The following is a 57,299-nucleotide window of genomic DNA, read 5'->3' as shown; positions in this document are numbered from 1 at the left end:
GGGTCTTGCAGTGGTTCACCGGCAATATCGGCTTCCACCATGTCCATCACCTGAACCCGCGGGTGCCGAACTACCGGCTGGAGGCCTGCCACGCCAGGATCGCGGATGTATCGGCCGTCCCGCCGATGTCGTTTCGCGCCGCGATGCGCAGCCTGCGTTATAACCTGTGGGATGAAGACCAGGGCCGGATGGTGACGTGCCGCGAGGCAGAGCCTGGGCGTGGCGCGACCATGGCCGCGTGACCGGCCATCCCCGTCGATACCAATGTTCATCTGCCGGCGGCGGGTGATCACGCCCGATCGCGCGCGATGGCGGCATCCAGTTCCTGCGGATCGATGGTGATCATCTGGCTGAGGCCTGGGCGCGACGGCAGATCGAGCATCGCCGATATCCGGCGATAGACCGGAAATGACAGCGAGGCGACCAGTTCTTCCTCGATCTCAAGCCGGTATGTACCGGCCGGCAGCGGCTGGTCGAGGCCGGGGATGGTCGCCGGATGAAGAAAGGTCACCGTGCTCTGGGTGATGCGCGTGGTCATGGCCGACGATGTCCCCTTGTTCGGCGTGCCGGAACGACCGCGCCGCGCTACAGGTGGCCATATCCGCGCTGGCATCAATGGTTGCGGCCCGTCTCCGGCACCCGTCCCATAAAGAACGCCCCGGTGCCATCGTCGGCGCCGGGGCTTCGAGGTGCTGCTCAGGCGGAGCAGGGATGAGAAAACCGGTCAGCCGGCGCCGGACAGGCACCCGCTAAGGGACGTGGCCAGCCGCTCCATCAACGCAGGGTAGGCGTCGGCGCCGGCCGTGATGTCGGTGCCGATCGGATCGAGCACGGCGCTGCGGGCCGCGGTGCCTTCGGTCAGTGTTTTCACCAGCCGCGGGTCGAATTGCGGCTCGGCAAACACGCAGACCACGCCACCCTCGGTGATGCGCGCGCGCAGCTCGGAAATCCGCCGGGCGCCGGGCGGCTGCTCGGGGTTCAGCGTCACCGACCCGGCACCCGCCAGACCATAGGCGGATTCGAAATACTGATAGGCATCGTGGAAGACGATATAGGGCTTGTCCTTCACCGCGGCCATTTGTTGTGCCAGTTGCGCGTCAAGGGCGTCCAGCCGGGCATCATAGGCGGTGGCGTTGCGGCGATAGGTGTCGGCATGTGCCGGGTCCGCCTCGGCCAGCACGGCGGCGATACGGGTGACCATGGCGCGGGCATTGGCCGGTGACAGCCATGCATGACCATCGATCATGCCGTGCTCGTGCTCGTGCTCGTGCTCGTGCTCGTCATGGTCATGCCCATCGTGACCATGCCCATCGTGATCATGATCGTCATGCGCGTCGGCATGGGCTTCATGATCATGATCGTCATGCCCGTGATCCTCGCCCTCATGGCCTTCATGGTCATGTTCATGCGGTTCCCACACGCCGCCTTCCCGCACGGGCAGCGTCTTCACACCCGGGGCATCGACCAGAGCGATCGTGTGGGCATCCTTGGCCAGCGTGTCGATGACCCTGGGCATGAAACTCTCGACACCGGGGCCGGCCCAGAATACCAGTGATGCCCGGTCGAGCACCCGCGCATCCGATGGTTTCAGCGCGAAATCATGCGGGCTGGCGGCACCCTGCACCAGCAGCCGAGGCTCCCCCACACCCGCCATCACGCCCGCGACCAGGGCGTGAAGCGGCTTGATGGTGGCAACGACAACGGGCGCATCGGCGGCAGCGGCCACGCCAGCCCCGGTCAGTGCCATGCCTGTCAGTGCCATGCCCGTCAATGCTGTGCCGCAGAACAACAGGGTGGCTGCGGTGCTGCGCACCGGGTTGCGCTTCGCCATGGTCAACATGCACTCCAGATCGGCCACAGGGCTGGCAATGCCCCCGGCATCGATATAACATAACAGTTCACGGCCACAGATTACGGAATGTTATAGCGTAGCGCAAGATGGCAGAGACCCCCACGACCCACGATCATGACCCGGCCCCCCATCACCCCGGCCGGCACGGCGATGCCTTTCCCGGAAATGACCACGATCACCGGGCCTGTGTCGCCACGGCACTGGATCTGGCGGAACGGGTCTGCGCCGCCAATGGCGCGCGGCTGACCGATCTGCGCCGCCGGGTTCTGGAACTGGTGTTGCAGGGGCATGAACCGGTGCGCGCTTATGACGTGCTCGACCGGTTGAAGGACGAACGCAGCGGTGCGGCGCCGCCGACGGTTTATCGGGCGCTGGATTTCCTGCTGGAGCAGGGGCTGGTGCACCGCATCGAGTCGATGAATGCCTTTGTCGGCTGCGGACTGGCCGGGCGGGTGCATAGCGGCCAGTTCCTGATCTGCGACAGCTGCGGCCGGGTGGCGGAACTGAATGATCGTAACAGCGCCGACCGGCTGGCCGCCGTGGCGGCTTCGGCCGGATTCGTCGTCCAGCGCCAGATGGTGGAACTGCACGGGTTGTGTGCCGGCTGTGCGGCATCGCCGGATGCGACGGCAGGTGCGGCATGACCGCGGCCGCCCATCGTCCTGTGGCAGCGATTGCAGACACGGTCGATCCGACGCCGCTGGTCGACATTCGCGGGTTGGTGATCGCGCGCGATGGCCGCCGCCTGCTGGATGGCATAGACCTGGCCATCGCGCCGGGGCGGATCATCAGCCTGATCGGCCCCAATGGCGCGGGCAAATCGACCCTGGTCAAAGTGGCCCTGGGGCTGATCGCACCTGACGAGGGTACGGTCCGGCGCCGGCCGGGTCTGCGGATCGGCTATGTGCCGCAATCGCTGGCGGTGGATCGCACCCTGCCGCTGACCGCGCGCCGCTTCATGACCCTGGCCGATGTCCGTGGCCGCCGGGCCACGGCCGCCGAGATTGCCCAGGCGCTGGCCGAGGCGGGGGCCGAAGGGCTTGAGAACCGGTCCTTCCACAGCCTGTCGGGCGGCGAGGCCAAGCGGGTGATGCTGGCCAGGGCCTTGTTGCAGGCGCCCGATCTTCTGGTGCTGGACGAAGCCGCCGCCCATCTGGACATGCCCGGCCAGATCGCCTTCTATCGCACCTTGCGCACGATCCGCGACCGGCGCGGCTGCGGCATTCTGCTGGTCAGCCATGATCTGCATCTGGTGATGTCGGCGACCGATCACGTGCTGTGCCTGAACGGCCATGTCTGCTGTTCCGGCCATCCCGATGATGTCAGCCGCGATCCGGCGTTCCTGGCGCTGTTCGGGCCGATGGGTGCCGAGGCGCTGGCGCCATATCACCACGCCCACGACCATGTTCACGACCACGTCCATATCCATGGGGCCGGCGCCGCTGACGACTGCACCGCCGGTTGCCGGCAAACCGGCTCCACCCATCCTCATTCATGACCGGCATCCGATGATTTTCGACGCTTTCCTGCTCCGGGCGCTTGCCGGCGGCATCGGTCTGGCCCTGGTGATGGGACCGCTTGGCTGTTTCGTCGTCTGGCGACGCATGGCCTATTTCGGCGACACGCTGGCACATTCGGCGCTGCTCGGCATCACGCTTGGCACCGTCACCGGCTTGGGCTATGGCCCCGGCATCGTCGTGGCCTGCCTGTCCGTCGCCATTCTGCTGGTGGTCTTGAAGCGCCGCCAGCCGCTGGCCGAAGACACGCTGCTCGGCATTCTGGCGCATTCGGCGCTGTCGCTGGGGCTGGTGGCGATGGCGCTGGCCGGCAACCCGCGAGTCGACATGATGGCCTATCTGTTCGGCGACATCCTGGCGATCGACACCGGCGATCTGTGGTCGATCTGGCTGGGCGGTGCCGGTGTGCTGGCGGCCCTGGCCCTGCTGTGGCGCCGCCTGCTGGCGATCACGGTCGACGAGGATCTGGCGCGGGTGGAAGGCGTGCCGGTGCTGGGCGTGCAACTGGCCTTCATGGGGTTGATCGCGCTGGTCATCGCGCTGGCGATGAAGATCGTGGGCGTGCTGCTGGTGACTTCGCTGCTGGTCATTCCCGCCGCCGCCGCCCGCAGGCTTGCCGCCACGCCCGAGGCGATGGCGGCTGCGGCCGCGGGCCTGGGCGCGATCTCGGTCACATTGGGCCTTGGCGCCTCGATGGTCTGGGATCTGCCATCGGGGCCGGCGGTGGTGGTGACGGCGGCAGTGATATTCGGGGTGATCTCGGCAATGCCGCGTCAACTGACCGGCGGAATTCTGCGCGCCGCCCGCCGGCGCAGCAATTCATAGACCACCGCGCCGATGATGGTCAGCGCGATCAGGATCAGCCCCAGCGCGTTGACCGCCGGGGTCACGCCGGTGCGGACCTTGCTTGCGATATACACGGTCAACGGCGTGTCGAAGCCGCGCACGAACAGCGTGGTGTTGTAATTCTCGAAGCTCTGCAGGAAGGCGATGAAGGCGCCGGCCACCATGGTCGGCGCCAGGAAGGGCAGGGTGATGCGCCGGAATGACATCCACGGGCTGGCGCCCAGATCGCGGGCGGCATCTTCCAGCCCGCGATCGAAGCGTTGCAGCCGGGCCTGCACCATCAGCATCACATAGGCCGCGATATAGGTGGATTGGGCGACAATGATCAGGAACAGCCCGCCGCCCACCGCGAGCTGACGCCAGAACACCAGGGTCGAAATGCCGATGATCACGCCGGGCGTCAGCAGCGGCGAGACCATCAGCGCGAAGGCGAAGCTGCGCGATCGGCCGCGCAGGCCATCGAGCAGCAGGGCCGCGGCCGTGCCCACCGGCACTGCCACCACCACCACACCGGCCCCTGCCAGCAGGCTGGTCACCAGCCCGTCCCACATCTGGCTGTCGTGGTACAGCGCCTCGAACCATTTCAGGGTGGTGCCGGTCCAGGGCGTCACGGTGGGCAGCCGGCTGTCATTGAAGGTGGCGGCACCCATCACCACCAGCGGCAGAAACAGATAGAACAGGAACAGGCCCAGATAGAGCCGCATCATCGCCCGGCCCAGGCGGTCGCCGCCGGACGCGCTCGTCGTCGTGCTCATCGCGCGATATCCCCGACGCTTACCTTGAACAGCCGCATCATCACCATGATGAAGCCCATGCAGATCAGCAGCAGCACGAAGGCATAGGCCGCCCCCATATGCCAGTTGCCGCCTTCGAAGAACCAGTCATAGATGATCTGGGTGAACCAGCGGCTGCCGGGCGAGCCCAGCAGGGCGGGCACGGCATACGACCCGGCCGCCAGCATGAAGGTCATGATGCAACCGGTTGCGATACCGGGCTTGGCATGGGGAATGACCACGCGGCGGTGGATGCGCGGCCAGCCGGCGCCCAGGTCGCGCGCGGCATCGATCTGCGCCCGATCGAGGCTTTCGATCGCGTTATAGATCGGGAACACCATGAACAGCACATAGGCATAGACCATGCCGACCAGAACCGCACCATTGCCGTCGATCCAGCGCACCGGCTGATCGATGATGCCCAGGCTCAGCAGCAGGCCGTTCAATGGCCCGTTCAGCGCCAGGATGATGTACCAGGCGAATGTACGAAGCACCTCGTTGATCCAGAACGGGATGATCAGCACCAGCATCACGGTTGCCGCCCGTCGCCGGCTGGCCACCCGCGCCAGATAATAGGCGATCGGATAGCAGGCGATCAGGGTGAGCAGCGTCACCAGGGCGCTGGCCCAGATGGTCTTGATGAAGATCGCGAAATGCAGGCCGTTGCCGAACAGCGACGCATAATTCGCCAGATTGCGGACGTCTTCCGGCCCGCCGACCTTCGATGGCGGCAGGTTGGGGCGCAGCGAATAGTCCAGCATCCAGATCTGCGGCAGCACCACCAGGATCAGCACCCAGACGGCGCTGATGCCCAGAATGGCGATGGCGAGCGCGGGCCCGCGCCGGCGGATCATCTCATTCATCGGCCAGCACCACCGCGTCTGCGGGCCCGAAGGCCAGACCGACCCGGACGCCCCGGGCCAGCGGTGGCAGATTGCCGTCATTCACGAGTTGGGCGACGATCTCGGATGTGGTGCCCGCTCCCGCTGCGGCTCCGGCCTCGATCGGGCGGGTGACCAGATGCAGGAACGGCCCTTCGAAACGCAGATCCTCGACCAGCACCGGGATGGCACCGATGGCACCCAGGCCCTCGGCGGCAGTCAGGCGCATGCGTTCCGGGCGCACGAACAGGCTGGCACGGGTGCCGGCCGGCAGCGGCACCGGCGCCAGACCGGCAAGCGGCCCGAAACCGGTCTCGACCGTTGCGTCGCCGGCGTCGCAGGTCATGATCCTGCCGGGAATGCGGTTCGCCTCACCCACGAATCCGGCGACGAAGGCGGTTCGGGGGCGGTCATAGAGTTCGGCCGGCGCTGCCACCTGCTGGACGCGGCCGGCGCTCATCACCGCCACCTTGTCAGACATCGCAAGGGCTTCGCCCTGGTCATGGGTGATGTAGATGAAGGTGACGCCGGTGCGCTTCTGAAGGCTGCGCAACTCGGCGCGCATATGCTGGCGTAGTTTCAGGTCAAGCGCCGACAGCGGTTCGTCCAGCAGCAGAACCTGCGGCTCCACCGCCAGCGCGCGGGCGATGGCGACGCGCTGGCGCTGCCCGCCCGACAGGTCGGTGACCTTCTTGTCGGCAATGCCGGGCAGGGCGATCACGTCCAGCAGCCGGGCGACGCGCTTGCGCCGGTCCGCGGCCTTGATACCGCGCACCTCCAGCCCGAACCCGATATTTTCGGCCACCGTCATCAGCGGGAACAATGCCAGATTCTGGAAGATCATCGCCGTCGGCCGCTGTTCCGGGCGCTTGCCGGCCATATCCTGGCCGCCGATCACGATCCGGCCCTGGCTCGGCTCCAGAAAACCGCCGATCATCCGCAGCAGCGTGGTCTTGCCGCAGCCCGATGGCCCCAGAATGGAAAAGAAACTGCCGGCCTCGATGCCCAGATCGACATCGTCGACAGCGGCGGGGCCGGCACCGAAGCGCATGGTCACGTGATCGAGCGCGACGCCGTGGCTCATGGAATGGGATCACCTTGCTGGATGGATGTCGCCCGTCTGGCATACCGGTGATGGCGAGGGTTCCCCCCCGCCATCACCGGATCATCGTTCGTCGCGTGGTCAGGCCGACAGCAACTGATCCTGATAGGCGGTGCGCTTGGCCACGAACCAGCTTTCCTGCACCGGCCACCACCACAGCTTGTCGAGGGCATCTTCCGGATAGGCGGCGGCGAAGAACGCCTTGTTCTGGGCGTTCAGCAGCCCGTCGGCACCCTTGACGGTCGAGTTGTAGCCCATGTGGTTGGCAAGCATCGCGCCGGCTTCAGGCGTCAGCGACCAGTTGATGAAGGCATAGGCGTTGTCGAGATTGGGCGCCTTCGAGGTGACGCACACCCCTTCCATCCAGGCCAGCGCGCCTTCCTTCGGCGCGATATAGCCGAACGGCAGGCCTTCCTTCGACAGGGCCAGCGAGGTGGAATCCCAGGTCTGGCCGATCACGCAGCCATTGGCGCGGAAAGCGCCCTGGGCCTCGTTCTCGTTGGTCCAGAACTGGCCGATGTTCTTCTTGTGGCGGATCGCCTCGGCGATGATGACGTCGTAATTCTTCGTCATCGTCGCTTCGTCCTTGAAGCTGTCGGCGTAAGGGGCCGGCAGTTTGCCCTCGCCTTCCAGATACAGGCCAAGGCCGGCCAGGGCCGAATGGCCGCGGACGGTGACCTTGCCGGCATGTTCCGGCCGCCACAGATCGCCGAAGCTCGCCTTGCCGTAAACCAGCGGCGCCTGTTCCTTGTGGAAGGTCAGGGCCTCGGTGCCCCAGTCGATCGGCACGATATAGCGCTTGCCGTCGATCACGCCACCCATGCCGGCGGAGCCGGAGATGGTTGCGGGCAGCAGCCGGTCGAAGGCGACCTTGCTCTCGTCGATCGGCTGGACCAGCTCGAATTCGACATAATTCGGCACCCGGTCGACCGTCGGCCAGATGATGTCGAAGCCGCCGCCCTGGCTGGCGCGGAGCTGGTTCAGCAATTCGTCGTTGGTGCCATATTCGGTGCGCACCGCCTTGATGCCGGTGGCGCTCTGGAACGCCGCCAGCATGTCGTCGGTGAGATAGCCGGCCCAGGCGAAGACCCGGACCTCGCCACCGGCCGCGCGGGCGGGGCTCAGGATGGCGGGGCCGGCAACGGCGAGTGCGGCACCGCCGATCGCCGAGGCCTTCAGCAGACTGCGGCGGGTGAAGGCACGGGCCGCGGCGGCGGTGCCGGCGGCGACGGTCTTGGCGTCGACCTTACGGGTCATCGGTATCGGCTCCTCTTGAACACACTCGAACCCCGCCGCAACCGGCCGGGCGTCCGCCGCCGGGGATGTGCCGGTCGATCGCCGGCCACATCGCCGCCTCGGGGCGGGTGATTATCAGTCCACAGCGGGCCGGAGCCCGCATTGGGGCACGATCGGGATCGTGGCGTGTTCGTGCTCGTCACCTGCGCCACAAGCCGCGTCGCGCAGCATTGCATGTCATCGACCCGATGGTAAAGCACGGTGCACATGACCATGGGTTGCGGTCCTGTGACCAGAGGGAATGCCATCGCGGCTGGCGGAACAATAGTCTGGTTCCGTGGCATATTTTTGACGGCCCGGCCATCAACTGCGATCGGCGCCCACATAACGCGCCTGGGCCGTGGCGTGGCTGCCCGGGCGGCGGTACACTTCGCCACCGGAACATGCCCCGAGGCACGAAGGCATGAACGGCCCCCGATGCCCGCAACAGGGCAATATTATGCTGCCACGACCGCACCGGCGCGGCACCAAGACTTGGCGACAAGGAGCCCGGCCCCATGAAGACGATTCTGGTGCCCATGCACGGCGATGACGGCGATGCCGTGGCACTGGAGACGGCTTACGCCGTCGCACAGCACTTCAAGAGCCATATCGAGGCATTGCTGATCCGCCATGATCCGCAGATCCTGGCCGGTGACGGGCTGGTCATACCCTCGGACTATCTGGTCGAGATGGGCAATCGCTGGCAGTCGATGGCCGAGCGGGTGCGCAAGGTTTATGACGCCACCGTCGCACGGCTCGGGATAGAGCGGGCCGAAATCGATGCCGCAGGCGCCGCGCTGGGCCGCGCCACCGCATCATGGCGCGAGGTCTCGGGTCAGGAGGCTGAAGTGGTGGGCCATCAGGCCCGGCTGTTCGACCTGACCGTGGTTGCCCGGCCGGACGATCCGGCACGTGATCTGTGGCGGGTGACCGCCGAGGCGGTGCTGTTCGATGGCGGCCGGCCGGTGCTGGTGACGCCACAGGCGCCGCAGAGCGAGCTGGGCCGCAAAGTTCTGGTTGCCTGGAACGGCAGCACCGAAACGGCGCAATGCGTGGCGATGGCCATGCCCTGGCTGATCACCGCCGACGAGGTGCTGGTGGTGGCGGTGCGCGGTGGCATGGTGCCGGGCCCCGGCGCCGAGGATCTTGCCCGCCATCTGGCCCGCAACGGCGTGCCGGCCGGGGCCAGGATTCTGGATGAAGGCGAGCGCAGTGTCGCCGAGGTGATCATCGGGGAAGCCCGCGTCATGGGGGCCGATCTGATCGTCAAGGGCGCCTATACCCAGAGCCGCTTCCGCCAGATGATCTTCGGCGGCGTCACCAACGATCTGCTGCACCGCTCGCCGCTGCCGGTGCTGTTCGCGCATTGACCATCGGGCGCGCCAGGGCCGGGGTCATCGCTCCGGCCCGCGCGCCAGCCCGGCTTCGATCCGTGGCAGCCGCGTCCAGGCAACGGCGGCGCCGACGGCCGCGATCGCCGCGCCGATGAGCAGCGGCCAGGTGATCCCGACCAGATCGGCCGCCGCCCCCATGGCCAGGGCGCCCAGTGCCGGCACGCCGCGGATGATCACCAGATACAGGCCGATCACCCGGCCCCGGCGGTCGGGGCGGGCATGCAACTGGATCAGGGTCTGGATCGACACGCCATTGGCGGTGATCGCGAAGCCGAGCAGGCCAAGGCCGGCGAGCGCCACCGGTTCCGACGGTGCGGTGGCGGCGATCGCGGTGCCGGCGGCGCCAAGCAGGGTGGCCACGGCCGCGATCCGCACCAGCCGCCGTTCGCCGGCACCGGTCGCCATCCACAAGCCCGCGGTCAGCGCGCCGATACCGACGGCGGCGGTGAAGGCCGCATAACCGGCGGCGCCGGCACCGAAATGGCCATCGGCCAGGGCCGGCAGCAATTCAGGCAGGGCGCGGGCGCCCAGGCAGGCGAAACACAACAGGGCCAGCAGCGGCCCCAGCCCCGGATGGCGGGCGGCATAGCGGATGCCGTCACGAAAGGCGGCGATAAAGCCGGGCCTGACGGTGGCCGTGCCGCCGGTGGTGCCGTCCCGGCCGGTCGCTGTGGATATCGCATCGGGTTCAGGCCCGGCGGGCGGGATCTTCAACCGCACCAGTTGAACCAGAAACAGGATCAGGGTCAGCGGATAGGCGGCGAATGCGGCGGAGCCGTCGCCCGTCGCCAGCAGCGGTGCCGCGATCGCCGGCCCGGCGAAGCGGGCCAGATTGAACAGGCTGGCATTCAGTGCCACGGCGGCGGGCACATCCGGCCGGGGCACCAGCTCCGGCACCAGGGCCAGCCGTGCGGGCTGGCCGAAGGCGGTGACGGTGCCCAGCACCAGGGCGAGGGCCAGCAGCCAGCCGATCGTGATCAATCCGGTCACCACCAGGGCGAAGGCCGTCAGGGACTGGACCAGCAGCAGGCTCTGGGTTGCAATGATCAGCCGCCGGCGGTCCACGCGATCGGCCAGTACGCCCACGGCCGGGCTGAGCAGCACGGTCGGGATCAACTCGCACAGCGCGAGCAGCCCCAGCCAGGTGCCCGATCCGGTGATCTGCCACGCCAGCCAGCCGATGGCCAGCCGCTGCACCCACATGCCGATCAGCGAGGTGGCATTGCCGATGGTGTAGTGGCGATAGGCAGGTGCTGCGAGTGCCCGCCTGAGCGGCTGAAGACGGTGGATGGCCATGGGAGGGGTCCGGAACCGGTGGGGCGGGATGCACGCTCTGGCAGGGTGGAGAGTGTGATCGCCCGCACCACCGGCAGCAAGATCATCAGTCGCAGGGCAGATCCGCGCCACGGCCCCCGTCAGACGGCGTCGGCGGCGAGACGGGCTTGATCCCGCGCCCGGTGTCGGGCACCCTCCGGCAAGGGGTCACGGGGACGAGGACGACAGGGCATGAGCGATGGCGCGGTACGAGCCGGGATCGAGGCGATCCTGTTCGACAAGGACGGGACGCTGATCGATTACGATGCGAGCTGGGTGCCGCTGAACCGCGCCGTCGCCGACCGGCTTGCCCGCGGTGACCGGCGGTTGGCCGGGCGGTTGCTGACCGCCGGCGGCCACGATCCGGCAACCGATATCGTCGCCCCCGGTTCCGTGCTGGCCATGGGCGACAGCCGCAGTCTGGCGCGTCAATGGTCGCCATTGCTGCCCGGCCAGCCGGACGTTCAGCGTCTGGCGCGTGACATCGACCGGATGTTCGTGAGCCTGGGCAGTGCTACCGCGCAGCCGGTCTGCGATCTGGCGGCGCTGTTCGCGCGGCTGCGGGCGCAGGGTCTCCGCCTTGGCATCGCCACCAATGACAGCGCCGCTGGCGCCCATGCTCTGGTCGATCAGTTCGATCTGGCGGCGCATCTGGACTTTATCGCCGGCTATGACAGTGGCCATGGCGCCAAGCCCGGCCCGGGGATGCTGACCGCCTTCGCAGCCCGTCTGGCGATCACGCCCGACCGGGTGGCGGTGGTGGGGGACAGCCTGCACGATGTGGCGCTGGCCCGCGCCGGTGGTGCGGGGCTGGCCGTGGTGGTTCAGGGCGGTGCCCGCATCGATCCGATGGTGGCCGCGGCGGCCGATCTGGTGATCGACCGGCTTGAGGACATCTTCACGCTGGTGACCCCGCAGACGGTTGCCTGATCCTTGTAGACCGGCCAATGCCTTACCCTTGCGGACCGGCCAATGCCTTACCCTTGCGGACCGGTCAACCCAGGGCCGGGGCCGCCAGAAACAGGATGACCATGCCGGCGGCGAGGCCGGGGCCGAAGGGCAGGCGTTGATCGCTGCTGATCCGCCGGGCCAGAAGCCCCGCCAGTGCCACGGTCAGCATAGCTCCCAATGCCAATCCCCACGGCAGCGCCGCCCCAAGCCACGCGCCACCGGCCGCTGCCAGCTTCACATCGCCCATGCCGATGCCGTCGCGGCCCCGGCCGACACGATAGACCATCGCCACCAGCCACATGCCGCCACCACCGGCCGCAGCCGCCAGCGCCCGTTCACCCAGTGCGGCATCATCGGGAGAGGCGAGCAGGCCCAGGATCAGCAGGCCGAAGGTGATCACATCGGGCAGGCGGCCATAGGCCAGATCGGCCACGGCAAGGGCGGCGGCACCTGCCGCCAGGACGGCCACCTGCGCCGGTGGCGCCGGCAGATCCAGTGCCGCACCCACGATCACCGCCAGACTGGCGAGCGCGCCGGCCGCCCAGGCGCTCCGGTCGGGCGGGAAGGGCGGCCTGGCCGGGGGGGTGGCCTCATCTGCCCAGGCGGCGGCGTCGGCCGCAGCGATCGCGGCCTGCCGGCTGCGGGTGACGCGGAGATGCAGCCGGTCGACGGCGCTGCGGACAGGGCCGGGTCGGCCGCGCTCGCGGGCATGAGCGGCGGCGATGGCATAGCGGGCAAGCCCCCAGCCACCAAACAGGGCGGCAAGGGCGGGACCGATCGCCGGTATCACGCCGCTCATCCTGTCTCCGCCCTTCGTTCCATCGAACCCGCCCCGGTCAGCCGGCTGGCAGGGCCGATGTCCCCGTATCGATCGCCCATAACACCAGATCCTGCAGGAACCGGTCCGACGCCGCATCGAAGGCGGCAATGACCTGATCGGTGCTGTCGGCTGTGGCGGGCTGCGAGATATCGAAGCGCCGCTGGGCCACGATCCGCCGTTCGGGCATGGTCACCAGCCGGGCGTTGACCTCCATTCGGATGGTCGGCGTGCCGCCGCCGCCGTTGGGATATTGGGCCTGGAAGTTCAGCAGTTCCGATTGAAGCGTCAGATCGGGCCTGAGCCCGATCGAGGCCGGGGCCACCGCGACATGCGAGCGCGCGTTCAGGAAGGCATCGACCATCAGCGACTGCATCATACCGGTGGTGCGGTCGGTCCAGTTCGCGCGGGCGAAATAGGCGATTTCCGAGCGCCCGCGTTGCAGAACCACGCGTGAGGTGTCGAGCGCGGCCGAGGCGGTCGGCCGTTCCACCGACAATTGCCAGGGCCGCCCGGTCGTGGGGACACCGGCGATGTCTTCAGGGGCACTCAGCCGGTAGAGCTGTGGCGGATCACCCAGAAACAGTTTCTCGGGCGAGCAGGCGGCAAGCAGCAGCCCGCCGGTTGCAAGCAGGCCCAGGCGCAGGGCGCCACGGCGGCTGATCATGCGGGCCATGTCGTCGGACGGCGCGGGCGTGGTGGCGTGGCCGGGCATCGGCGAGGCATCATTCACCGGGCTGATATCCCTGTTGCTGGCCGCCGAGCAGGAAGCGCTGCGGATCGCGCTCGATCTGGACGGCAAGGCTGTTCAAGGTGGTGACCAGGCCGCGGGCCTCGGCCAGCAGCGAGGTCAGTTCATACAGGCCGTTCGACGTGAAGTCGTTGATCGGCGTGCGGTTCTCGTCGATCAGGCTGTTCAGGTTGCGGTTGGTGCCGCGCAACTCGTCCATCAGCGCGGCCGAGCCCTTGTCGATGGCACCGACGGCGCTGCGCAGTTCGGTCAGCGTCGCCTTCAATTCGGTATCCAGATTGCCGGCCGTGCCCTGCAGGCTGGTCATCATGCCATCGAAGCGCTCCGCCGCGGCGCGCGCCTCCGACATGGTTGCCTGGGCATCGGCCATGATCTGGTCCAGTCGCTCAGGATTCCTGGCGATCGCGCCGCTGACCGTCTTCAGATCCGACAGCGTCGCCGAGATCATCGCCCGGTTCTCGGGTCCGAACACCTCGTTTGCCTGGTCGAGCAGCGTGATGGTGCGTGTGATCAGGTCGGGGGCCCCGGCGATGATCTGGTCGATCCGCGAGGCCTTTGACGGGATCACCGGGTGTCCCTCCGGGCTCTCGCCAGTGACCGAGGTCGATGCAATCGCGCCAGACTCATCGGTATCCAGCAGCACATAGGCGCCGCCGGTGATGCCGCGCAAGGCCAATGTCGCCACCGTGTTCGGGCTGATCGGCGTGCCGCGGTCGATATCCGCGGTCACCAGAATACGGTCGGCGTCACCCGGCGCGATCTTGATCTCGCTGATCTGGCCCACCGGGATGCCGCGATAGCTTACCGGATCGCCGGTTCTGAGGCCGGTGATCGCCTGGGCGAAGAAGATGTCATAGCGGGTGACGGCGCGATCGTTGCCGCTGCCGGCCAGCCACAGCACGAAGCCCACCAGCCCGATGAGCAGGGCCAGCACGAAGCTGCCGACGATCAGATGATTGGCTCGGGTTTCCATCGGTTCTTCCTGGTGGTCAACGGGTCGGCATCGGGGCGTTCCGCACCGCGGCGTCATCGGACGCGCGCAAGGCGGCACGGCCGCGCGGCCCGCCGAAATAGGATTGCAGCCATGGATGCGGGTCTTGTGCAAGCTCTGCGATCGGCCCGATGCGGATCTGCTTGTCGACCAGGGCCGCCACCCGGTCGCAGATCGCGTGCAGCGTGTCCAGGTCATGGGTGACCAGCATCACGGTCACGCCCAGGGCATGGTTCAGGTCCAGGATCAGTTGATCGAAGCCTTCGGCCGAAATCGGATCCAGACCGGCGGTGGGCTCGTCCAGCAGCAGTAATTCCGGGTCCATGGCCAGGGCGCGAGCCAGTCCGGCGCGCTTTCGCATGCCGCCCGACAACTCCGACGGTAGTTTGTCACCGTCGGCGGGCTTCAGCCCAACCAGAACCAGTTTGTCGATCGCCAGCCGGCGCGCGGTCTGGGTACTCACCCGCGCGTGCTCGATCAGCGGCATGGCCACGTTCTCGGCAACGGTCAACTGGCTGAACAGGGCACCGTCCTGGAACAGCATGCCGATCCGCCGCTGGCGGCGGCTGCGTGCTGCCTCGTCAAATCCAGTGATCTCCTCGCCCAGCAGCCGGATGCGGCCGGCCGCCGGATGGATCAGCCCCAGGATGATGCGCAGCATCACCGATTTGCCTGAGCCCGACCCACCGACCACGCCCATGATCTCGCCACGATCGACAGTAAAGCTCAGACCATCATGGATGGTGGTGGCACCAAAGCGGGTGACCAGGCCCTCGACCTCGACAATCGGCTCGCCCGCAGGCTTGGTGGTGGCATCGACCATGCTGTCACACCCCCAGTATCGAGAACAGGACCGAGAACAGCGCGTCCAGCAGGATCACCACGAACACGCCCTCGACCACCGATGTGGTGGTCGAGCGGCCGACGGCCGCGGCCGAGCGGCCGACCCGGAGGCCCTGGAAGCAGCCTATCATCGCGATCATGGCGGCGAAGACCGGCGCCTTGACCATGCCGACCAGGAAGGTCGTGATGGTCACGGCGCTTTCAAGCTGACGGATATACTGGTCGATCGAGATGTCGAGGGTCAGCAGCGCCATCACCGCGCCGCCGGTCAGGCCCATCATGTTGGCGAAAAAGGTCAGCAGCGGCAGGGTGATCATCAGCGCCAGCATGCGCGGTACCACCAGCATGTCCACCGGATCAAGGCCGAGGGTGCGGATCGCGTCCACCTCCTCGTTGATGGTCATGGCGCCGATCTCGGCGGTGAAGGCGCTACCCGACCGGCCGGCGACGATGATCGCGGTCAGCAGGATGCCCATTTCCCGCAGCACGCCCACGCCGACCAGATTGACCGTGAAGATCTCGGCGCCGAACTGACGCAGCTGGTCGGCGCCCTGATAGGCAAGCACCACACCGATCAGGAAGCCCAGCAGCCCCACGATCGGCATGGCGTCCAGGCCTGTGCGCTCGATATGGCTGACCAGGGCGGTCATGCGCAGCCGTCGTGGCTGAAAGATCGTGCGACCGATCGCGATGGTGACCAGGCCGATGAAGCCGACCAGATCGCGCGCCTCCTTCAGCGCGTTGACCGTCGCCCGGCCGGTGGTTTCCACCATGCCGAGGAACCCGCCGGACCGCGGTTTGCGGCCGCATTCGGCCGCGGCCGCCGTCATCAGGGTCTGGAGCAGGTCGCGCCTGCGATCGTCGCCGCCATGGACGGCAATGTCGCCGGCCTGGCCGTCGGCCGGCGTCTGGTCCACGCCGGCCAGCGCCAGCAGCATCAGCCCGCCATTGGCGTCGAGCGCGGTCACGCCGCCGATGTCGATCGCGGTCGCCGCCGGTTCCCTGCCACGGCGCAGCCGTTCGATCGTGCTCAATCGTGCGGTGGTCCACGCGCCGCTCACCACGAGCAGCCGTCCGCCATCGCCGTCCCGCCAGGAGGCCCGGGGCGCATCGGTATCGGCGGCACCGGCGCCCCTGACACGGCGGTTATCGGTGGCGCGCGGTGGCGCGGCGCCTGTCGGCATGCGGATCTCCCGGCTGGTGGGCGGCTGTGGCCTCAGGTCGCCAACTTAGTCGGTTTGCAGCCCGAACGCCAAGCCGCCACGACATGTCCCAATGATGTTACACGGGAAATGCCCGGTCGGATGCGATGCATGTCACATTTTTTTGCGAGCGCGAAGACGCCGCCCTCGCTCACCCGAGGGTGGCGGGCCGATGGGGAGAGGGCCAGTCTCAGCCGTACAGGGAGGCATGCTCGGCCCGTAGCCGGGCCTTCTCGACCTTGCCCATGGTGTTGCGCGGCAGCCGGTCGACCACGATCACCCGCTTCGGGCACTTATACGCGGCGAGTTCCGACCGCAGGTGGCCGATCACCTTGGCCTCGGCCGGGGCGGCGCTGCCGGCTGAGGCCTCGATCACCGCGGTCACCGCCTCGCCGAAATCCGGGTGCGGCAGGCCGATCACGGCACTTTCTCCGACGCCGTCCAGGTCGTCGAGCACGATCTCCACCTCACGCGGGTAGACGTTATAGCCGCCGGTGATGATCAGATCCTTCGACCGGCCGACAATGGCAAGCCGGCCATCGGCCTCGGCGACGGCAAGATCGCCCGTGCGGAAGAAGCCGTCGGGCGTGAAGGCGGCTGCGGTCGCGTCCGGCCGGCGCCAATAGCCGGTGAACACGTTCGGCCCCCGGATCTGAAGCTCGCCGGCTGTGCCGGCCGGGAGCGGCGCGTCGTCGGGGCCGACCACGCGCGCCTCGCAGCCGGGCAGGGGATAGCCGATGCTGCCGGGACGGCGCTCGCCATCGAGGGGGTTGGCAACCGCGATGCTCATTTCGGTGGCGCCATAGCGTTCCAGCACGGCATGACCGGTGGCAGCCTGAAAGCGGCGGAACAGGTCCGGGCCCAGCGGTGCCGATCCGGCCACGGCCAGCCGCAGGTGCCGGCAGTCATCGGCCCCGAAGCCGGGCAGGTCCAGAAGCCGGGCATAGAAGGTTGGCACGCCCATGAACAGTGTGGCCGCGGGCAGGTGGGCGCGGGCCGTGGCCACGTCGAATTTCGGCAACAGGATCATCCGGCCGCCAGCCGCAAGCAGGGTTCCGGCGGCCACGAACAGGCCATGGGCATGAAACAGCGGCAGGGCGTGCAGCAGCACATCCCGGTCGGTGATCGCCCAGGCCCGGCACAGTGCTTGAATATTGGCCGTGAGGTTGCGGTGGCTGAGCACGGCGCCCTTGGGACGACCGGTGGTGCCAGAGGTATAGAGGATCGCCGCCGGAGCATCCGGCCCGCAGGCAACCGGGGCCGGGGCGGATGCCTGCGACGCTCGTGCCGCCAGATCGCCCGATCCGTCGCTGCCGAGCGAGGCGATCGCAACCCCTGCCGGCACGGCCGGGCGGCAGGTCTCAACGGCGGCAGGATCGGTGATGAACACCGCCGGTTCGGCATCGCCGAGCAGCCAGGCCAGTTCGGTCACGGTATAGGCCGTATTCAGCGGCAGGAATACGGCCCCGGCCATCAGCGTGCCCAGGAACAGGGCGATGGCGTCGGGGCTCTTTTCCACCCGCACCGCCACCCTGTCACCCGGCGCCACCCCCAGCGCTGCCAGGGCCGATGCGAAGCCGGCCGCACGGGCCTGCAGTGCCACCGCCGTCACCGGTCCGCCATGCCAGTCGATCACGATGGTGTCGGGATGGCGGGCAAGCGTCGTCAGGATGATCGCATGCAGGCTGTCGGCGGCGGTATCGGCTGGATGAGCGGCGGGGATCATTGTCTGGGGTCATTTCTCTGTTGGTGCGGCGGCGGTGGAGCGCCGCCGATAGAATGCCGAGCCGTGGTCAATTGCCGGTGAAGACCGGCGGCCGGCGATCTCCCAGGGCCGCAATGCCCTCGGCATAGTCGCGGCTGTCGTTGCAGGCGGCGATCGCGGCCTGGGCGGCGGCGGCGGTATCGGCATCTTCAGGGCGGATCGCGGCCCGCACCGTCTGCTTTGAGGCGCGGATGCTGAGCGGGGCATTGTCGCGCAGCGTGTCGAGGATGCTGTCGACATGCGCCTGCAGTCCGTCGGACGGCAGGATGGCGTTCACCATGCCCAACGCCTTCGCCTCGGCCGCATCATAGCGCTTGGCCGTCATCAGCAGTTCCCGCGTGGCGGCGGCGCCGATCGCGTCGACGATCCGGCGCACGCCGGTGGCGTGATAGCCGATGCCCAGCCGGGCGGCCGGCACCGCGAACACCGCACGGTCGTCGGCATAGCGCAGGTCACAGGCCATGGCGACGCCGAAACCGGCACCGATGCAGGCACCGTGGATCATGGCGATGGTCGGCACCGGCAGCGCTTCCAGCGCCGCCGAGGCAGCCTCGACCGCGGTGTCATAACGCTTCGGGCCATCCGATCCGGCACGCGCGGCGTTGAATTCGCTGAGATCGGCGCCGGACACGAAGGCGCGTTCGCCGTGGCCGCGCACCACCACCGCATGCAGCTCACCGGCGGCCATCGTCGCAAGCCCGGTCAGATGGTCGGCCATCGCCACCCACATGCCATAGCTGACGGCATTGCGCTTGGCCGGGTTGCGGATTTCCAGCACGGCGACGCCGCGGCCAAGGGAGAGGGTGACCGCCGGGGCTTCGGCGGCGGGCGTCTGATCGGTCATCGGTCGGGTGCCTTTTTTGGAGGGGAGGTGGGCCAGGAGGGGAGGTGGGCCTGAACGGTCGAATGCAGGTACGCAGCCGGATCAGCCGGCATCGGCAAGGCCCGGTGGCGGTCGCAGGATGAAGTCGCGGAGCACGTCGCCCTGGATCACCACATGGGCGCGCATCAGGCTGGCGGCGTCATCGGCATCGCCACGCAGGATCGCCGCCATCACCTGGGCATGTTCGCCGTCGGATCCGGCCATGCGGCCGGGGCTGCGGCCCTGATGCAGCCGATAGGGCCGCAGCCGGTCGCGCAGCCGGCGGGTTTCCTGTTCCAGATACTGGTTGTGCGCGGCCTGATAGATCAGTTCGTGAAACCGCTCATTCACCACGTAATAGGCGTCGACATCGAGGTTCATTGCCTGGGTGTGGGCATCGGCGCAGGCGGCCTTCAAGGCGATCCGCCCCTCGGGCGTGATCCGGCGCGCGGCCAGCCGGGCGCACAGCCCCTCCAGTTCCGCCATCACCTCGAACATTTCGAGCACCGACGACATGGTCAGCCGCGCGACCACGGCCCGTTGACGGGGGCGGGTGTCGATCAGCCCGCTTTCGGCCAGCCGGCGCACGGCTTCCCGCACAGGCGTGCGTGAAACGCCATAGCATTCGGCCAGCGTCGTCTCCTCGATCACCGATCCTGGTGGAAGGTTGCCCGACAGGATGTCGTCGGCCAGACGCTTCTGAACCTGTTCGGCGATGGTCGGCCGTCTGTGGGTCTGTTGATCGGTCATGAGCTGCCGTTGACGGGGTGGAACCTGGAAGAACCAGCGTGAAGGATAGCGCACAGGACGCCGGCGTGAACGATCCATGCCCGCCCCTGGCCCGATCGGCGGTCGTGTGGCTTTCATGCGGCGCAATAGTATCCGGTTTGCGCTGCAATGCATCCTGATTTTAGAAAAGTATATACACTTTGCCAGCCCACGCCTACACTCCAATGCATGCCAAAGCCAGCCGGAGAAATCGGCGGCGATCCTCGGGAGGAATCCATGCAAGCGATCCTGGGCGGCGCCGACCGCCTGGCCCGTGCTGCCTTCGCCTTGTCGGCAGTGCTGGTCATGTGTCTGGCCGCGTTCGTGTTTTACGAGGTGGTGTCGCGGTATGCCATCGGCCGCCCGACCACCTGGGTGAACGAGGTCAGCGGTTACCTGCTGGTGGCGGCAACTTTTCTGGCCGGCGGCTGGGTGCTGCGCCAGGGCGCCCATGTCCGCATGGAGATGCTTGAGGAAATGGCCGGCCCGCGTGGGCGTGCCGCGTTGGCGCTGTTCGGCAATCTGGTCGCCTTTCTGGTCGGCATCGCCCTGGTCTGGACCGGCGCGTCGATGGCTTATGACAGTTGGGACTTCGGCTGGGAGTCGCCGACCATCCTGGCCACCCCGCTCTGGATGCCGCAGGCGGCGATCCCGGTGGGTGCGCTGGTGCTGAGCCTGTCGGCGCTGGCCGGCATGCTTGAGGCCCTGGTCAAACTGACCGGTGGCGAGCCGCATGGCCGCCCCGGGGAGGGCGGCCGATGACCGGTGGCATCGTTGCCCTTATCCTGCTGTTCGGCTTCGTGCTGTTCGCGGTGCCGATCGGCTTCGCGTTGTCGGGCGCGACCCTGGCCGGGCTGCTGGCCTTTGGTGATGTCGGATCGCTGTCGGCGCTGGCCAATATCAGCTGGGGCGCCACGGCCGAATTCGTGCTGACGGCGGTGCCGCTGTTCATTCTGATGAGCGAGATCATCAGCTTCACCGGCATCGGCCGCGACCTGTTCCTGGCGATCGAACGCTGGCTCAGCCGCCTGCCGGGCGGGCTGGCGATGACCGCGGTTTTCGCCTGCGCCGCCTTCGGCGCGGTCAGCGGCACCGGTGTCGGCGTGGCCGCGGTCATCGGCGGGGTGGCGATTCCGGAAATGGTCCGGCGCGGCTATACCCGCGAGATGTCGACCGGCACCGTCGCCGCCTCCAGCGCGCTCGGCATGATCATCCCGCCCAGCCTGCCGCTGATCCTGTATGGCGTGGTCACCGAAACCCCGATCGCCGACCTGTTCCTGGCCGGCCTGGTGCCCGGGCTGCTGATCATCGCCCTGTTCTGCCTGTATATCGGTGTCGCGGTCGGCCTTGGTCACGGCATAGAGCCCGGTGCCACACGACCCAGCTTCACCTGGGGGGAACGGCTGGCCTCGGTGACGCTGGCCGGTCCGACCCTGCTGCTGATCGTGGCCGTGATCGGCAGCATCTATGCCGGCATCGCCACGCCGACCGAGGCGGCGGCGGTGGGGGTGATCGGCGCGCTGCTGCTGGCGCTGCTGTCGGGCAAGCTCACCTGGCCCAGCTTCCGCACCGCGCTAGTCAATGCCACCCGCACCTCGTGCATGGTCATGTTCGTGCTGATCGGCGCCATGCTGTTCGGCTATCTGCTGGGCCTGCTGCGGGTGCCGCAATCGGTCAGCGAATGGGTGCTGCATATGGGCCTGTCGCGCTGGGCGGTCTTCGCCCTGCTGATGCTGGCCTATTTCGTCCTGGGCATGTTCCTGGAAGTGACCTCGATCATCCTGATCACCATGCCGATCGTGTATCCGACGATCATCCAGCTTGGCTTCGACCCGATCTGGTTCGCGATGGTGCTGATCGTCAACATGTCGTTTGCCGTGATCACGCCGCCGGTGGGCCTGTGTCTGTATGTGGCGAAATCCTGTCTGCCCGGAACCAGCATCGGGCAGGTGGTGCGTGGCACCGTGCCGTTCATGGCCCTGCTGGTTCTGGTCATCGTCATCCTGTGCATCGCACCTGAACTGGTGACCGACTTCATCCGCTAGAGTAGATCCCGATCAGGTGCAACCACCTGATCGGGTGAAGATGCTCGATAAACGAATACCTTAGAGCGATTTTCGTGAGCCGGATGACGCGAAAATCGCTCTAGAAGAAACGCTCAATGGGAGGTAACCCCGCCATGTCCCCGTCCATGCACACGCGCCTGCCGGGCCTGCGCGCCCGCATTCTCGGCGGTGCCGCCGCAGCAGTGCTCACGCTCGCCGCCGCCGGTGCCGCCAATGCGGCCGATGTCACCATCCGGCTCGGCCATTATTTCGCGACCGAAGACTTCCGCGGCCGCACCGCCCAGCACTTCGCCGACCGGGTCGAGGCGCTGTCGGACAGCATCGATGTCGAGGTGTTTCCCGCTGAAAGCCTGGTGAAAGGCCGAGAGGGCCTTCAGGCGACGGCGCAAGGCACGGTCGACATGTATTCGATCTATGCCGGCTATGTCACCGGCCAGGCCAAGCTTCTGAACATCTTCACCCTGCCGTTCCCGCCAGCCAGTTATACCGACGAGGCGCAGGCGAAGTTCGCGGCCGATCCCGCCGTGCGTGACGTCATCGATCGGTCGCTCGGCCGCTTCAACGTGCGTATGCTGGGCGTGATCAACAGCTCGGGCGATGTCGGCATCTTTCTGCGTGAGCCGGTCAAGGGCATCGGCGATCTGAACGGCCGCAAGCTGCGCGGCGCGGGCGGCCTGTCCGACGAGGCCCTGCGCGCGCTTGGCGGTTCGGTCGTGTTCATGAGCGCGGCCGAGCAGTTTCTGGCATTGCAGACCGGCACGGTCGACGGCATCGCCACCACCTGGTCATCCTATGTGAACAACAATCTGGCCAGCGTCGCGCCGACCCATCTTGACGCCAATCTCGTGCGGTCGCCCTATCTGCTGATCATGAACGGCCGCAAATGGCAGTCGCTCGACGCCGACCAGCAGAAGGCGATTGAGCAGGCCGTGACCGAGACCATTGCCTGGTCGACCGAGAACTTCAAGGCCGAGCAGGACAAGCTCTATGCCGAGATCAAGACGCAGGCCAAGGTGAGCGTGCCGTTGTCGGCCGAGGACCGCGCGAAGGTCGACGAGATGGTGAAGCCGATCTATCAGGGCTTTGTCGACGACAATGGCGAGGATGGCGCCAAGCTGATGGAGCTGTGGAAGCGCTATGCCGGAGCCTCGTGACCCGCAATCCGCCGACACTGCGTCAGGATCGCCAGTTCCCCGGGGGCCGCTTGCCGGCCTCCGGGTGCTCGACCTGACCCGGGTCCGTTCCGGCCCCGCCGCCACCCGTCTGCTCGCCGACTGGGGCGCCGAGGTCATCCGTGTCGAGCCACCCGCGACCGCGTCGGGCGGCGATGGCATGCTTGGCCGCACCGGCAGCGACTTCGCCAATCTCAATCGGGGCAAGCGTTCGATCACGCTCGATCTCAAGGCCCCCGAAGGTCTGGCGGTGTTCCGGCGGATGGTCGCCGGGGCCGATGTCGTGGTCGAGAACTTCCGCCCCGATGTGAAGCAGCGTCTCGGCATCGCCTGGGATGATCTGAAGCCGGCCAACCCGGCCCTGGTGATGGCGTCGATCTCCGGCTTCGGCCAGGACGGCCCCTATGCCGGGCGGCCGGGCTTCGACCAGATCGCTCAGGGCATGGGCGGGATCATGTCGGTGACCGGCCTGCCCGGTCAGGGGCCGGTGCGCGCCGGTATTCCCATCGCCGATCTGACGGCGGGCATGTTCTGCGCGCTGGGCATCCTGGCCGCGGTGATCCATACCCGTGCGACCGGCGAGGGCCAGTGGCTGCACACCTCGCTGCTGGAGGCGCAGGTGTTCATGATGGATTTCCAGGCCGCCCGGTATCTGGTCGAGGGCGAGGTGCCGGGGCAGGCGGGCAACAACCATCCGACCGCCATTCCGACCGGCGTCTTTCCCACCGCCGACCGTCCGATCAATCTGGCGGTCGCGGGCGAGGTGATCTGGCGCCGGTTCTGCCAGACCGTCGGGCTCGACGACCTGCTGGCCGATCCCGATTTCACCGGTGCCGCCGCGCGGTCGGCCAATCGCGACCGGTTGAACGCGATCATCGCTGAACGCTTCGAGACCCGACCCGCCGCCGAATGGATCGCCATGCTGAACGACGCGGGTGTGCCGGCGGGGCCGATCAACGACATGGAACAGGTCTTCGCCGATGAGCAGGTCCGTCATCTGAAGCTGGCGGTGCCTGTGGATCTGGCCGAAGCGGAGGGCGCCGATGCGGGCGACAGCGCGGCGGCATTGCTGCGGCTGCCGGTGACACTTGCGGCCACCCCTGGCGGCATCGCCGGCCCGCCGCCGGCGCTGGGGGCGGATACCGACCGGGTGCTTGCGACACTTGGCCTCTCCGCCGCTGACATCGCCGGCTTGCGCGACCGTGGTGTGATCTGATCAGATCAAGTATCTGGCAGATGCCATTCCTCTTCTACGAAAGTCCGGATCATGTCCCCCATGCCCGATGCCGGCCGTATCCGCGTCGAAACCGCCGGTGCCATCGCCACGCTCACCATTGACAACCCGGAACGGCGCAATGCCATCGGTCTGCATATGTGGCATGCCATGGCGGCGGCGCTCGATGAGCTTGCGGCCGATCCGGCGGTGCGGGTTCTGGTTGTCCGTGGTGAAGGCCATCATGCCTTCGCCTCGGGCGCCGATGTCTCGCGCTTCGATCAGGAGCGGGGCGATCCGCAGGCGGTGGCGGCCTATGCTCAGGCGACCGGTGCCGTGCTGGGGCGGCTGGCGCGGCACCGCCTGCCGGTGATCGCGATGATCCATGGCGCCTGTGTCGGCGGCGGGCTCAATCTGGCGCTGGCCTGTGACATCCGGATCGCCGACGAGGCGGCGGTCTTCGCCATTCCGGCGGCACGGCTGGGTGTCGGCTATGGCCGTGACGCGCTGGCACGGCTTGGCACGGCGGTGGGGCTTGCCCGTGCGCGCGAGATGGTGCTGACCGCCCGGCGGCTGACCGCCCCGGAGGCGCTGTCATGGGGGCTGGTATCTGATGTGGTGCCGCATGTGGCGCTGGCCGATGTGGTTACCGAGCGGGCGGCGGCGATCGCCGGCCTGGCACCCCTGACCATCAAGGCGGCCAAGCTGTCGCTGGAACACCTGATCGGCAGCGATGGCGCGCCGACCGCCGAGATTGCCGATCAGGCGGTGGCGGAGTGCTTCGACAGCGCCGATTACGTCGAAGGACGCCGCGCCTTTTCCGACAAGCGGCCGCCCTTGTTCGAAGGCGTGTGACCCCTCGGCAGATCGACGGCGCGCCGCTGTTGCGCAACCGGTGACACGGCGTAACCATGGGTTGCGAGGCGGCGGCGGGCATGATGGCGGGCATGATGTCGACACAGACGGCTTGACGCCGGAGGCGACATCGCCGGATCATTCCCGGGGTCATGTATCCATGCGGCCTGTGCGGATGCCGGACCGGACGCCTCGCGACATTGCGGGGGCCCACCCCAGACCATGGAGCGCGCCAGGCAGTGTTCACCTTCGACGGACTGCATCCCCAGGCGCAATTGTTCATCGACATGCTGCGGGCAAGCCCGCCGCCGCCTTACGACGAGATGGCGCTGGGTGAAGCCAGGGCGTTGTTTCGCGATACGATGCTACGCTTCCGGGGGCCGGTGCAGACCGGCGTTGCCGTGAAATCGATGGTGCTGGCGGGGGGCGCCGACGACCGGCCGGCCCGGATCTACCGTTCCGATGCGGCCGGCGACGGTGCCTTGCCGGCCCTGCTGTTCATGCATGGCGGCGGCTGGGTGCTGGGCGACCTTGAAACCCACGATGACATCTGCCGGCGTCTGGCCATCACATCGGGTGTGGTGGTGGTGTCGCTCGATTATCGTCTGGCGCCGGAGCATCCGTTTCCGGCCGGGCTGGACGATACCGTCGCGGCCTTCCGCGATCTCGTGGCGCGTGCCGGCACGCTGGGGCTCGATCCGGCGCGGATCGCGGTCGGGGGCGACAGCGCCGGCGGCAATCTTGCGGCGGCCGCGACCTTGCTGCTGCGTGAGGACGACGCCCGGCCGGCGTTTCAGTTGCTGATCTATCCAGCCACCGATCTCGGCACTGGCCAGACGCGCGACAAGCGGTCGGCAGAGGGGCTGTTCCTGACCGAGCGGCTGTTGCGCTGGTTCCGCAGCTGCTATGTGCCCGAGACCGTGTCGCTTGAAGACCCGCGCCTGTCACCGGCCCATGGCGATCTGACCGGGCTGCCGCCCGCCCATATCCTGACCGCGCGATTCGATCCGTTGCAGCGTGAAGGCGAGGCCTATGCCATGGCGCTCAACGCGGCCGGTGTGGCGGCCAGCCATGTCTGTGCCGAGAGCATGTTCCACGGCTTCCTGCACATGACCGCGTGGTTTGCCGATGCGCGGACCGCCATCGACGCCCTGGCGCACAGGCTTGCCCGGGGCCTGGGTGCCGTGTCCGGCACATGACCTCTGCGTTGCGCCCCACCAACCCCGCGGTGCTGCTGGTCCGCACCGGTGACGACGCGCTGGGTCTGGCGACCTGGCGCAGCGGCCTTGCCTCGGCCGGTATCGAGCCGGTCGACGATGTGTCGGATGACGTGGCGGATATCGGCCGCCGGATGGACGCGGTGTCCGATGCGGTCGTCGTGCTGGTGCTTCAACAGCCGCTGATCGATGCTCTGGAACGGCTCTGCGGGCTTGCCGCCGGCCTGCCGCCGCGCCGGCTGCTGATCGTGCTGGCTTATGGCGATGCCGCGGCCCCGGCGGCGGTGGCTCAACTGCTCTCGGCCGGCGCCGCCGGCGTGCTGGATGATGGCGGCGATCTGGTCGGGCTGTTCGCCATGGTTGCGGAGGCAGTGCGCCGCATTGCCGGCGGCGGTCGCGTGCTGCCGGCGGCGGCCAGACGCGACGGCGCCAGCGGGGCGTTGGCCGGACGGATCGCCGCCGATATCGCCGCTGTCGACTGGGGGCGGGGGGCAGCCGGTACTGCCCCGGATGCCGTGCCAGTCGCCACGCCTGCTGCGGCGGGTGCCGATGGCGATGTCATACCAGCGGCCCCGGAGCCGGGCCCGCCCGATCCCCTATCCCCCTGACGGCCGTGGCCGTTGATCATCGACCAGGAGAGGTCTCCGCCATGACGTATCCCGCTGGCAGCAGCACCCCGCCGATCGATCTGTGTACCGCCGATGTGGCAACCCTTGCCGCCGCCTATGCCGCCCGTGCCCTGTCGCCGGTGGAGGTGGCACAGGCCTGCCTGGACCGGGCGCGGGCGGTTCAGCCGACATTGAACCCCTGCGCGTTTATCGACGACGAAACCACTCTTGCCGCCGCCCGCCAGTCCGAGGCGCGCTGGATGCGGCAGGCGGCGCTTGGGCCGCTGGACGGCGTGCCGGCGACGATCAAGGATCTTCTGCTGTCGGCCGGCTGGCCCACCCTGCGTGGCAGCCGGGCGATCGATCCCGATCAGCCCTGGGATGAAGACTCGCCGCCGGTGGCGCGGCTGCGCGAGGCGGGCGCCGTGTTCATCGCCAAGACCACGACACCGGAATTCGGCCATAAGGGCGTGACGGAAAGCCCGCTTGCCGGCATCACCCGCAATCCATGGTATCCGGAGGTGACCCCCGGCGGATCGTCGGGCGGAGCGGCGGTGGCGGCCGCAGCCGGCATCGCCGCGCTGAACCTTGGCACCGATGGCGGCGGGTCGATCCGGATTCCGGCAAGCTTTACCGGCATCTTCGGCTTGAAGCCCAGCTTCGGGCGGGTACCGTCCTGGCCGCCCAGCCCCTTTGCCCGCCTGGCGCATGTCGGGCCGATGACCCGCACGGTCACCGACGCGGCACTGATGCTGAACGCGATCGCGCGGCCGGACTGGCGCGACTGGTACGCGCAGCCTTATCCGGCGCAGGACTTCACCACCCATCTGAATGCCGGGCTCAAAGGTCTGCGGATCGGCTATGCGCCGACGATCAATGATGAGGTCGTGGATGAGGACGTGGCCGCGGCCGTGGCGGCCGCGGTGGCGGTGTTCGGCAATGAGGGTGCCGTGGTCGAGCGGATCGATCTGGCACTGCCGGACGCGCGCCGGATGTTCCAGATCCTGTGGACGACGGGCGCTGCGGTGATGGCCGCCGGTATGAGCGAGGATCAGCGCCGGCATTTCGACCGCTCGCTGGGGGCTGCGATCGCCATCGGCCAGGGGTTCAGTGCCGTCGACCTCGGCACCGCCGAGTTCAAACGGGCGGCGCTGGCGCGGGTTATGGCCGAGCTTCACCAGCGCTATGACCTGATCCTGACGCCGTCCCTGCCGGTCACCGCCTTCACCACAGGCCAGAACCAGCCCGGTCAGGCCGGTTCCACGGAATGGAACGATTGGACCCCGTTCAGCTATCCGTTCAACCTGACCGGCCAGCCGGCCGCGTCCATTCCCTGCGGCTTCGATCGCGACGGGTTGCCGGTGGGTCTGCAGATCGTGGGGCCGGTGGGCGCCGATGCCCTGGTGTTGCGCGCCGCCCGCGGCTATGAGCGGGTCTGCCCGATTGCGTTGCCGCCGCTGGATATCTGACCTGTCACCGAGGGTGGCATGCTGACGTGCGATAATAACCCATGGTATAAAAATTCCGCAGGATATCGCCTTCAGAGCGACACCAGTGGTCCGAACCACGGCGGCGGACGGCATCGCCGCGCAGACAGGAGAGAGCGATGACGCAGATCATCCTCCACCACTATGATAATTCGCCCTTCGCCGAAAAGGCCCGTCTGATGATGGGCTTCAAGGGCTTGACCTGGCAGTCGGTGATCCAGCCGGTCTGGGCGCCGAAGCCACAGTTGACGCCGCTGACCGGTGGCTATCGGCGCACGCCGGTGATGCAGATCGGCGCCGACATCTATATCGATACCAACCTGATCGCCGAAGAATTGGAGCGGCGGCATCCGTCGCCGACCCTGTTCCCTGAAAACGGTACCGCGTCCGGCGGTTGGGGCGGGCTGGTTGCCTATGCGTTGTGGGCGGAACGGATGCTGTTCTGGCCCGCCGTGCGCTATGCCATGGCCTGGAATGCCGAGAAGATGCCGCAGGAGTTGATCGACGACCGCGCGCGGATGAACGGCGCACCGCGCGGCGACGTGGCGAAGATGAAGGCGGCGATCCCGCTGTTCAAGGAACAGCTCCACAATGCGCTGGCGGTGCTGGACGACGCGCTTGGCCAGGGATCGCTGTATCTGTTCGGCGACGAGCCGAGCCTGGCCGATTTCGCCGCCTATCACCCGATCTGGTTCCTTGAGAACAACGGCCGCAAGGTCGGCGGTGTGATGGCGGACTATCTGAATGCCCAGGCATGGACCGGCCGGGTGCGCGAGTTCCGCCATGGCACGCGTGAGGATATGACGCCCGAACAGGCGCTGGCCATCGCGCGTGAGGCATCGCCGACCGCCGCCGACCCGACGGGCGAGGCGGACGAGAATGCGCCGGCACCAGGCACGCGGGTCACCGTCACCCCTGACGATTTCGGCAAAGATCCGGTCGAGGGCGAGGTGATGGCCGCCAGCCGGCGGCGGATCAGCATCCGCCGCGAGGATCCGGAGGTGGGCGAGGTTGCCGTGCACTTCCCCCGCATCGGTTACGTTGTCCGTCCGGTCTGATCGGTATACCGTAGGCGCGCACCCGATGCCGCCCGCGCGGGGACATCCCTGGCGGGCGGCATTGTCATGTATCCGGCCGGTGCGCGTCGCCTCCCCCGGGGGCGCCACGGCCGTTCATCGGGAACCGTTCGAGCCATGTCGCTGCGCGTCGATTACTATCTGTCGCTGATCTCGCCCTGGACCTATCTCGGCCATGACCGGCTAGTTGCGATCGCGGACCGGGCCGGAGCGCGGATCGCCTGGAAGCCGGTCGATCTGGGCCGCATCTTTCCTGAAACCGGCGGTCTGCCGCTGAAGCAGCGTTCCGTCCAGCGTCAGGCCTATCGCATGATGGAATTGCGGCGCTGGCCCGACCGTCTGGGCGTGCCGCTGAACCCTGAACCCCGCTTCTTTCCTGCCGATGAGAGCCGGGCCGCGCGGATGGTGTTGCAGGCCATCGCCGAGGGCGGCAATCCCGCCGGCCTGATCGGTGGTGTGCTGACCGCGGTCTGGGCCGAGGATCGCGACATCGCGGATCCCGAGACGCTGGTGGATATTGCCCGCCGCAACGGCTTCGACAGCGCGCTTCCCGCGCGGGCGGAAGCGGCTGCGGAAGAGCATACCCGCACCCGCGACGCCTTCGGCCGCGAGGCGCTGGCCGCTGGCGTCTTCGGCGCGCCGACCTATGTTGTGGGTGACGAGCTGTTCTGGGGTCAGGACCGGCTGGACTTCGTCGCGGCCCGGCTGGGTGTCGCCCTCGACTGACCGGCCGGAACCATGGCTGCCCGCCGCCACGCATCATGATGTCCAGCCGCGGCCCTGCCGATCGCCGCGGTGACCGACCTGACATACCTGGAGAGATCCATGCCTCAGCAGACCATCATCGACGTCAAGGGTGCCCGCGTGCCGGCGCTGGGCTTCGGCACCTGGCAGATCACCGGCCGCGCCTGTGTCCGGGCCGTGCGCACGGCGCTGGAACTGGGCTATCGCCACATCGATACCGCGCAGATCTATGATAACGAGGCCGAGGTGGGCGAGGCGCTGGCCGAGTCGCCCGTCGACCGCAGCGAGGTCTTCCTGACCACCAAGGTCTGGTATGAGCGCCTTGCCGCCGGCACCCTTGAGGCGTCGGTGGACGAGTCGCTCAAGAAGCTCGCGGTCGATCAGGTCGACCTGCTGCTGATCCACTGGCCCAATCCCAAGGTCGATCTGGCAGAGACCATGCGGGCGCTGGAGGCGGTGAAGGCCGCTGGTCGCGCCCGTCTGATCGGGCTCAGCAACTTCCCGGTCGCGTTGATGCGTCGCGTGGTCGAGGAACTGGGCGTCGACGTCGCGGCCGATCAGGTGGAGTACCATCCTTATCTGAACCAGACGCCGGTGATCGATTATGCCCGGGCCCATGGCATGATGGTCACCGCCTACAGCCCGCTCGCCCGCGGCAAGGTTGCCGACGATCCGGTGATCCGCGAGATCGCCGAAGCGCATGGCGCAAGCCCGGCGCAGATCGTGCTGCGCTGGCTGATCGATCAGCCTATGGTCAGTGCCATCCCCAAGGCCGGCAGCGAGGCCCATATCCGTGCCAATCTGGCCGCCCTCGACATCACGCTCAGCGATGCGGATCGCGCCCGCATCGATGCCCTGCGCGGCAATGGCCGGATGATCAATCCATCCTTCGCCCCGCAATGGGACCCGGCCTGACCGGACCTGACCGGGCTGGCGCTGTACCGGGCCGGCGCTGTCCGACAAAAGCAGAAGGCGGCGCGGCTCTGGCCCCGCCGCCTTCCGCCCTTGATCTGCCGCCATCGCCACCGGCGGGGCGCCGGCACGCGCGGTCAGTCGGGAAAGCCCAGAAACCGTGCGAAGCCTTCCACCGGTTCGCGCGGGGTTTCCAACCGGGCGGTGACGTCGTCGGGGTCGGCATGACCGATGGCGATGCCGCAGACGATCTGCTCGCCCGGGTCCAGCCCCGCCACCTCGCGCAGCACGTCGTCATAGGTGGCGAGTGCGGCCTGCGGACAGGTCTGCAGCCCCATCGCCTCGGCGGCGATCAGCACCTGGCCCACGAAGATGCCGACATCCACCCAGGATCCCTGTTCCATATCGCGATCAATGGTGATCAGCAGGCCCACCGGCGCGTCGAAAAAGGCGTAGTTGCGCCGTTCCTGTGCCTGCATGCGGTCGACATCGCCGCGCCCGATACCCAGCAGGCCATAGAGCGACCAGCCCAGCGCCCGCCGCCGCTCCTGATAGGGCGCGCGCCACTTTACCGGGTAATAAGTATAGCCCCAACTGGCGCGCGGGCTGCCGGCTGAATGATCGGCGGTCATGGCCGCGACCGCACGGGCGCGGGCCTCGCCGGCCAGAACATGCACTTTCCACGGCTGAATATTCGATCCGCTGGGCGCGCGCGCGGCCAGGGCCAGGATTTGCTCGATCGTCTCGCGCGCCACCGGGTCGGCCCGGAATGCGCGTGTGCTGCGCCGGCCGGCCATCGCCTGGCCGACGGTTGCGGCTGCGGCGGCGACGGCAGCAGTCATGCGGTCTGGATTTTCGGTTTTGGTCATGTCGCTTGTCCATGATTCCTTTATTCTCAGCAGGCAGAATGCCATGAAACGTCATCGGCCGCGCTGTTTCAGCGCAGGCCGGCGGCAATAGCAGGCCAACATGCGGCTGCACCGATCGTCGGCTCGGAATGTTCGGACGATGGCATGTGGGATGGCGTGGAAAGACGGCGGTGGGGTGCCCTTGGATCGGGAGCCTTGCCGGCAGATGGTATCGGTGCACGGCGGCCGCAGAGGGTCTGGACGCAAATGTTCGAATTCACCGGAGCGGGCCATGACCATTTTGCGTCGAGCAGCCTGCAGCCATGGCTGGTCGCCTTGTCGCTGATGATCGCGTTCCTGGCCTCCTGTGCGGCGCTTCAGACGGCGGCGCGGATCGGCGAGGCACGCGGGCGGATGCGGATGCTGTGGATCGCCGCCGGCGGCTTCGTGCTGGGCGGCGGCATCTGGTCGATGCATTTCATCGGCATGCTGGCCCATGAAGTACCGTTTCCGGTCAGTTATGATCTGACCCTGACCGTGCTGTCGCTGCTGCTGGCGGTCGCCCTGACCACGGTCGGCCTGGTGCTGGTCAGTCGCGAGAAGATCGGGCCGCTCACGCTTCCCGGCGCCGGGCTGCTGACGGCATCAGGCGTGGCCGGCATGCATTACATGGGTATGGCGGCGATGCGGATGCCGGCGCGCCTGCTCTATGAACCCTATATGTTCGGGTTCAGCCTGCTGGTCGCATTCGTGGCCGCCACGGCGGCCCTTGGTATCGCGCGCCGCAGGACCGGCCTGTTCATCAGGCTTGCGGCGGCACTGGTCATGACGGTTGCCATTGCCGGGATGCATTATGCCGGCATGGCCGCGGCGCGTTTCGAGCCCCAGCCGACCATAGCACTCGGCAAGCTGCTGTTTCTTGAAGCGAATTATCATGCGATCCGGCCCGAGGTCATGGCGGTGTTCGTGGCCTTGGGCGCGATCCTGGTTGTGGTGATCATCATCGCCTCGGCGGCCGTGGACAAACGCTTCGCCATCTCGGCCGCCCGCGAGGCCGAGGCGTTGCGGCTGGGCCAGCAGCGGATGGCCGCGCTGCTGGAGAACGCCACCGACCTGATCGTGGTCACCAGTGACGGAGCCACGGTGCTTGAGGCGGCCGGCCCTCATGAACTCGCAAAAGCCGCGCTCGGCTGCAACATCGCCGATCTTGCGGTGCCTGATGACGGCATCCGGCTGACCGGGCTGGTGGCATTGGTGGCCGGCGGCGCCTGCACCTCGGCCACCGACGAGATCCGCATCGACCTGGCCGGGCGGGGCGCGCGCGCCTGCGACGTGCTGGTGCGTGATCTTCGCCACGATCGCGCGGTCGGCGGATTGGTGATCAGCTTTCATGACGTCGAGGAGCGCAGCGCCGTTCAGGCCGCGATGGCCGAGGCACGGGACATGGCCGACAGCGCCAGCCGGGCGAAATCCCGTTTCATTTCGATGATGAGCCACGAGCTGCGCACGCCGCTTGCGGCGATTCTGGGCTATGCCGACCTGATCGGCGCCCGGATGCACGGCCCGCTGGGTGCCGCCGCCTATGACGGCTATATCGACGAGATCGGCCGCGCCGGTCGCCGGCTGATCACCATGGTCGACGCGATCATCGGCCTTGGCCGGATCGATGGCGGCGAGGAGGTGGTGGAACTGCGCCGGGTGGAGGCGCAGGGCCTGCTGCGTCTGGCGGTGCGCACCGCAGCCGAGAAGGCGCGCCGGGCGGGTGTCCGGCTGGAGCATGTCGACACTGGTCCGGTTCATGTGCTGGCCGACCCGCGCTGCTGCACCCGGGTGCTCGACCATCTGTTCGACAATGCCATCAAGTTCACCGAAGCGGATGGCGAGGTGGTGGTTCTGGTCGAGGTCCGGCCCGACGGCATCGCCGCCCTGACCATCAGCGATACCGGCATCGGTATTCCGCCGGAAAGTCTGGCCCATGTCGCCGAGCCGTTTTTTCAGGCCGATGACGGGCTGTCCCGACGATTCGAGGGCGCCGGGCTGGGGTTGACCATTGCCAAAGCCCTGACAGAACTTCAGGGCGGCACCATCGACATCGACAGCACCTATGGATTCGGCACCACGGTGCGGCTGTGCCTGCCGATCGCGGCTGCCCGGGATCTGGCCGGCGCCTGCGATGACCGGCCGGACACCGCCGAGGAGACGGCGATCGGTTGACCGGTCCGTCGCGCGCGGGCTTGGCGCAGACGGCATCGATGCTTCATGATGCAGGCGATGAATTGTGATTGTGTCGGGAGTTCAGAAGCGGTGACCGATCTCATGACTGCTGACCGCACGCAGCCCGCCAGCCGCGTGTCGAGGCGAGACGGCGTCTGGTCGCGCCTGCGCCAGTTCGCTCTGGCGGTGGCCCTGCCGGTTGTGATGGTCCTGGCGGTGCCGGGCATGGCGCCGGCGCGGGCGGCGACGCCGCCCGACACGCTGGTGATGGCCCATTACATCGACGATATCGCGACCTTCGATCCGGCCGAGAGCTTCGAACTGGCGACCGGTGAAATCCTCAACAACGTCTATCTGCGCCTGACCGTGCCGGACCCGCAGGACTTCACGAAGATCCAGGGCGGGGCCGCCGAGCGCTGGGCGATCTCCGATGACGGACGGACCTTCACCTTCACCATGCGCCCCGGCGTCACCTTCCAGAGCGGCCGGCCGCTGACCGCCCATGATGCCGCCTTCTCATTGCAGCGGGTGGTGAAGCTGAACAAGGCGCCGTCCTTCATCCTGACCCGGCTGGGCTGGACGCCCGAGACGGTTGACCAGATGGTGGTGGCGCGTGACGATGCGACGCTTGAACTGACCATGGGCGAGGTCTTCGCCCCGAGCTTCGTGCTCAACAGCCTGTCGTCGAGCATCGGGGCGGTGGTCGATCACGTCGAGGCGCAGGCACATGAGGTCGACGGCGATTTCGGCAATGGCTGGCTGAAGACCAACAGTGCCGGCAGCGGTGCTTATCGGCTGATCACCTGGCGGCCCAAGGAAGCCGTGGTGCTGGAGGCCAATCCGGATTTCTATGCCGGCGCGCCCAGGCTCAAGCGGGTGATCATTCGCCATGTGCCCGAGCCGACCGCGCAGCGGCTGCTGCTGGAAAAGGGCGATGTCGATATCGCCCGCCGGCTTGGCACCGAGCAGTTGAAGGGCATCGCCGGTAATCCCGACCTGAAGGTCGAAACCGAGCCCAAGGCCACGATCTATTATCTGGCCCTGAACCAGAAGGTCGAGGCGCTGACCGACCCGAAGGTGCGTGCGGCGATGCGCTGGGCGATCGATTATGACGGCATCGCCTCCACCCTGCTCGACGGGCTGTACCGGCCGCATCAGGCGATCCTGGGCGCCGGCAGCTTTGGCGCCCTGACCGACCGGCCCTATGGGCGCGACGTCGACAAGGCCCGGGCGCTGATGGCGGAGGCCGGCTATGCCGATGGCTTCGACCTGAAGCTCGACGTCTCGGGCACGGCCCCCTATCGCGACATCGCCCAGGCGCTGCAGTCCAATTTCGCCGAGATCGGCATCCGGGTCACGCTGGTGACCGCCGATACCCGACAGGTGCTGACCAAATACCGGGCACGGGCGCATGAGGCCCTGCTGATGTACTGGTCGCCCGATTATGGCGACCCGAATTCCACGGTCGATTATTTCGCCCGCAACCCCGACAACAGCGAGGGCGGCACTGCCAAGACCATCGCATGGCGCAACACCTGGAAGAATGACGAGATCGGCGGGCTGGCGGAAGCCGCGGTCGGCGAGCGCGACACCGAGGCCCGGGTGGCGCTGTATCAGGATATCCAGCAGCGGCTGCGCGAGGAGGGGCCGGTGATCGTGATGTTCCAGCAGACCGAGCCCACCGCCATGCGCAAGCCGGTGAGCGGCTGGATTTCGGGCCCGGCCTTCGACACTTATATCTACTGGCAGGTCACCAAGTGAGGGCAGGACCGCCTGTTGCCGGCCGGTCGTCGATCAAGGCCGCGGCCGGTCTGGTGGTCGGTCTGGCGGTCACCCTGCTGGGGCTGGTGGTGGTGACCTTCCTGATCGGCCGGGTGGTGCCGATCGATCCGGCGCTGGTGGTGGCGGGCGACCGCGCCGGCCCCGCGGCTTATCAGGCGGCGCGCGTGGCGCTTGGCCTCGATCTGCCGCTTTATGAACAATTGCTGCTCTATCTGTGGAACGTGCTGAACGGCGATCTGGGCCGGTCGACCATGACCGGATTGACGGTTGCCGAGGATGTGGCGCGGGTGTTTCCGGCAACGGTGGAACTGGCCATGGCCGGCACGATCATCGGCGTCGGGTTCGGCGTGCCGATGGGGGTGATCGCCGCCGCCCGCGCCGGACGGCTGGCCGATCATCTGGTGCGGGCGGTGGCGCTGGTCGGCTATTCGGTGCCGGTGTTCTGGCTGGGGCTGGTGGGGCTGCTGGTGTTCTATGCCCGGCTCGGCTGGGTGGCCGGCCCCGGCCGGCTGGACGTGGTCTGGGCCTATACGATCCCGGAGGTCACCGGCTTCGTGCTGATCGATACCCTGCTTGCGGGCGAGCCGGCGGCGATGCTCGACGGCTTTCGTCACCTGATCCTGCCGGCGGCAATCCTGGGCTATTTCTCAATGGCTTATGTCGCCCGGATGACCCGGTCGCTGATGATCGAACAACTGGGGCAGGATTACATTCTGGCGGCCCGCGCCAAGGGTGCGCCCGAGGCGCTGATCCTGTGGGGGCATGCCTTCCGCAATATCCTGGTGCCGCTGGTCACCGTGGTGGCGCTGACCTTTGCCCATCTTCTGGAAGGCGCGGTGCTGACCGAAACCGTCTTCGCATGGCCCGGTATCGGGCTGTATATCACCCAGGCGCTGTTCGCCGCCGATATGAACGCGGTGCTGGGCGGCACCCTGGTGGTGGGCGTGGCCTTCGTGCTGATGAACCGCGCGGCCGACCTGGTCCACCGCCGGCTGGACGCGCGATTGCGCAGTGAGGCGGCGCGATGACACCCGGTGAAATGGCGTCAGGAGGGCGGCTGTCGGTCATCGGCCGTATGGCCCGCCATGCCGCCCGCACCCCGCGCAGCCGGGCCGAGGCGCGCCGTCTGGCTATGTTCGGCCTGCTGGCGCGCGCGCTCGGCAATCCGGCCACGGTTGTCGGCGCATTGATCGTGGCACTGCTGCTGGTGATGGCGGCGGCCGCACCGGTGATCGCAACCACCGATCCTCTGACGCAGGATCTGACCGCGCGGCTGCTGCCGCCCGATGCCACGCACTGGCTGGGCACCGACCATCTTGGCCGCGACATCTTCGCGCGGGTCGTGCACGGCGCCAGGCTCACCTTGGCCGTGGTGCTGTCGGTGGCGGTTCTGGTCGGGCCGGTGGGGCTGGCGATCGGCATTGCCGCCGGCTATTTCGGCGGCTGGATCGATACCGTGCTGATGGGGCTGACCGACATCGTCATGGCCTTTCCGCGGCTGGTGCTGGCCCTGGCCCTGGCAGCGGTTCTGGGACCGGGGATCGAGAACGCGATCGCGGCGATCGCGGTCACCGGCTGGCCACCCTATGCGCGGCTGGCGCGGGCCGAGGCGCGGCTGGTGCGGGGGCGCGATTTCGTGCAGGCGGCGCGGCTGGCGGGTGCCTCCGATCTGCGGATTCTGGCGTCGCATGTGGCGCCGCTCTGCCTGTCATCGGTGATCGTGCGGCTGACCCTGGATATGGCGGGCGTGATCCTGATCTTCGCCGGGCTTGGTTTTCTGGGGCTGGGCGTGCAGGCGCCGGCGCCGGAATGGGGGGCGATGGTGGCGACGGGGCGCGATTACATCATCGATCAATGGTGGGTGGCGACCCTGCCGGGCGTTGCCATCTTCATCGTCAGCATGGGCTTCAACCTGCTGGGCGATGGCTTGCGCGACGTGCTGGACCCGCGCGGCCGCACGGGGAGCGGTTCATGACCGGCGGTGATGGTGTGGATCGGGCCGGGCGGCCGGACTGGCTCGACATTCAGGATCTGTCGGTGGCCTTTCCCGGTCCCGACGGCATGGTTCAGGCAGTGCGCGGCATCAGCCTGTCGATGGCGGCGGGGGAAAGGCTGGCGATCGTGGGAGAGAGCGGGTCGGGCAAATCGATCTCGATGCGCGCGGTGATGGGCTTGCTGCCGCATCAGGCACGGGTCCAGGCCACCCGTCTCGCTTTCGACGGCATCGATCTTCTGGCCGGCCACGCGATGCGGCGCCTGCGCGGCCGGCGCATCGCCATGGTGTTGCAGGACCCGAAGGCGGCGCTGGACCCGGTGATGACCGCCGGTGCCCAGATCGCCGAGGGCCTGCGCCTGCATCGCGGCCTGCGCGGCCGGGCCGCCAGGGCCGCGGCGCTGGATCTGCTCGACCGGGTGCGGATCGACGGCCCCGCACGGGTGCATGATCTGTATCCGCATCAGATGTCGGGCGGTATGGCGCAGCGGGTGATGATCGCGATGATGCTGGCCGGTGAACCGGAATTGCTGATCGCCGACGAGCCGACCTCGGCGCTGGACGTGTCGGTGCGCGGCGAGATTCTGGCGCTGATCGACGGGCTGGTGCGCGACCGGGCGATGGGGCTGGTGCTGATTTCTCATGATCTGGATCTGGTCGCGGCCTTCACCGACCGGGTGGCGGTGATGTATGGCGGCCGGATCATGGAGACACTGCCGGCGGACGGGCTTGCCCATGCCCGCCATCCCTATACCCGTGGGTTGATCGGCTGCCGGCCGCGACTGGATGCGCGCGTGGCACCTCTGCCGGTGCTGGTGCGCGATCCGCGCTGGCTGACCCCGTCGCCGGGTGCTGGTACCACGGGAGACGCGTCATGATCGCCATCCAGTCCCTGACCATCCGCTTCAGCGGCCTCGCCGCGGTCGACGATGTGTCGCTGACGGTGGGCGAGGGCGAGGCGGTGGGCGTGGTCGGGGAAAGCGGCTCCGGCAAGTCGACTCTGCTCCGGGCGGTGGCCGGGCTGGTGGCACCTGATGCGGGGCGGGTGCTGCTGAACGATCGGCCGGTGGTGGCGACGGATGGCGGCGGTGCCGCGCGCGGGCTCGTCGCCCGGCGGGCGCGGGCGCGGCTGATGCAGATGGTATTTCAGGACCCGTCGACCGCGCTGCATCCCCGCCACACGGTCGATCGCATCCTGGCCGAACCGCTGGCGATCCACGGCATCGGCGATACCGAGCCGCGGATTCTGGGGGCGCTGGCCGATGTCGGGCTGGATGCGGCGCTGCGTTTCCGCTTTCCGCATCAGTTGTCGGGTGGGCAGCGCCAGCGGGTGGCGATCGCGCGTGCCCTGATCCTGGAACCACGGGTGCTGCTGCTCGACGAACCGACCTCGGCGCTGGATGTGTCGGTTCAGGCCGAGGTGCTGAACCTCCTCGACGGGTTGCGGACCGCCCGTGGCCTGACCGTGCTGATGGTGGGCCATGATCTGGCGGTGGTGGCGCATCTGTGTTCGCGGGCATTGGTGATGCATCGCGGGCAGGCGGTGGAAACGCTCACCCGCGACGACATCCATGCCGGCCGTGCCACCGCACCCTATACCCGGGCGCTGCTGGCGGCCGCCCGTGATCCACGCGTGTCGGGTTCAGCCGCCAAGGGCTAGCATCGCGGCATCCAGATCGGCGATCAGGTCATCCGGGTCTTCCAGGCCGATATGCAACCGCAGATGGATGCCGGAGCGGATATCGGCATCGGCCCTGCGGTTCGACAGGTCGCAGATCAGCGCCAGGCTTTCGAACCCGCCCCACGACGCGCCGATGCCGAACAGGTCCAGCGCGTCGACCATCGCCTCCACCCGCGCCCGAGGGACATCGGCGTGGAAGGCGACCGTCATCAACCCGGCGGCGGCGGTGAAATCGCGGGTGAACAGCGCATGGCCGGCATCGCCTGCGCGCGGCGGATACAGCACGTCCGCGATCTCGGGCCGTGCCGCCAGATGGTTCGCCACCGCCATTGCGTGGCGGCCATGGGCATCGAAGCGGATCGGCAGGGTCCGCACGCCGCGCAGTGCCAGCGCGCAGTCATCGGCTGAGACCACGGTGCCCAGGGTCAGCCAGCTATCGTGCAGGGTCTGGTAGTGGGCCTCGGTGGTGGTGACCGTGCCCATCATCACATCGGAATGGCCGCAGACATATTTGGTCGCGGCCAGGATCGAGAGATCGGCGCCATGAGCCAGCGGTTGGAATGCCCAGCCACTGGCCCAGGTGTTGTCGACCGACAGCAGCGCGCCGGCATCATGGGCGATATCGGCCAGCGCCCGGATATCCTGCATCTCCATGGTGAAGGAACCGGGGCTTTCGGCGTGGATCAGCCGGGTTTCCGGCCGGATCAGATCGGGGATGTCCGACCCGTCGGGGCGGTAGTAATCCACCTGGATGCCGCGCGCTTCCAGATGGCGGGCAAACAGCCGCCGCACCGGCTGATAGACGCTGTCGGTCACCAGCACATGATCGCCAGGCTTCAGGAAGGCGAGCATGGCGCCGGCGACCGCCGCCTGTCCGGATGGATACAGCTTGGCGCCGAAGCCGCCTTCCAGATCGGCGATCACGTCTTCCAGCGCGAAGGCGGTGGGGGTGCCGCGCACGCCATAGGTGAACAGCCGCTCGGTGTCGCGGCGGCGGCGGGCATCGGCCATCTGGGCGGTGCTGTCGAACAGCACGGTCGAGGCGCGCACCACCGGGTGGTTGACGGTGCGCGGCCCGTGGCCGGTTCTCTCGGGCCGCCCCAGATGGATCAGGCGTGTGCTGCGCTTCACGATGCGGCCTCCTGGCGGCGAGGGGTCATGACCGGCGGCTCGAATGCGGTCACCGCCGGCGGCGTGCCGTCGAAGACCTCGATCTCGACCAGGGTAGAATGGGCACTCGGCGCCTGCGAGACCGCGGATGTCGGCCGGTCGGCGGTCAGCACGTTCGGGTTGCCATGCTTGTCCAGGCTGCCGGGGGTGGACGGGTCGACCGGGTCATACCAGGCACCGGTCGCAAGTCTGACCACACCCGGCATGACATCCGCCGAAACCACGGCACCGGCCAGCGTGGCGCCGCGATCGTTGAACACCCGCACGATCATGCCGTCGCCGATGCCCCGGCGCGCGGCGTCGTCGGGATGGATGACCACCGGCTCGCGACCCTGGATCTTGGCACCGGTGCTCAGCCCCGCCGGATCGAGCTGGCCATGCAGGCGGGTCGCCGGCTGATGGCTGATCAGGTGCAGCGGATAGCGCCCGGCCAGATCGGCGCCCAGCCATTCATCGGGCGCGATCCAGACCGGATGGCCAGGGCAATGGGCATCGCCGAACGACGCCACACGGTCCGAGTGCAGTTCGATCAGGCCCGATGGCGTGCGCAAGGGATGAGCGGCCGGGTCGGCACGCAGATCGGCGAACATGGTGTAGGGCGCATCGGGTTCGGGAACCTCGACCATGCCTGATTGCCAGAAGCTGTCGAAATCGGGGAAATCGATGCCGCGCGCCGCGTTGGCCGTCGCGGCCTCGGCATACAGCGCCCGCAGCCAGGCCATCTCGTCGCGGCCTTCGGTGAAGGCGTCCTCGATGCCCAGACGTCGGGCGAGGCTTGAGAAGATGTCATAGTCGTTGCGGGCCTCGCCCAGCGGCTCGATCGCCTTGTGCATCGCCAGGATGAAGCGGTCGCGGCCGCTGGCGCCGATATCGTTGCGTTCCAGCGTCGTGGTCGCCGGCAGCACGATATCGGCATGGCGGGCGGTCGCGGTCCAGAACTGTTCATGCACGACCACGGTTTCCGGGCGCCGGAAGGCGGTGACCAGCCGGTTCAGATCCTGATGGTGATGGAACGGATTGCCGCCGCACCAATAGACCATCCGGATATCGGGATAGGTCATGTCCTGGCCGTTATAGCGATAGGCGCCGCCGGGGTTCAGCATCATGTCGCTGATCCGCGCCACCGGGATATATCGCCCGGTCTGGTTGCGGCCCAGGCCGATGCGGGGCGAGGCCATCGGCTGGCGCGGCGCGCCCATATTGCCCAGCGACGCCAGTCCCAGCGCGAAGCCGCCGCCGGGCAGGCCGACATGGCCGGCCATGCAGGCCAGCGCGATCGCCGCCCACAGCGCCTGCTCGCCACGATCGGCCCGCTGCAGCGACCACGACACATTGACGAACGACCGCTCGGCCTTCAGCGCCAGCGCCAGCGCGCGGATGGTCGCGGCCGGCACGCCCGAAATGGCCTCGGCCCATTCAGGGGTCTTGGGTGTGCCGTCCTCGTCGCCGCGCAGATAGGCGAAGACACGCTCGGCGCCGACGGTGCAGCGGTTCAGGAAATCCTGATCGGCCAGCCCCTGATCCAGCAGAACCCCGGCCATGGCCAGCATGACCGCGGTATCGGTGTTGGGCCGGATGGTCTGCCATTCGGCGCCGGGCGGCACATCGGCCTTTGATGGCGTGATGCAGACGATGCGGATGCCGGCCTCGCGCATCCGCTCCAGCCAGAGTGTTCCGGTATGCACACCATTGCCGCCGGCCTCGATCTGAAGATTGATCCTGGGCAGGCCGCCGAAGCACACCATCAGCCGGCAATGTGCGGCCAGCCCGTCCAGCGACGACACCGGCCCCTGGACCGCCTCGATCGTTCCCAGGATGTGGGGAAGGATCGTGATCGCAGTGGTATAGCTGTAATTCTGAACCTGATCAATGAAGCCGCCGCCGGCGTTCAGGAACCGGTGCAACTGCGACTTGGCATGATGGAAGCGGCCGGCGCTCGACCAGCCATAAGAGCCGCCGAAGATCGCCTCGCCGCCATGGTCGCGACGCACGCGCGCCACCTGGCCCGCGACCATGTCCAGCGCCTCGTCCCATGGCACGGCCACGAAATCATCGGCACCACGCCGGTCGTGGCCGCGATCGGCGCCGCCCTCCAGCCAGCCGCGCCGCACGGCCGGCCGGGCCACCCGGATGCGATGGTTCACGGCATCCGGGGTGGTGGCGACCATCGGCGAGGGATAGGGGTCACCCTCACGCGGGATCGCCTCCACCAACCGGCCATCGCGGACGATGGCGGTGAAGGAACCCCAATGGGCGGCATGCGGAACGCGGCGGATATCGGACATGGAAGCGGGCATCTCACTCAAGGCCAGGGCAGAGAGGGGCGGCGGGGGCCGGACATGGCAGACCGTTTCACGCGCCCGGCAGCTGCCGTTCCTCCCAGGCGGTGGCAACGAAGCCGATCCGGTCGCCGGTCGCGACCACCGGGTCACGGCGGGCGGCGATCACCAGCACCGGCTCGGCGAAGGTCACGGTGTCGACGATATCGCCGAAAATGTCGGTGATCACCCCCAATGCCTGTCCGGGGGGTAGAATATCGCCGGGCGTGCAGGCGGCGCGGAACAGCCCGCCGCGGTCGGCGGTGACGTGGCGGCGCTTCAGCACCTTGCGGACCCGACCGCCGGGCGCCGGTCGCGACCAGCCGTCGGCGTCGTCGCCGGTGCCGTCGAACATGCCCAGCTCGACAGCGCTCCGCCGCAGGCCGATGACGCCCTGATGGACATAGGGCCATTCGATCCGGCTGCGGGCGCCAAGCTCCACCATGAAGGCCGGCTTGCCCAGGGCCTGGAACTGATAGTCGATGGCGCCGCTGATATTGCCGGGCAGTTCGTCCGCGGCCTTCACTGTCGGCATCAGGCAGACGACGCTGGGATCATAGAACGACAGATGCCGCAGCAGCAGGTCTTCGGCCACCGGCGCGTCTGGATGCAGCTTGTAGACGCCATAAGGCAGGGCTTCGAAATGCGCGGTCAGGGTGTGCAGGCTGATCAGGCAGTCGCCAACGCGGGCGACATCATCGAACAGCCGGGCCGCGACCCGCTGCGTGGTCAATCCTTGAGCCGCGCCGGGGAATTGCTGATCGATGTCCAGCCCGTCCTGTGGGGCTGTCTTGGTGCGGGCATCGAAGGCCAGCGGATTGGCGGTGGGGATAACGATACAGGCACCGCGCATCCGGCCGAGGTCCAGCGTGCGGATGAATTCCAGCGCCGCCAGCGTACCGTTCACCTCGTCGCCATGAACGGTGGCCGTCACCCACAACACAGGGCCGTCATGGCGGCCACGGGCCAGCAGATAGGGCAGCGAAATCTCGGCGCCGGAGGCCGTGTTGCCGACGGGCAGGCGGCCCTTGTCGCGGCTGGCGGGGGCCAGCCGGGCAAGATGGTCGGTGATCGCGGTCACGATGGGGTGTTTCTCCTGTCGGGGGTCGCGGCCGGTGCGGCGGCGGGGCCGCTCCGGCGGATATCGATGGTCAGCAGCAGCCAGAACAGCCCGAAGGTCGCGGCGACGATCGCCAACTGGATGATGCGGTCGAAGTGCTCCGATGGCAGCAGGATCGCGGCGAACAGCAACGCGGCGGCGCGGGTCCGCCCCGACAATGGCACGCGGAACCAGCCGATCGAGGCAATGGCGATCGCCACGATCGACAGGGCCATCAGCACGCAGACATAGAGGATGTCGGGAAGGCTGCCCTGGGCCAGAAATTCAGGATGGTCGATGAAGACATAGGGGATGGCGAAGACCGGAAGGCCCAGCCGTACCGCGTTCATGCTGGTGCGCCATGGATCGGCATTGCCGACGGCTGCGGCCGCGAACGAGGCGACGGCGAGCGGTGGTGTGATGTTCGAGATCACGGCATAATAGAAGATGAACATGTGCACAGCGATCGGGACCACGCCGAAATCAAGGCCGGCGCCAGGATCACCGTCAGCACGATATAGACGGCACTGGTCGGCATGCCCATGCCCGTGCCCACCGCCACCACCATGGTCAGCGCCAGGGCCAGCGGCAGGATGCCGTGCGAGGTCTCGATGATGATCGTGGCCATGCGGTAGCCAAGCCCGGTCATCGACACCACGCCGACGATGATGCCGCCGACCGCACAGGCGGCGGTGATCGGCACGATCAGCTTGGGTGCCGTGATCAGCGCATCGGCGAAGATGGCGAGCAGGCCGCGCACGCCCTTGCGGCGGTCGAAGATGATGATCATCGCGGCCAGCATGCCGATGGCCCAGACCCCGGCGCGGGCCGGGGTATAACCCGCCACCAATGCCCAGACCATGAAGATCACCGGCACCAGCAGATAGCCCTGTGCCTTCAGCACCGGCCAGGCGCGGGGAATTTCCTCGTCGGCCGCTGGGCGCAGGTTCAGACGCCGGGCTTCCAGGTCGACCATGATGAAGACCGAGGCGAAATAGAACAGCGCCGGCAGGATCGCCGCCATCATGATATCGCCATAGGGAACGCCCAGGGTTTCCATCATGATGAAGGCGGCGGCCCCCATGATCGGCGGCATGATCTGGCCACCGGTCGAGGCGACGGCCTCCACACCGCCGGCGAAGGGGCCGCTGAACCCGCCACGTTTCATGGCCGGGATGGTGAGGCTGCCGGTGGTGACGACATTGGCGGTGGAACTGCCCGACAGCATTGAGAAGAAGGCCGACGAGACCACGGCGGCCTTGGCCGGACCGCCGACGATGCGGCCGGTCAGGGCGCGGGCGAGCTGGGTGAAGAACTCGCCGGCGCCCGAGGCCACCAGCAGGGCGCCGAACAGCACGAACAGGAAGATATAGCTGGCGGTCACCGCCAGCGGCACGGTCCAGATCCCGTCGACCGTCAGGTACATCTGCTCGATCACCCGGTCGACCGAATAGCCGCGATGCCAGAACGGATAGGGCAGCAGGTCACCGATCTGGGTATAGATCAGGAACACCGCGGTGATCACCACCATCGGCCAGCCGATGCTGCGCCGCACGGCATCCAGAACCGCCAGGATCAGCAGCGCGCCCAGCACGCGTTCGCTGGTCAGCAGCCGGGTCATGTATTCCATCCGCTCCGAGATGCGGACATTGTCCATCACCAGGAACAGCGTCGCGGCGATGATCGCCAGCAGCATCAGCAGATCCCAGCCCAGGCCCAGCCAGCGCCGGGCACCGGCTTCCGGCGCGCGCATCGAGGCCGCGAGCAGCAGCATGACCGCGAAGGCCAGCAGCAGATGGACCGGGCGATAGGCGAGCGCCGGCGGCTCGCCGAACACACCTGCCCAGATGTGGAACAGTGACATGCCGATCGCCACGGCATGGGCCATGTGGCGCAGCACAGGCCGAAGGCCGCCGCGTGCGGCGGGCCCTCCGCCGGTGTCGTTGGCGGTGGTCATCCTGAGGTCTTCTTCCGTATCGGGAAACGCGCGCAATGATCTGAAAAATCGGACGGAAGCAGCCCCGGTGCCCTCGCCGGGAACCGGGGCCGTCTCCCGCAAGGTCACTTCGCGGCGACGCCGGCTTCTTCATAGGCGCGCAGCGCGCCCGGATGGATGGTGATGCCGGGCATGCGCGCCATGTCGGCCGGCTCCAGCCGGGCCAGCGAGGCATGGGCACCCTGAAGACGCTTGAACTTCTCGATCAGGGTGCGGGTCAGCCAATAGGCCTCGTCGTCGGACATGTCCTCGGACGCGATCATCATCATCGAGGTGCCGACGGTCGGCACGGCCGCATCCTGGCCGGGATAGGTGCCGGCCGGAATCTCGGTGCGGACATAGCCGGGGTTGAGGCTCTGGAGCTTCTCGGCCAGCGCGTCATCGATGGTCAGGAAGGTGATGTCCGACGAATTGGCAAGCTCGGTGAAGAAGCTCGCCGGATAATTGGCGACCGAGATCATGCCCACCGCGTGGCGGTCCTTGATCTGGTCGGTCTGGAAGCTGAGCCCGCCGCGCACCAGGTCGATGCCGGCGGGGTCGATGTCGCTGGCGGCCAGCATATCGTCGAAGATCAGCGCGGTCGCCTGACCCACGGGCTGGGACGCGAAGCGCTTGCCCTTGAGATCGGCCAGAGATCCCACGCCCGCGTCACGGGCAACTGCCACATGCGCCAGCATCGACGTGAACGAGGCGATGCCGCGGACGTTGTCGATCGGCTCCTGGAAGGGCGGCTTGCCGGCCTTGGCGACGCTGGGCACGATGCTCATGGTCAGGCCATCTCGCCCATGCCACGCGACACGCCGACGACATTCGAGGTGCCGCCGCCCATCTCGGCATTGGCGCGCACACCCTCGTCGCCCAGGATGGCGGCGACACCGGCGGCGGTGGCGAAGAACGAGCTGCCGGTCGGGCCGGCCAGGATGGTCAGCGATTTGGGCTTGGTGCCCTCATCGGCGGCACCCGCCGTGCCGGCGGTCAGGATCGGGGTCGCGGTCAGGGCCAGGGCCGCGATGGCGGCGGCGCCGAGCAGGCGGCGATTGAACGTCCGGGTCATGAAGCCTCACATCTCTTTGATCTTGATGGGCTGCGTCTTGCGCGGTGGCAGTGCCTGCGGGGGCGTGGCACCGGCAGGGTGCGCGGCGATGCCGGCTGCCATGGCGGCCGGCGGGCGATGGTGACGACCGGCCGCGCACTCCCATGCGTCGGCCGACCGGTTCGGGGCGGTTGATCAGTCGATCGCGTCGACCGATGTCAGGCGCTCTCGGCACGGCGGAATTCGGCCGGCGCGCCACCGAAGGGATAGGTTTCGGCGCCCAGACGGAACGACAGGCTGCGGGCGGCGCTGTGCAGCTCGGCCACATGGATGTCGGCCGCTGCCGGGTCATAGCTCTGCTGTGGCATGATGAAGCTGAGTGCCGCCCGGATCTGTTCGGTCTCACCGAAGACCGGCACCGCCAGTGCCACCAGCCCCGGCGCGCTTTCGCCGGCAGTGACGGCGCTGCCGCATGCGCGGACGGCCTGAAGGTGAAGGGCCAGGGCATCAGGGTCGGTGATGGTCTTGGGCGTGATCTGGGGCAGGCCGTGCACCGCGATCATCCGTGCCAGCACCTCGGGCTCGTCATAGGCGGTCAGGATCTTGCCGGCGGCGGTGGCGTGGAATGGCACCGACATGCCCACCCGCCAGCGGCTGTCGACGAAGAACTGTCCTTCGACCGCCATCAGATGGAACACGGTGTCGGCCTCGCGCACTGTCAGCACGGCCGAATGGCCCGACCGGTCGGCGATCTCGCGCATGATCGGCAGCGCCTGACGGGTCAGGCCATGGGTCTGGGCATAGGCGACGCCGACCAGAAAGCTCATCGGCCCGACCCGGTATTTGCGGGTGACGGGATCCTGCTCAAGAAAGCCCTGGTCGCGAAAGGTGCTGAGCACCTTCGACACCTGGCTTTTCGCAAGGCCGGTGCGCTCGCAGATGTCCGAGATGCCGAGCGGCTGGCGGGTGGTGGCAAAGCTGCCATAGATCGCCAGCGCGGAGGTCAGTGATTTCATCAAAATGTTTCCTATTGGGAAATCATGTTTCCAAATAAGCTTAAGCCCCTCCATTCATGCCTGTCAATCATGTCCTGCATGCATGGGTCGGTCGCCTTGCCGCCTGGTTGAAAACCGCGTATGACCAATAGAACAAGGGTGTTGCGGCACGATATCGCCACCCGGAGGAAATGCCTGAAGGAGACCCCCGACCTCATGGCGAGCACGAGCGAGGGCGCTATGCGCCCGGCGCCGCGCGGCCGGCTGGATGCTGGCGCCGCGGCGATGATGGTGGTGCTGTGCGCCTGCTGGGGCCTGCAACAGGCGATCGTGAAACTGGCGGTTGCCGATGGCGCGGCACCCTTGTCCCAGGCGGCTCTGCGCTCGGTCGGCGCCACGCTGATCGTGGGCGTGGTGGTGCTGGGACTGGGGCGGCGGCGCGGTTTCGTGCCCACCGGCACGGTTCTGCCGGGCATCGGCGCCGGGTTGCTGTTCGCGCTGGAATTCGCGCTGCTCTATACCGGCGTGTCGCTGACCACCGCCTCGCGCGCCATCATCTTCCTGTACGTGGCGCCCTTCGTGGTGGCGATCGGCGGCCATCTGATGCTGCCGGGCGAAAGGCTGGGCCGCTGGCAGGTGCTGGGGCTGATCTCGGCCTTTGCCGGGATCATCGCGGCCTTCGCCGATGGGCTGTTCGCGGGTGGCGGCTCGCTGCTCGGCGACCTGCTGATGGTGGGCGCCGCCATCGCCTGGGGGGCGACCACACTGCTGATCAAGGCCAGCACGCTGTCGCGGACCGCACCGCTGGTGACCTTGCTCTATCAACTGGCGGTCTCGGCCGTGGCCCTGCCGCTGCTGGCGCTGGCCCATGGCGCCGACCTGGCAATTCCGCTGACGACCACGGTCGTGTTGTCGATGGGCTTCCAGATCGTGATCGTCGCCAGCCTGTCCTATCTGGGCTGGTTCGTGCTGATCTCACGCTATCCGGCGTCGCGGCTGTCGGCCTTCAGCTTCCTCACCCCGCTGTTCGGCGTGGCCGCGGCCGCCCTGATCCTGGGCGATACGCTCACCCCCGCCTTCGCGCTCGCCATGGTGCTGGTCGCCGGCGGCATCTGGATGGTCAACCGGCCGGGCTGACGGATGCCGGCAACGACGATGGCGGCGGCCGGATTGATCCGACCGCCGCCAGGCTGCTCTGCCGTCATGGCGTTCCGGGCGACAGGCGCCTATGCCCCGGCGCGTTCCGGCACATCGAGCCCCAGCCAGTCCTTGTAGAAGGTTGGAATGTCCGGCTCGAAATCATGCAGGACGGGATACCACGGCGTCGGTGCCTCGACGTCGAGCAGCACGCCGCAACTGGGGCAGCAATATTCGCGATAGACCTGCCAGGACGGGTCCGGGGCCATCAGCTTCGGATAGACCTCGTTCATCGCCTCGACGGTTTCGCGGACATGGATCAGGGCTTCGAGCTTCCAGTTGCGGTCATGATCGCAGAACACATGGCCGCAGCCGCATTTGATCTTCCAGGCCTTGTCCTGATCCTGAACGATGAACAGATGCGGGCCCAGCGGCAGCAGGATGCGGTCGGGCCATGCGGCGCGCTCCTGAAGCACGGCGATGAATTTCACGAACCGGTCGGCATCCTTGGGGCTCGACAGCATCCGGTGGACGACATCCCAGTCCAGCCGTCCGTCGACCAGATCCGCGACCTGCTTCTTGGTGTAGTTCGACATTGCGACATCCTCACAAGATCGTGTGTCAGAACAGGGGAATGAGGGGGGCGGCGCCGCTCATTCCTCGACCAGCCGGATGGTCGTCACATCGGGCAGGGCCGACAGATCCATGCGATGCTTCGACCCGAAGGACGGGATGCCAAGCTCGCTCTCGACGATCGTCCAATCGTCGGGAAGATCCCAGAACCGGCGGAAATCATTCAGGAACTTGCCCGACAGTCCGAAGCTGGTGGCAAACATGTGCCGCACCTGCAGCGAGGCCTGCTTGTCCAGGATCCGGCGGCGTTCATCGGCCATCCAGTCGCGGGTCGGGCGGCTGCGGGCGATGCGGTCGCGGCGCATCTGCGCGCGGCGTTCGGCCGTGGCCGCGGCATCGACTTCCCAGCGGCCACCGCCCACCTTCATGGCAACGGCGCCATGGACCGAGGCCGCATAACGCGGCAGCAGGGCGCGTTCGTTCAGATCCTTCTCGATCGAGGCCGGGTCGCGGTCCAGCGGATCGCCGAAGCCGGGCCCGCCACGGATATAGTTCAGATACAGGTCGTGGTTCTCGAACACCGCCTCGGTGGTCATCGCCTGATGGTCGCGCTTCACCCGCGCAGCCGGATCGATCCGGTTCTCGTAATCCGGATTGTCGGGGTCGGTATCGGCGCCGAAGGGCAGGGGCTCGCCATTGGCGATCCGGCGGGCAAGGCCGGTGTCATGGGCTTCGAAGCGATAGCCGGTCGCCGATGGATAGCCGCCCATCAGGCCCCAGTCGCTGACCATGTAGCCATTGCCCATGAAATACATGGTCCAGTCCTCGGCCTTCCACACCATGCGCAGGGTCTCGAAGCCGCAGCCGCCGCGATACTGGCCATAGCCGCCGGAATTGGCCTTCACATTGCGGCCCAGATAGATCAGGGGCTCGGCCAGCTCCCAGATCTCCATATCGCCCATGTCACCTTCGGGGTTCCAGATCGCGGCGGCGTGGTCCAGCCCGTCCTTGATCGCCGAGGCGCCGGTGCCGGTGGCGGCGGTCTCGAAGCTGTTGACCGCGTGGACCTCGCCATCCTGATTGATGCCGCCGCCCTGCAGCCAGTTCGAGGTGTTGCCGTTGCCGGCATTGACCTCTTCCAGATAGCCACGGCCGTAATAGGCGGTGGAGACGCCGCGCCACAGCGCGCTCCAGCTCGACACCAGGAAATGCCAGGCATAGGCATGCCCCGTGCGCCGGTCGTCGGGGTTCATCCAGGTGCCCTTGGGCAGCCGGAACTTGGTGCCGTAATAGGCGCCGTCATTGATCCGCTCGGTCGGCACCAGGGTCTGGGTCATCATCACCCAGATGCCGCTGGTGAAGGCGACCTGATTGGCGTTGTAGGTGTGCCAGCCCCAGCGGCTGGCGCCCTCGAAATCCAGCCTCCAGGTGGCATCGGCATTGATCGTCATCTCGACCGGCGCATGCATGATGCTGTCGATCTTGGCGAAGGCCGAGGGGCAGCCGATATCCTCGTGGGCATAGGGCACGTCGACGAAGGCGACCTTGCGATAGGTGCCGGGAATGGTCATCGCCTTGACCCGGCTTTGCAGGCCACGGCGGCCTTCTTCAATGACTTCGTAGGCGAAGCTCTCCCAGTGGTCGACCCCCTGTTCCGCCAGAACCTCCTCCACCAGATCGCGGATCATATGGCAGCCGGCGATGCGGGTGCGCTCGTCCAGGATCCAGTATTTGGTGGTGCGCACCGAGCGCTGGCTTTCGTGCAGCCAGTCGCGCAGCGGCACGTCGTTGATGCCGGTCTTGCGGCAGGTGACCTGATAGCCGTCGCCGAAGCGCTGGATCTGGCCGGTCGACATCGAGCCGGGACCGACCGAGCCGGTATCGATCACATGGGTGACGCCACCCACCCAGCCGACCAGCTTGTCCTGCCAGAAGATCGGCACGATGGTGGCGATGTCGCAGGGATGGACATTGCCGATCGAGCAGTCGTTGTTGGTGAACATGTCGCCGGGCGAGATGCCGGGATTGGACTCCCAGCCATTCTCGATCATGTATTTGATCGCGGCCCCCATGGTGCCGACATGGATGATGATACCGGTCGAGGTCAGCACACAGTCGCCGGCGGCGTTATAGAGGGTGAAGCACAGCTCGCCCTCCTGCTCGACGATCGGCGAGGCGGCGATCTTCTTGGCGGTCTCGCGGGCATGAACCAGGCCACCGCGCAGCTTCGAGAACATCTTCTCATAGCCGATCGGGTCGCTCTGCTTCAGGGCCAGCGTCTCAAGGCCGGCGTAGTAGCCGGTCTTCGCCGTCAGATCCAGGATCCGCGCCCGGTTCTCCTTCAGCGTCAGCCCGCCGCGAACCAGACCCTCGCGCCGTTCGGATGACATCACATTCATCTGAGGTGTTCCTTTGATGTCTATGAATGATAAGAAAGATCGGTCGCTGATCAGCCGGCGTCGGTCTCGATCAGATGGAACAGCCGGTGGCTGTCGAGGCGGGTGGCGAAGCCGCGTGGCAGCACGAAGGTCGTGGCCGGGCTTTCCACGATCGCCGGGCCTTCGATGCGATTGCCCGCCTTCAGATCTTCCATCCGCCAGATCACCGCATCTTCCCAGGCGCCATTGCGATAGAAGCGCCGGGTGCCCAGGCGTGCGGTCTCGGGCGGGACCGGGCCGGCATCGGCTTCTTCCGGCAGCACCGGTTTGGTGGTGGCGACGCTGCCGCGCATGATCGCGCCGGTGACACTGAAGCCCAGCTCAGGCGAGCGGGCGGCACTGGCATAGACCCGGGCATAGGTTTCATCGAAGGCGTCGACCAGCTTGTCCCAGTCGGCCGGGGTCTGGGCGGTGGTGATCGGACTGATGATCTCCAGATCGTTCAACTGCCCCAGATACTGCATGCGATAGCCGGGGCTCAGCAGCACGTCCTCGGGCTTGAAGCCGTTGATGGCGAATTCCTCGATCACCCGGTCCGACAGTTCCAGCCAGGCCTGTTGAAGTGTCGCGCAGGCACGGGCCTTGGCGTCGTCGCCGGCATCGGCCGGTATCGCCACGTCGACGCTCTTGTCATAGCGGTATTCGAAATCGGCGGTGGCGCAGCCGAAGGCCGAGAAACCCGCCGCCCAGGCGGGCACGATCACGTCGCGGAAGCCAAGCCCCTGGGTGTAGCCATAGGTGTGCACCGGCCCGGCGCCACCGTACGAGAAGCAGACGAAGTCACCGGGGCTGTAGCCCTTGGCGCTGATCGTCGCCCGCAGATGATCGCGCAGCGACAGGTCGAGCAGTTCGATCACACCGGCTGCCGCCGCCTCGACGCTCAGGCCCAGGGGCCCCGCGATCTGGTCGGCGATCGCCTTGCGGGCCCGTTCGACATCCAGCTTCACGGCCCCGCCCAGGAAGTTGTCGGGGTTGAGATAACCCAGCACCACATGGCAGTCCGAGACGCTGACCGTGTCGATACCGCTATCGGCCCAGCACACGCCGACGCGATAGCCGGCGCTGTCTGGGCCGAGCTTGATGGCACCGGTATGAGGATCCAGGCGGACGAAGCTGCCGGCGCCGGCGCCGACGCTGTCCATGGCGACCAGGGGCAGCGACAGCACCAGCCGCGCCATGTCTGGGTCGGATGCGATGGCGAAATTGCCCTTGGTAATCAGGGCCATATCGAAACTGGTGCCACCGATATCGGAACAGGCGATGTTGTCATAGCCCAGCATCTGGCCCAGGAAGCGCGACCCGATCACGCCGCCGATCGGACCAGACACCAGCGTGCGGGCCAGTTCCTTGGCCTTCCAGCTGATCGTGCCGCCATGGCTGGCCATGACCCGAAGGTCGAAGCGCCCGCCGACCTCGCGCATGCTGTCGCTGATCCGGGTCAGGGTCCGGCGCGACGGCTCGGCGGCATAGGCCTCAAGAATGGTGGTGTTGGTGCGGTGGCTCTCTTTGCGCACTGGGTAGTAATCGACGGACGCGAAGACCGGGATGTCGGCGCCAAGCTCTGCCACCACCTCAAGGCAGATATCGCGGACGCGCCGTTCCGGGGCGCCGTTCTTATAGGAATGCAGCAGGCTGATCACGATCGCCCGTGCGCCGGCCTCGATCAGCTCGCGGGCGGCGACCCGGACCTCGTCTTCCCGCAGCGGAATGACGATCTGGCCCTGGCTGTCGCAGCGCTCGGTGACGCCACGGGTGCGGGATGCCGGCACCAGCGGCTGATCATAGCGGTGGGTGTTCAGATGGATCCGGTCTTCGAAGCCATAGCCCAGATAGCTCTGGATGGCCCGGCCCATGCGGTGATGATCTTCCAGCCCGCGATTGACGATCAGGCCGACATCCAGCCCCTTACGCTGCACCACCCGGTTCAGCATCGCCGTGCCGGAATAGACGCAGGTGACAAGCTCGTCATAGACCGCGCCGACACTGCGGTTCCATTGCTCCAGCGCATCGGCGGAGCTTTCCATCACCGCATGCGCCTCGTTGTCGGGATTGCTCTGCGCCTTGCCGACGACGAAACGGCCGTCGGCACGGACGAAGAACGTGTCGGTCATCGTGCCGCCGGCATCGATGCCCATGACCTGCACGGGAACGCCTGCCTGTTCCATGTTGCCTCCCTCGGGGTGTTCTGGTTCTCCGGCCATTTTTTTCAGCGGCCGGCACGACAGGAATGGCAAGCGCTGTGCCAACGCGTCGCAATGAACGGAACAGGTTGCCCCGATTGGCTTTTTGAAAATGATCGCGATGCAGCATTGCAGCCGCACCGGACGGAGGTTCACGTCCGGATGTCGGTCGACCGTCCGAATTCCGGACGCATCCGGCCGGAGGCGGGGCTAAGCGCGCCCGGATGGTGCCGCCATGGTGGGTGGACGTGTCGCCGGCTTATGGTGCAAACTGCTGATCCAACGATAAAAAGCCGTGTTGGGGAGGACGTCACATGCAAGGGGAGGCACAACCCCCCGGGGGGGCGCCGCCGTTACCCGCCGTGTTCGAGGCCTGGGAAGGGCTGGTGACCGGCCACAACCCGGCGCTGGTCGCTGTGCGTGATGTGATCGGCAGCAGTTGGCGACGCTGCCTCGAAACCGGGGTCGACCCGGCCGGGCGCGAGGCGCCGATGGTGTGCAGCGACGACCGGCTGGGCATGCTGCGCGACCGTGCCGAGGATCTGCGCCGCGCGGCAGCACCAGTGATGGGCGATGCCCGCGCCTTTCTGGCCGAAACCGGCACGATGATGGTGCTGGGCGATCCGCAGGGCGTGGTGCTGGACGTGCAGGGCGACACCCGGACCCGCGACCATGGCGAGGTGATCCGGCTGATGCCGGGCGCCGACTGGACCGAGGCCGCAAGCGGCACCAATGCGATCGGCACGGCACTGGCGCTGGGCGCGCCGGTGCAGATCCATGCGGTGGAACACTTCTGTGCCGGCATCAAGCAATGGACCTGCTCTGCCGCCATCATCCACGATCCGGTCGACCGAAGCCCGCTGGGCGTGCTCGATATCTCCGGGCTGTCGGGGTCGCACAATGCCCATTGCCTGGCGCTCGCGGTCACTGCCGCCGGTCAGATCGAAAGCCGGCTGGCCCGGCGTGAACTCGATATCCGGGCGCGGCTGATCGAAGCAGTGCTCGGCGACAGCCGCTGGCCGATGGACAGCATCGTCGTCTTCGATCATCGCGGGCGGCCGGTGCGGATCGGCGACCGTGCGCGGCTGTTGCTGAAGGATCGCTCCGGCGGTGCCGGCAACCGGGCGCCCGTGCTCACCGATCAAGCCGGCAACCGGCTGCCGGACTGGCTGCGCGCCGAGCGGGTCGAGCCGGTCTTCGATGGCGTGCGGCGGATCGGGTCGATCTGCGTCGTGCCGCAGGGACGGCCGCATCTGGACGGCACCCTTCGCAAGCGCGAGATCGGCGCGGCCAGCGGGGCGGCCGGCATCCGGGAAGGCGGTGCTGCCGATACCGATCCCTTTGCCGGTGTCATCGGCGACAGCCCGCCGCTTCTGAAAGCCAAAGCCACCGCGCGCCGGCTGGCGGGGGTCGACGTTCCGGTGCTGCTGACCGGGCCGACCGGCACCGGCAAGGAGGTGTTCGCCCGCGCGATCCATGGGGCGAGCCCGGCGGCGCGCGGACCGTTCATCGCGGTCAATTGCGGGGCATTGGCCCGCGATCTGCTGGCGTCCGAACTGTTCGGCTATGGCGAGGGCGCCTTCACCGGCGCCCGCCGTGGCGGCATGCCGGGCAAGTTCGAGGCGGCCGATGGCGGCACGCTGTTTCTGGATGAAATCGGCGAGATGCCGCTGGAACTCCAGGCCCATCTGCTGCGGGTTCTGGAACAGGCAAGCGTCGTGCGGGTGGGCGAGGTGCGCGAGCGGTCGGTGCGGGTGCGGCTGGTTGCGGCCACCCATCGCGATCTTGCAGCTGACGTCACCGCCGGCCGGTTCCGGGGCGATCTCTATTTCAGGATCGCGGTCACCAGCATCGATCTGCCGCCGCTTGGCGCGCGCGGCGCCGACATTGCCCGGCTTGCCTGCCATTTTGCGGCCGCCGCCGCTCATCGCCACGGTCTGGTCCGCCGCCAGCCATCCGATGAGGCGCTCGATGTGCTGACCCGTCACGACTGGCCGGGCAATGTGCGGGAATTGCGCAATGTGATCGAGCAGGCAACCATCCTCACCCTGGGCGACCGGATCGACCCGGCCGATCTGCCGCCGGCGATCCGGGCGCTGAATGGCGGCGCGCCGTCGTCATCGGCCGATCCCGCTGAAGCCGTCTGTCGTCTGGATCAGACCGAAGCCGCGGCGATTCTGACGGCGGTGACCCAGTCGGGCTGGAATCTGACCCGGGCGGCGCGGCGGCTCGGCATTGCCAAGAGCACGCTGTATGAAAAGCTTCACCGCCATGGCATTCGCCGCCCGCGGCCATGACCGGGCGGGGCGCGGCTGTCAGGGCAGATCGGCGGGGTCGTCGATGACGGCACGGAAATGATGCGCCCACAGCCGCCGGGCGATGGCGGCGTCGCGGTCGACCGAGGATCCCTGGATGGCGAAGCCGAGCAGGGTGGGGTGGAGGCCGGCATCGAACAGGCGGAAGCCGGCCGCCATCACGCAGGTATCGGCCTGGATGCCGCCGACTAGCAGCCTGTCGGAGTTGACCCCAAGGGTCTGGTTCGATCCGGTTTAGGGGCGTGCGGTGCTTTGATTGTGCGGTGATTT

Annotated in this window: 50 protein-coding genes and 2 pseudogenes (1 of these 52 running past the window's edge); 25 read left to right on the top strand and 27 right to left on the bottom strand. The window is 67.6% G+C overall.

What is annotated here, in order from left to right:
* On the top strand, positions 1-242 hold the 3' portion of the coding sequence (locus IEW15_RS12780; protein WP_229708062.1) for a fatty acid desaturase. 811 nt of this gene lie to the left of the window's left edge; only the last 242 of its 1,053 coding nucleotides appear in the window; its start codon lies off the left edge, out of view; its stop codon occupies positions 240-242.
* 47 nt (positions 243-289) lie between these two features.
* Here the strand turns inward: IEW15_RS12780 and IEW15_RS12775 are convergent, their stop codons facing one another.
* Together IEW15_RS12775 and IEW15_RS12770 are read right to left on the bottom strand one after the other, a co-directional pair.
* Positions 290-538, bottom strand: coding sequence for a hypothetical protein (locus IEW15_RS12775; RefSeq protein ID WP_188578441.1), 249 nt, complete (start codon positions 536-538; stop codon positions 290-292).
* 186 nt (positions 539-724) lie between these two features.
* Positions 725-1,831 (bottom strand): zinc ABC transporter substrate-binding protein, encoded by a 1,107-nt coding sequence (locus IEW15_RS12770; protein WP_188578440.1) that lies wholly within the window; start codon positions 1,829-1,831, stop codon positions 725-727.
* 107 nt (positions 1,832-1,938) lie between these two features.
* Here IEW15_RS12770 and IEW15_RS12765 point away from each other — a divergent pair, with 107 nt between their 5' ends.
* Genes IEW15_RS12765 through IEW15_RS12755 form a run of 3 tightly spaced genes read left to right on the top strand, consistent with a single transcriptional unit; the run spans position 1,939 to position 4,194 of the window.
* A complete protein-coding gene (locus tag IEW15_RS12765) occupies positions 1,939-2,496 on the top strand; it encodes a transcriptional repressor (RefSeq protein ID WP_188578438.1) in 558 nt (185 codons plus the stop codon).
* Positions 2,493-3,350 (top strand): ATP-binding cassette domain-containing protein, encoded by an 858-nt coding sequence (locus IEW15_RS12760; RefSeq protein ID WP_188578436.1) that lies wholly within the window; start codon positions 2,493-2,495, stop codon positions 3,348-3,350. The genes IEW15_RS12765 and IEW15_RS12760 overlap by 4 nt, the downstream gene beginning before the upstream one ends.
* Before the next feature lie 10 nt (positions 3,351-3,360).
* Complete coding sequence (locus IEW15_RS12755) at positions 3,361-4,194, top strand: metal ABC transporter permease (RefSeq protein WP_188578434.1); 834 nt, start codon at positions 3,361-3,363, stop codon at positions 4,192-4,194.
* Here IEW15_RS12755 and IEW15_RS12750 read toward each other — a convergent pair.
* From IEW15_RS12750 to IEW15_RS12735, 4 genes are all read right to left on the bottom strand, one after another.
* A complete protein-coding gene (locus IEW15_RS12750) occupies positions 4,143-4,970 on the bottom strand; it encodes an ABC transporter permease (RefSeq protein ID WP_188578432.1) in 828 nt (275 codons plus the stop codon). The genes IEW15_RS12755 and IEW15_RS12750 overlap by 52 nt on opposite strands.
* Positions 4,967-5,851 (bottom strand): ABC transporter permease, encoded by an 885-nt coding sequence (locus IEW15_RS12745; RefSeq protein ID WP_188578430.1) that lies wholly within the window; start codon positions 5,849-5,851, stop codon positions 4,967-4,969. Before IEW15_RS12745 ends, IEW15_RS12750 begins: the two co-directional genes overlap by 4 nt.
* Positions 5,844-6,953, bottom strand: a complete 1,110-nt coding sequence (locus tag IEW15_RS12740; RefSeq protein ID WP_188578428.1) for an ABC transporter ATP-binding protein — start codon at positions 6,951-6,953, stop codon at positions 5,844-5,846. Before IEW15_RS12740 ends, IEW15_RS12745 begins: the two co-directional genes overlap by 8 nt.
* 99 nt (positions 6,954-7,052) lie before the next feature.
* Complete coding sequence (locus tag IEW15_RS12735; RefSeq protein WP_188578426.1) at positions 7,053-8,228, bottom strand: extracellular solute-binding protein; 1,176 nt, start codon at positions 8,226-8,228, stop codon at positions 7,053-7,055.
* Between the two features lie 536 nt (positions 8,229-8,764).
* Between IEW15_RS12735 and IEW15_RS12730 the strand changes: the two genes are divergently transcribed.
* Positions 8,765-9,619 (top strand): universal stress protein, encoded by an 855-nt coding sequence (locus tag IEW15_RS12730; protein WP_188578424.1) that lies wholly within the window; start codon positions 8,765-8,767, stop codon positions 9,617-9,619.
* Between the two features lie 24 nt (positions 9,620-9,643).
* Here the strand turns inward: IEW15_RS12730 and IEW15_RS12725 are convergent, their stop codons facing one another.
* Positions 9,644-10,939, bottom strand: a complete 1,296-nt coding sequence (locus IEW15_RS12725; RefSeq protein ID WP_188578422.1) for an MFS transporter — start codon at positions 10,937-10,939, stop codon at positions 9,644-9,646.
* Between the two features lie 210 nt (positions 10,940-11,149).
* On the opposite strand from IEW15_RS12725, the gene IEW15_RS12720 reads away from it, so the two are divergent.
* On the top strand, positions 11,150-11,887 hold the full coding sequence (locus IEW15_RS12720) for an HAD family hydrolase (protein WP_188578420.1): 738 nt from the start codon (positions 11,150-11,152) through the stop codon (positions 11,885-11,887).
* A gap of 64 nt (positions 11,888-11,951) precedes the next feature.
* Here the strand turns inward: IEW15_RS12720 and IEW15_RS12715 are convergent, their stop codons facing one another.
* From IEW15_RS12715 to IEW15_RS12680, 8 genes are all read right to left on the bottom strand, one after another.
* Entirely contained in the window at positions 11,952-12,707 is a 756-nt protein-coding gene (locus IEW15_RS12715; RefSeq protein ID WP_188578418.1) for a prepilin peptidase, read from the bottom strand.
* A 37-nt stretch (positions 12,708-12,744) separates the two neighbouring features.
* The gene (locus IEW15_RS12710; RefSeq protein WP_188578416.1) at positions 12,745-13,458 is read right to left on the bottom strand and encodes an ABC-type transport auxiliary lipoprotein family protein; all 714 of its coding nucleotides are present in this window, start codon (positions 13,456-13,458) and stop codon (positions 12,745-12,747) included.
* The gene (locus tag IEW15_RS12705; RefSeq protein WP_188578414.1) at positions 13,451-14,449 is read right to left on the bottom strand and encodes an MlaD family protein; all 999 of its coding nucleotides are present in this window, start codon (positions 14,447-14,449) and stop codon (positions 13,451-13,453) included. The genes IEW15_RS12710 and IEW15_RS12705 overlap by 8 nt, the downstream gene beginning before the upstream one ends.
* Positions 14,450-14,465: 16 nt before the next feature.
* Entirely contained in the window at positions 14,466-15,290 is an 825-nt protein-coding gene (locus IEW15_RS12700; RefSeq protein ID WP_188578412.1) for an ABC transporter ATP-binding protein, read from the bottom strand.
* Positions 15,291-15,294: 4 nt separating this feature from the next.
* Complete coding sequence (locus IEW15_RS12695) at positions 15,295-16,494, bottom strand: MlaE family ABC transporter permease (RefSeq protein ID WP_188578410.1); 1,200 nt, start codon at positions 16,492-16,494, stop codon at positions 15,295-15,297.
* Positions 16,495-16,702: 208 nt separating this feature from the next.
* Positions 16,703-18,238 carry an AMP-binding protein gene (locus IEW15_RS12690; RefSeq protein WP_188578408.1) on the bottom strand — a complete coding sequence of 512 codons (1,536 nt, stop codon included), beginning with the start codon at positions 18,236-18,238 and terminating at the stop codon, positions 16,703-16,705.
* A 67-nt stretch (positions 18,239-18,305) separates the two neighbouring features.
* A complete protein-coding gene (locus IEW15_RS12685; protein ID WP_188578406.1) occupies positions 18,306-19,121 on the bottom strand; it encodes an enoyl-CoA hydratase-related protein in 816 nt (271 codons plus the stop codon).
* Between the two features lie 81 nt (positions 19,122-19,202).
* On the bottom strand, positions 19,203-19,889 hold the full coding sequence (locus IEW15_RS12680; protein ID WP_188578404.1) for a GntR family transcriptional regulator: 687 nt from the start codon (positions 19,887-19,889) through the stop codon (positions 19,203-19,205).
* Between the two features lie 255 nt (positions 19,890-20,144).
* Between IEW15_RS12680 and IEW15_RS12675 the strand changes: the two genes are divergently transcribed.
* From IEW15_RS12675 to IEW15_RS12625, 11 genes are all read left to right on the top strand, one after another.
* Positions 20,145-20,669: a TRAP transporter small permease subunit gene (locus tag IEW15_RS12675; RefSeq protein WP_188578402.1), complete on the top strand. Its 525-nt coding sequence runs from the start codon at positions 20,145-20,147 to the stop codon at positions 20,667-20,669.
* Positions 20,666-21,952, top strand: a complete 1,287-nt coding sequence (locus IEW15_RS12670; protein WP_188578400.1) for a TRAP transporter large permease — start codon at positions 20,666-20,668, stop codon at positions 21,950-21,952. Before IEW15_RS12675 ends, IEW15_RS12670 begins: the two co-directional genes overlap by 4 nt.
* A gap of 134 nt (positions 21,953-22,086) precedes the next feature.
* Positions 22,087-23,127, top strand: coding sequence for a TRAP transporter substrate-binding protein (locus tag IEW15_RS12665; protein WP_188578398.1), 1,041 nt, complete (start codon positions 22,087-22,089; stop codon positions 23,125-23,127).
* The gene (locus IEW15_RS12660) at positions 23,111-24,361 is read left to right on the top strand and encodes a CaiB/BaiF CoA transferase family protein (protein WP_188578396.1); all 1,251 of its coding nucleotides are present in this window, start codon (positions 23,111-23,113) and stop codon (positions 24,359-24,361) included. The genes IEW15_RS12665 and IEW15_RS12660 overlap by 17 nt, the downstream gene beginning before the upstream one ends.
* A 51-nt stretch (positions 24,362-24,412) precedes the next feature.
* Entirely contained in the window at positions 24,413-25,213 is an 801-nt protein-coding gene (locus IEW15_RS12655; protein WP_188578394.1) for an enoyl-CoA hydratase, read from the top strand.
* Positions 25,214-25,452: 239 nt separating this feature from the next.
* Complete coding sequence (locus IEW15_RS12650) at positions 25,453-26,412, top strand: alpha/beta hydrolase (RefSeq protein WP_188578392.1); 960 nt, start codon at positions 25,453-25,455, stop codon at positions 26,410-26,412.
* The gene (locus tag IEW15_RS12645; RefSeq protein WP_188578390.1) at positions 26,409-27,038 is read left to right on the top strand and encodes a hypothetical protein; all 630 of its coding nucleotides are present in this window, start codon (positions 26,409-26,411) and stop codon (positions 27,036-27,038) included. Before IEW15_RS12650 ends, IEW15_RS12645 begins: the two co-directional genes overlap by 4 nt.
* 41 nt (positions 27,039-27,079) lie before the next feature.
* The gene (locus IEW15_RS12640; RefSeq protein ID WP_188578388.1) at positions 27,080-28,507 is read left to right on the top strand and encodes an amidase; all 1,428 of its coding nucleotides are present in this window, start codon (positions 27,080-27,082) and stop codon (positions 28,505-28,507) included.
* 137 nt (positions 28,508-28,644) lie between these two features.
* The gene (locus tag IEW15_RS12635) at positions 28,645-29,583 is read left to right on the top strand and encodes a glutathione S-transferase family protein (protein WP_188578386.1); all 939 of its coding nucleotides are present in this window, start codon (positions 28,645-28,647) and stop codon (positions 29,581-29,583) included.
* Positions 29,584-29,718: 135 nt separating this feature from the next.
* Positions 29,719-30,327 carry a 2-hydroxychromene-2-carboxylate isomerase gene (locus IEW15_RS12630; RefSeq protein WP_188578384.1) on the top strand — a complete coding sequence of 203 codons (609 nt, stop codon included), beginning with the start codon at positions 29,719-29,721 and terminating at the stop codon, positions 30,325-30,327.
* A gap of 99 nt (positions 30,328-30,426) precedes the next feature.
* The gene (locus IEW15_RS12625) at positions 30,427-31,260 is read left to right on the top strand and encodes an aldo/keto reductase (RefSeq protein ID WP_188578382.1); all 834 of its coding nucleotides are present in this window, start codon (positions 30,427-30,429) and stop codon (positions 31,258-31,260) included.
* Positions 31,261-31,394: 134 nt separating this feature from the next.
* On the opposite strand, the gene IEW15_RS12620 is transcribed toward IEW15_RS12625, so the two are convergent.
* Positions 31,395-32,126 (bottom strand): nitroreductase, encoded by a 732-nt coding sequence (locus IEW15_RS12620; protein ID WP_229708061.1) that lies wholly within the window; start codon positions 32,124-32,126, stop codon positions 31,395-31,397.
* 246 nt (positions 32,127-32,372) lie between these two features.
* On the opposite strand from IEW15_RS12620, the gene IEW15_RS12615 reads away from it, so the two are divergent.
* The 6 genes from IEW15_RS12615 to IEW15_RS12590 all read left to right on the top strand — a co-directional run bounded on the left by IEW15_RS12615 (position 32,373) and on the right by IEW15_RS12590 (position 39,754).
* Positions 32,373-34,319 carry a sensor histidine kinase gene (locus tag IEW15_RS12615; protein WP_188578380.1) on the top strand — a complete coding sequence of 649 codons (1,947 nt, stop codon included), beginning with the start codon at positions 32,373-32,375 and terminating at the stop codon, positions 34,317-34,319.
* Positions 34,320-34,421: 102 nt separating this feature from the next.
* Positions 34,422-36,080 carry an ABC transporter substrate-binding protein gene (locus tag IEW15_RS12610; RefSeq protein WP_229708060.1) on the top strand — a complete coding sequence of 553 codons (1,659 nt, stop codon included), beginning with the start codon at positions 34,422-34,424 and terminating at the stop codon, positions 36,078-36,080.
* Entirely contained in the window at positions 36,077-37,129 is a 1,053-nt protein-coding gene (locus IEW15_RS12605; RefSeq protein WP_188578378.1) for an ABC transporter permease, read from the top strand. The genes IEW15_RS12610 and IEW15_RS12605 overlap by 4 nt, the downstream gene beginning before the upstream one ends.
* Before the next feature lie 47 nt (positions 37,130-37,176).
* Positions 37,177-38,076 (top strand): ABC transporter permease, encoded by a 900-nt coding sequence (locus tag IEW15_RS12600; protein WP_188578462.1) that lies wholly within the window; start codon positions 37,177-37,179, stop codon positions 38,074-38,076.
* Positions 38,073-38,972, top strand: coding sequence for an ABC transporter ATP-binding protein (locus IEW15_RS12595; RefSeq protein WP_188578376.1), 900 nt, complete (start codon positions 38,073-38,075; stop codon positions 38,970-38,972). The genes IEW15_RS12600 and IEW15_RS12595 overlap by 4 nt, the downstream gene beginning before the upstream one ends.
* A complete protein-coding gene (locus tag IEW15_RS12590; RefSeq protein WP_188578373.1) occupies positions 38,969-39,754 on the top strand; it encodes an ABC transporter ATP-binding protein in 786 nt (261 codons plus the stop codon). Before IEW15_RS12595 ends, IEW15_RS12590 begins: the two co-directional genes overlap by 4 nt.
* Here IEW15_RS12590 and metC read toward each other — a convergent pair.
* The 7 genes and pseudogenes from metC to IEW15_RS12550 form a co-directional block, all read right to left on the bottom strand.
* The gene (gene metC / locus IEW15_RS12585) at positions 39,737-40,906 is read right to left on the bottom strand and encodes a cystathionine beta-lyase (protein WP_229708058.1); all 1,170 of its coding nucleotides are present in this window, start codon (positions 40,904-40,906) and stop codon (positions 39,737-39,739) included. The two genes, IEW15_RS12590 and metC, sit on opposite strands and share 18 nt — an antisense overlap.
* Positions 40,903-43,230, bottom strand: coding sequence for a molybdopterin-dependent oxidoreductase (locus tag IEW15_RS12580; protein WP_188578372.1), 2,328 nt, complete (start codon positions 43,228-43,230; stop codon positions 40,903-40,905). Before IEW15_RS12580 ends, metC begins: the two co-directional genes overlap by 4 nt.
* A gap of 67 nt (positions 43,231-43,297) precedes the next feature.
* A complete protein-coding gene (locus IEW15_RS12575; protein ID WP_188578369.1) occupies positions 43,298-44,344 on the bottom strand; it encodes a M14 family metallopeptidase in 1,047 nt (348 codons plus the stop codon).
* Positions 44,341-46,226 (bottom strand): annotated as a pseudogene (locus IEW15_RS12565) (TRAP transporter permease). The gene IEW15_RS12575 and the pseudogene IEW15_RS12565 overlap by 4 nt, the downstream one beginning before the upstream one ends.
* Positions 46,227-46,423: 197 nt before the next feature.
* A complete protein-coding gene (locus tag IEW15_RS12560; RefSeq protein ID WP_188578363.1) occupies positions 46,424-47,125 on the bottom strand; it encodes a TAXI family TRAP transporter solute-binding subunit in 702 nt (233 codons plus the stop codon).
* A gap of 2 nt (positions 47,126-47,127) precedes the next feature.
* The gene (locus tag IEW15_RS12555; RefSeq protein WP_188578361.1) at positions 47,128-47,412 is read right to left on the bottom strand and encodes a TAXI family TRAP transporter solute-binding subunit; all 285 of its coding nucleotides are present in this window, start codon (positions 47,410-47,412) and stop codon (positions 47,128-47,130) included.
* Positions 47,413-47,609: 197 nt separating this feature from the next.
* Positions 47,610-48,407 carry an IclR family transcriptional regulator gene (locus IEW15_RS12550; RefSeq protein ID WP_188578359.1) on the bottom strand — a complete coding sequence of 266 codons (798 nt, stop codon included), beginning with the start codon at positions 48,405-48,407 and terminating at the stop codon, positions 47,610-47,612.
* Between the two features lie 195 nt (positions 48,408-48,602).
* On the opposite strand from IEW15_RS12550, the gene IEW15_RS12545 reads away from it, so the two are divergent.
* A complete protein-coding gene (locus tag IEW15_RS12545; protein ID WP_229708057.1) occupies positions 48,603-49,523 on the top strand; it encodes a DMT family transporter in 921 nt (306 codons plus the stop codon).
* Positions 49,524-49,612: 89 nt separating this feature from the next.
* Here IEW15_RS12545 and IEW15_RS12540 read toward each other — a convergent pair whose 3' ends face one another.
* From IEW15_RS12540 to IEW15_RS12530, 3 genes are read right to left on the bottom strand one after another with little or no spacing between them, the layout of a single operon-like run.
* Positions 49,613-50,119 carry an acetone carboxylase subunit gamma gene (locus tag IEW15_RS12540; protein WP_188578357.1) on the bottom strand — a complete coding sequence of 169 codons (507 nt, stop codon included), beginning with the start codon at positions 50,117-50,119 and terminating at the stop codon, positions 49,613-49,615.
* Positions 50,120-50,176: 57 nt separating this feature from the next.
* A complete protein-coding gene (locus tag IEW15_RS12535) occupies positions 50,177-52,495 on the bottom strand; it encodes a hydantoinase B/oxoprolinase family protein (protein WP_188578356.1) in 2,319 nt (772 codons plus the stop codon).
* Positions 52,496-52,545: 50 nt separating this feature from the next.
* The gene (locus IEW15_RS12530) at positions 52,546-54,699 is read right to left on the bottom strand and encodes a hydantoinase/oxoprolinase family protein (RefSeq protein WP_188578354.1); all 2,154 of its coding nucleotides are present in this window, start codon (positions 54,697-54,699) and stop codon (positions 52,546-52,548) included.
* Between the two features lie 401 nt (positions 54,700-55,100).
* On the opposite strand from IEW15_RS12530, the gene IEW15_RS12525 reads away from it, so the two are divergent.
* The gene (locus tag IEW15_RS12525; protein ID WP_188578352.1) at positions 55,101-57,011 is read left to right on the top strand and encodes a sigma-54-dependent Fis family transcriptional regulator; all 1,911 of its coding nucleotides are present in this window, start codon (positions 55,101-55,103) and stop codon (positions 57,009-57,011) included.
* Positions 57,012-57,029: 18 nt separating this feature from the next.
* Here the strand turns inward: IEW15_RS12525 and IEW15_RS12520 are convergent.
* Positions 57,030-57,245: pseudogene (locus IEW15_RS12520) on the bottom strand (hydrolase); the annotation flags it as partial.
* Positions 57,246-57,299: the final 54 nt, after the last annotated feature.

This window comes from Tistrella bauzanensis, assembly GCF_014636235.1.
Lineage (GTDB): Bacteria > Pseudomonadota > Alphaproteobacteria > Tistrellales > Tistrellaceae > Tistrella > Tistrella bauzanensis.
Note: the sequence above shows the minus strand (reverse complement) of the source record. Positions and strands in the feature narration are given on the sequence as shown.

Bases quoted from the DNA above. Each gene is read 5' to 3' on its own strand.
- IEW15_RS12775 (WP_188578441.1), bottom strand. From the start codon at position 538: ATGACCACGCGCATCACCCAGAGCACGGTGACCTTTCTTCATCCGGCG.
- IEW15_RS12770 (WP_188578440.1), bottom strand. From the start codon at position 1,831: ATGGCGAAGCGCAACCCGGTGCGCAGCACCGCAGCCACCCTGTTGTTC.
- IEW15_RS12765 (WP_188578438.1), top strand. From the start codon at position 1,939: ATGGCAGAGACCCCCACGACCCACGATCATGACCCGGCCCCCCATCAC.
- IEW15_RS12760 (WP_188578436.1), top strand. From the start codon at position 2,493: ATGACCGCGGCCGCCCATCGTCCTGTGGCAGCGATTGCAGACACGGTC.
- IEW15_RS12755 (WP_188578434.1), top strand. From the start codon at position 3,361: ATGATTTTCGACGCTTTCCTGCTCCGGGCGCTTGCCGGCGGCATCGGT.
- IEW15_RS12750 (WP_188578432.1), bottom strand. From the start codon at position 4,970: ATGAGCACGACGACGAGCGCGTCCGGCGGCGACCGCCTGGGCCGGGCG.
- IEW15_RS12745 (WP_188578430.1), bottom strand. From the start codon at position 5,851: ATGAATGAGATGATCCGCCGGCGCGGGCCCGCGCTCGCCATCGCCATT.
- IEW15_RS12740 (WP_188578428.1), bottom strand. From the start codon at position 6,953: ATGAGCCACGGCGTCGCGCTCGATCACGTGACCATGCGCTTCGGTGCC.
- IEW15_RS12735 (WP_188578426.1), bottom strand. From the start codon at position 8,228: ATGACCCGTAAGGTCGACGCCAAGACCGTCGCCGCCGGCACCGCCGCC.
- IEW15_RS12730 (WP_188578424.1), top strand. From the start codon at position 8,765: ATGAAGACGATTCTGGTGCCCATGCACGGCGATGACGGCGATGCCGTG.
- IEW15_RS12725 (WP_188578422.1), bottom strand. From the start codon at position 10,939: ATGGCCATCCACCGTCTTCAGCCGCTCAGGCGGGCACTCGCAGCACCT.
- IEW15_RS12720 (WP_188578420.1), top strand. From the start codon at position 11,150: ATGAGCGATGGCGCGGTACGAGCCGGGATCGAGGCGATCCTGTTCGAC.
- IEW15_RS12715 (WP_188578418.1), bottom strand. From the start codon at position 12,707: ATGAGCGGCGTGATACCGGCGATCGGTCCCGCCCTTGCCGCCCTGTTT.
- IEW15_RS12705 (WP_188578414.1), bottom strand. From the start codon at position 14,449: ATGGAAACCCGAGCCAATCATCTGATCGTCGGCAGCTTCGTGCTGGCC.
- IEW15_RS12700 (WP_188578412.1), bottom strand. From the start codon at position 15,290: ATGGTCGATGCCACCACCAAGCCTGCGGGCGAGCCGATTGTCGAGGTC.
- IEW15_RS12695 (WP_188578410.1), bottom strand. From the start codon at position 16,494: ATGCCGACAGGCGCCGCGCCACCGCGCGCCACCGATAACCGCCGTGTC.
- IEW15_RS12690 (WP_188578408.1), bottom strand. From the start codon at position 18,238: ATGATCCCCGCCGCTCATCCAGCCGATACCGCCGCCGACAGCCTGCAT.
- IEW15_RS12685 (WP_188578406.1), bottom strand. From the start codon at position 19,121: ATGACCGATCAGACGCCCGCCGCCGAAGCCCCGGCGGTCACCCTCTCC.
- IEW15_RS12680 (WP_188578404.1), bottom strand. From the start codon at position 19,889: ATGACCGATCAACAGACCCACAGACGGCCGACCATCGCCGAACAGGTT.
- IEW15_RS12675 (WP_188578402.1), top strand. From the start codon at position 20,145: ATGCAAGCGATCCTGGGCGGCGCCGACCGCCTGGCCCGTGCTGCCTTC.
- IEW15_RS12670 (WP_188578400.1), top strand. From the start codon at position 20,666: ATGACCGGTGGCATCGTTGCCCTTATCCTGCTGTTCGGCTTCGTGCTG.
- IEW15_RS12665 (WP_188578398.1), top strand. From the start codon at position 22,087: ATGTCCCCGTCCATGCACACGCGCCTGCCGGGCCTGCGCGCCCGCATT.
- IEW15_RS12660 (WP_188578396.1), top strand. From the start codon at position 23,111: ATGCCGGAGCCTCGTGACCCGCAATCCGCCGACACTGCGTCAGGATCG.
- IEW15_RS12655 (WP_188578394.1), top strand. From the start codon at position 24,413: ATGTCCCCCATGCCCGATGCCGGCCGTATCCGCGTCGAAACCGCCGGT.
- IEW15_RS12645 (WP_188578390.1), top strand. From the start codon at position 26,409: ATGACCTCTGCGTTGCGCCCCACCAACCCCGCGGTGCTGCTGGTCCGC.
- IEW15_RS12640 (WP_188578388.1), top strand. From the start codon at position 27,080: ATGACGTATCCCGCTGGCAGCAGCACCCCGCCGATCGATCTGTGTACC.
- IEW15_RS12635 (WP_188578386.1), top strand. From the start codon at position 28,645: ATGACGCAGATCATCCTCCACCACTATGATAATTCGCCCTTCGCCGAA.
- IEW15_RS12630 (WP_188578384.1), top strand. From the start codon at position 29,719: ATGTCGCTGCGCGTCGATTACTATCTGTCGCTGATCTCGCCCTGGACC.
- IEW15_RS12625 (WP_188578382.1), top strand. From the start codon at position 30,427: ATGCCTCAGCAGACCATCATCGACGTCAAGGGTGCCCGCGTGCCGGCG.
- IEW15_RS12620 (WP_229708061.1), bottom strand. From the start codon at position 32,126: ATGACCAAAACCGAAAATCCAGACCGCATGACTGCTGCCGTCGCCGCC.
- IEW15_RS12615 (WP_188578380.1), top strand. From the start codon at position 32,373: ATGTTCGAATTCACCGGAGCGGGCCATGACCATTTTGCGTCGAGCAGC.
- IEW15_RS12610 (WP_229708060.1), top strand. From the start codon at position 34,422: ATGACTGCTGACCGCACGCAGCCCGCCAGCCGCGTGTCGAGGCGAGAC.
- IEW15_RS12600 (WP_188578462.1), top strand. From the start codon at position 37,177: ATGGCCCGCCATGCCGCCCGCACCCCGCGCAGCCGGGCCGAGGCGCGC.
- IEW15_RS12595 (WP_188578376.1), top strand. From the start codon at position 38,073: ATGACCGGCGGTGATGGTGTGGATCGGGCCGGGCGGCCGGACTGGCTC.
- IEW15_RS12590 (WP_188578373.1), top strand. From the start codon at position 38,969: ATGATCGCCATCCAGTCCCTGACCATCCGCTTCAGCGGCCTCGCCGCG.
- IEW15_RS12580 (WP_188578372.1), bottom strand. From the start codon at position 43,230: ATGTCCGATATCCGCCGCGTTCCGCATGCCGCCCATTGGGGTTCCTTC.
- IEW15_RS12560 (WP_188578363.1), bottom strand. From the start codon at position 47,125: ATGAGCATCGTGCCCAGCGTCGCCAAGGCCGGCAAGCCGCCCTTCCAG.
- IEW15_RS12555 (WP_188578361.1), bottom strand. From the start codon at position 47,412: ATGACCCGGACGTTCAATCGCCGCCTGCTCGGCGCCGCCGCCATCGCG.
- IEW15_RS12550 (WP_188578359.1), bottom strand. From the start codon at position 48,407: ATGAAATCACTGACCTCCGCGCTGGCGATCTATGGCAGCTTTGCCACC.
- IEW15_RS12545 (WP_229708057.1), top strand. From the start codon at position 48,603: ATGGCGAGCACGAGCGAGGGCGCTATGCGCCCGGCGCCGCGCGGCCGG.
- IEW15_RS12540 (WP_188578357.1), bottom strand. From the start codon at position 50,119: ATGTCGAACTACACCAAGAAGCAGGTCGCGGATCTGGTCGACGGACGG.
- IEW15_RS12535 (WP_188578356.1), bottom strand. From the start codon at position 52,495: ATGAATGTGATGTCATCCGAACGGCGCGAGGGTCTGGTTCGCGGCGGG.
- IEW15_RS12530 (WP_188578354.1), bottom strand. From the start codon at position 54,699: ATGGAACAGGCAGGCGTTCCCGTGCAGGTCATGGGCATCGATGCCGGC.